This is a genomic window from Kitasatospora sp. NPDC097605, from assembly GCF_040302725.1.
GTDB lineage: Bacteria > Actinomycetota > Actinomycetes > Streptomycetales > Streptomycetaceae > Kitasatospora.
In genome coordinates this window covers 55,834-110,957 of sequence record NZ_JBEOSF010000024.1, presented here as the reverse complement: position 1 = coordinate 110,957, position 55,124 = coordinate 55,834, and the positions used below count along the sequence as shown (strand labels likewise).

Sequence of the window (55,124 nt, the reverse complement as noted above, 5' to 3'; positions counted from 1 at the left end):
TGAGGTCGACCGCCGCCCGCCACGCGTCGACGTCCAACTCGTCGACGGTGCCCGCGGGGCCGAACGTCCCGGCGTTGTTGAACAGCAGGTCGACGCGTTCGAAGCGGTCGACGGCGGCCTCGAACAGCGCGTCCACGGCCGGGGGGTCGGTGACGTCCGTCGGCACCACCGCCGCCTCCGTCCCGCTCAGCCGACCGGTCTCCCGCAGTGCCTCCTCCCGCCGCCCGGCCAGCACCAGCCGCCACCCGCCGGCCGCGAGTTCGACCGCCACGGCGCGCCCGATCCCACTGCCGGCTCCGGTGACGACGGCGACGCGTTCCAGCATGGCGGGCTCCTCGGCCGGGGGTGCGGGCTCGGACGGACTGCGCGATCCGCTCAACGATGTCAGCGCCGGCCCCCCGCTGCCAGCCCGGCAGGTCGGCACGCGTCCGGCACTCCCCGGGGCGTGCGGCGCCGTTCGCTCGGGAGGCGCGCCCGGCGGGCCCCGTCGAGTGGCGGGGGAGGGGCCCCGCCGGTCGGGAGGGGTGGCCGGGGGGCTTTACCCGATCGGGGACAAACATTGGATCGGTGCTGGCCAACGCGCAACCGGGGCATGGCGGACCACGTCATAAGATCGCAGGACGGCGCGCCCCCGTGAGGGCGGCGCGCGGTCTCCCGGGGGTCTCGCAGACAGCCGCGCCCCGGGCCTGTCCGGCCCCACCCGGGGGCCACCGCCCGGCTCCGTGGGAGCGGGCGCGACACCGGTCGGAGAGTCCTCACCGTGCAGCCGCAGTCCTCCCGTTTCCGCGCCGTGCTGACCGGCGCCACCGTCTTCACCCTGGCCGCCGCGCTGGCGGCCTGCGGCAGCTCGGACGGTGGGAGCGCGGGGACGTCGGGGGACGCGGCGAAGGGCGGGACCGCCGCGGCGGCGGCCACCGGTGGGGCGACGGGCTCGGCGTCGTCGTCCGCGCCCGGGTCCCCGGCGGCGGGGACGAGTCCGGCCGCGGCCACGGGCGCCCCGGCCACGACGGCGTCGCCCGCGCCCTCCTCGCCCTCCGCTCCCTCCGGCAAGGTGCTGATGCCCACCGGTCCGCAGGCCGCGTTCAGCAAGGCCAGGGACACCGCCGCCGGCCAGATCATGATGACCACGCTGACCGGGCCCAAGTCCGGGGTCACCGGCAAGGTGTGGGTCTGGCTCCCGCCGGAGTACAACGACCCCAAGTACGCGAAGACCGGCTTCCCGGTGCTCACCCTGTACGCGGGCGGCCAGAGCGCCGGCTACAACACCTGGACCGACAACCAGCTGCCGATCCAGGAGGTCGACGCCGACCTCGCCAAGCAGGGCAAGGCGCACCCGTTCATCATGATCATGCCGGTGCAGAACCTCGACTCGAACGAGGCCAAGGCCCTGGAGTGCGCCGACATCCCGGGCCAGCCGAAGATGGGCACCTGGATGGCCGAGGACATCCCCGACTTCGTCCGCGCCAACTTCCGCACCGTGAAGGGCCGGGACGGCTGGGGCCTGATGGGCGCCTCCACCGGCGCGTTCTGCAGCGCCAAGCTGGCCCTCCAGCACCCGGAGACGTTCAAGGCCGCCGTGCCGATCGACGGCTACTTCAACCCCGACTCGCCGCTCTGGAAGGGGCACGAGGCCGAGCGCCAGGCCAACAGCCCCGATCTGCTGGTCGCCCAGGGCAAGGCCGACGTGCGGATGCTGGCCACCGCAGGCGGCGGCAACGGGTACGAGATGAAGCTGGTCAAGGCCTGGGTCGCCAAGGCCGCGCCGCCGCTCACCGTCGAGTACTACGAGCAGCCCGGCGGGAAGCACCTGACCAGCGACTTCAAGAAGATGATCCCGGACACCCTGCAGTGGCTCAGCAAGAACCTCGCGGGGCCGCAGAGCGACTGATGCGGGGAGGGGCAGGGGCGGCGGCGCGCTGACGCGCCGTCGGACGGGGCACGTCGGGCAGGGCACTGTGGGGCAAGCGGTGTCGTGGGGCAAGCGGTGTCGTGGGGCAAGCGGTGCCGTGGGGGTCCGCCGGCCCGCCGTCCGCCCGGGAGCAGGTGCCCGGGCGGCGGTACGGCGGAATGTTGCGCCGCGTTCGCCGGCGCGCCCGCCGGAACCGGTCGAACGGCCGCTGAGCTGCACGTCAATCGGACATTGATTCGCCTCTGATGTCCTCCCACCACTGTGGTGGGAGAGCCAGCCCGCCAGTTGTGCCAGGTCGAGCCAAGCCCTTGCCCCAGCGTGAAAAGAGTGCCATGCCCACCCACCTGCTTCCCGTAGCGTCCCCGGTTCCGCCGGCCGTGCCCGCCCAGGGCGGCCCCGTGCATGAGCGCACCGTCGACGAGGATCCGCAGGCCGTCCGCTTCGCCGGACTGCGACTGGTGCATGCCGCGCTCCGCCGGGACCTCGCCCGGCTGCCCAACGCGCTGCGGCTGCTGCAGCCCGGTGAGGACGAGAAGGGCGCCGCCCTGCTGCGGCACTGGACCTTCGTCACCGCCATGCTGACCTGCCACCACGAGCAGCAGGACACCCGGATCTGGCCGATCGTGCGCCGGTTCGCCCCCGAGCTGCGGCTGCTGCTGAACTGGCTGGAGGCGGACCACCACAACCTCGACCACTCGTTCACCCGGGTCACCACCCTGGTCCGGATCGCCAGCCGGGACACCGGGTCGGTCTGGCCGGTGGCCTACGCCATCGAGGACCTGGCGGCCCGGCTGGAGACCCACCTGCGGATCGAGGAGCGCCAGCTGCTGCCCCGGATGGAGCGGGTCTTCACGGAGAACTCGCGGGTCGGCAGCCTGCCCGAGCTGCTGGACGTGCTGCACTCGGCCGACGGGCCGGGCAGCCCGGACGCGCTGGCCTGGTTGCTGGACGGGGTCGAGCCGGCGGTGGTCGAGCGGCTGCTCGCCGACTGCGACGACATGGTGGCCCGGCACTGGCCGCACTGGCAGGCCACCTACCAGCGGTGCACGGCGCCGCTGTGGGGGGCGCCCGGGGCGTGGGAGGCCGCGGGCGAGTGAGCCCGGGGGTCTTCGCGGGCCGTTGATCTACGCGCGTGGCATATGCCAGAGGCGTATTCCTTGGGTGGTCGGGGGTCAGCGCAGCCCGAACCGGGCCAGGTATCCCGGCAGGTCGGCCGGGTCGTGGGTGGCCAGGCCCAGGTAGCCGTCCGGCCGGACGACGAACAGACCCCGCCCGTACGCCCGCTCCGCGACGCCGCCGTCGACGCGGGCCCCGCGCACCCCGGCGGGCAGCGGCGGCAGGGGGTGGCCGATCGCGAGCACGGTGACGTGCGGGCCGCGGAACAGCTCGAACAGCCGGCGCCCGCCCCGGGTATCCAGCGGGGCGTCGGGTGCGCGCTCGCCGGCCCGCAGCGCGTCCTCGGGCAGGCCGGGGCGGGCCTCGACGGTCAGCGGGCCGTCCTCGTAGCCGAGGCCGAGCTGCTCGGTGCGTGGGCCGCGCCGCAGCGCGCCGGCCCGGACGCCGCCCGCGCGGTGCAGCCGGGTGGAGATCTCCAGCACGTCGGCGGCGACCGGCAGGCGCTCCTGCTCGTAGCTGTCCAGCAGGGCCTCGTCGGCGCCGTGCCGCAGCACCTGGCCGAGCTTCCAGCCCAGGTTGTACGCGTCCTGGATGCTGGTGTTGAGACCCTGGCCGCCGGCCGGCGAGTGGATGTGCGCCGCGTCGCCGGCCAGGAAGACCCGGCCCTCCCGGAACCGCTCGGCGAGCGCCGCACGCGGCCGGAAGCCGGACGCCCAGTGCACGGCGCCGACGGCGGACTCCGGCAGGTGGGTGCGGGCGGCGACGGTCCGCCGGACGCCCTCGGCCGAGGTGTCGGGGTCCCGCGCCGCGTCGAACTGGGCGAACAGCTGGAAGGCGGTGGTGCTCGGCAGCGGGCAGAGCAGCAGCGGGCCGCCGGACGCCTTGGGCCAGCAGTGCCAGTTCTCGCGGTCCAGGCCGTCGATCTCGACATCGGCGACCAGGGCGGGGTGCGGGTCGACCTGCTCGCCCGTCATCGGGATGCCCACCGTCCGCCGGACGGTGGAGCGGCCGCCGTCGGCGGCGACCAGATAGCGGGCGGTGACCGTGCGCCCGGTGCCGTCGGGGCCGGTCAGCCGGGCCTCGACCCGGTCTGGGTGCTGGTCGAGGCCGCTCAGCGCGGTGCCGAAGGCGACCTCGCCGCCGAACTCGCGCAGCCGCTCGTGCAGCAGCTCCTGGGTGCGCCACTGCGGGAGCATCCAGACCTCGGGGAACGGTACGGTCGGGTCCGGCTCGGCGCGCCCGACGAGGTCCCACTCGCCCTGCCGCTCGCCGTTCTCCCAGCTCACCATGCGCGGGTAGGGGCGGCCGTCGGCGTGCACGGCGGCGAGCAGGCCGAGGTCCTCGAACACCTCCTGGGTGCGGGGCTGGAGGCCCTTGCCGCGCGAGCCGGGGAAGAGCGCCGGGGCCTGCTCGACCAGCAGCGCGGACACCCCGCGCCGGGCCAGGTCGCAGGCGAGGGTCAGTCCGGTCGGCCCGGCGCCGACGATCAGGACCTCGGTCTCGCTCCGGTTCTGGGCGTGCGCCATCGCACACTCTCCTTAACGTTGTTAAGTGGCGGACGTCCGGAAGCATGGGCTTAACGGTGTTAAATTGTCAATGCCGGGCGTCGGGGCTGGACGTCGCGGCCGCAGTGGGAGCAGCCGCCGGAGGGAACGCGACATGCCGCCGAAGCTGGACCGCGCCCAGGTGGTCGACACCGCCCTGCGCCTGCTCGACGAGACCGGGCTGGACGGGCTCACCCTGCGCCGGATCGCCACCGAACTGGACGTCAAGGCGCCCGCGCTGTACTGGCACTTCGCCAACAAGCAGGCGCTGCTGGACGAGATGGCCACCGAGATGCTCCGCCGGATGTCCGCCGGGTCGCCCGCCGTTCCGGACAGCTGGCAGGAGGCGGTCGCCGGCACCTGCCGCACCCTGCGGACCTCGCTGCTCGGCTACCGGGACGGCGCCAAGGTCTTCAGCGGCACCCGGCTCACCGACTCCGGGCACACCGGGGGGCAGCACGCCCTGCTCGCGGTGTTCGGCCGGGCGGGCTTCGAACTCGGCGACGCCGTGCTGGCGTTCACCACCGCGTACGCGTTCACCATCGGCTTCGTGATCGAGGAGCAGGCCGTCCACCCGGTGCCGGGGGAGCGGGCGCCCGGCTACGACCCGGATCAGCGGGCCGCCGGCATCGATCCCGAGCACGCCCTCGCCGCCGCCGCGGGGCGGGACCTCTTCGGCGACTTCGAGCAGCGCTTCGAGCGCGGTCTGGCGATCGTCGTCGCCGGCATCGAGGCCTCGCTGCCGTCCTCCTCAACTCCCGTCATCCCCTAAGGGTTTACGCGCTCGTCCGCTCGGGGCGGGCCAGGGGCCGGGTACCGCCGGGGGCCGATGCCGGCCGGTCGGCGCACGCCTACCGTCGGTGCCATGACCCGTGCGACCACCGCCCCGCACCATGACCACGACCCGGCCTCCCGCGCGCCCCGGCGCCCCGGACGCCGCCGGGTGCCGGCCGTCCGCTCGGCCGCCCTCGCGGCCGGCGCCGTGCTGCTGCTCGGCGCCGGGCTCACCGCCTGCAAGGGCGGCGTCTCGCTCTGCCTCGACGACAACAGCTGCGACGTCGCCGTGCGCACCGAGAACGCCGACTCCACCCACACCGTCGAGGTCTTCGGCGGCGACAAGACCCTCAAGCTGACCGTCGGCCGGATCACCGACATCACGGCCGAGGTCAGGCTCGGTGAGGAGACCAAGACCCTCACCGAGGAGGCCGAGACCACCATCGGCTCCGCGAGGATCACCCTGCACCACGCGAACGCGCGCGAGCACACCGCCGAACTCCACGTCGTCCGCTGACCTTCCCGCGTCGGCCCGTGCCGACGTGCCCCGGCCCGAAGGCCAGGACCGGCCGGCGCGGGAAGGGGCGCGACCGCTACTCCGGCAGGCGGTTGAGCCAGTTGATCGGCGTGACCGCGATCGCCGTCTCCGGCGAGCCGTCCCACTCCACCGGAAGCCCCGCAGCCGCCAGCGCCGCGGCGACCTCCCGCCCGACCTCGGCCGTCCGCCGCACGGCCGCCTCGGTCGGCTCGCCGTCCACCTGGAACCCGCCGTACCGCAGCATCAACGCACCGCCCTCGGCGGCCCGTTCGGTGTCCTGCTGATGGAAGAACACGAATCCGCGCGAGTCCTCCTCGGCCTCGCCCCCGATCTCGGCGTAGCCGCAGTTCGCGCAGCAGGTGAAGTCCATCGCGGCGACGATGCCCAGCTCCTCCAGGGCGTCGAAGGCGGCCTCCAGCCGGTCGACGTCGGTCGTCTCCGGCCAGGCGGCCTGCTCCCGCAGACGCTCCCGCCACAGCGGAGCGACGATCCGCTCCGCCTCCTCCACCGTCAGTCCCTGGTCGTCGAGGTCATCGACCAGGGACTCGGCTATCTCGTCCGGCTCCTGGAAGCCGCACCGGATCAGCTCGCGGGCCCGTTCCTCGGCGTCCCGCAGCACCTCGGCGGCAAGGGTGGTCTGCACGGTGTCCTGGTCCATGCCCGCATCCAAGCACCCGCCACTGACATTCCGGCCCGCCCGGCCGCCGCCCCGGACCGCGGTGCTACCGTCCCCCGGTGGCCTCCCTCCTCCAGCCCCCGCTGATCACCCGTCTGCTCGCCGCCGAGCGCATCCTGATCGCCGGCGCCGGAGGCGGCTTCGACGTCTACGCGGGCCTCCCGCTCGCCCTCGCCCTGCGCGCGGCCGGCAAGGAGGTGCACCTCGCCAACCTCTCCTTCAGCGCGCTCGACGCCCTGCCCGCCGACGTGTGGCAGGAGCCCGACCTGGCCCTCATCGGCCCCGACACCCCCGCCCCCGAGGGCTACTTCCCGGAGCGGACGCTGGCCCGCTGGCTCCGGCTGCACGGCATGCCCGACGCCGTCTGGGCGTTCCCCAGGACCGGCGTCCGGCCGTTGCGCGACGCCTACCGGTCCCTCGTCGGCCGGCTCGGCATCGACGCCGTCCTGCTGGTCGACGGCGGCACCGACATCCTGATGCGCGGCGACGAGGCCGGCCTCGGCACGCCCGAGGAGGACATGGCCAGCCTCGCCGCGGTCGCCGGGCTGACCGAGGTCCCCGAGCGCCTGGTCGCCTGCCTCGGCTTCGGCATCGACGCGTACCACGGTGTCAACCACACGCTGGTGCTGGAGAACCTGGCCGCGCTCGACCGGGCCGGCGGTTACCTCGGTGCCTTCCCGATCCCGCGCGACAGCCGCGAGGGCGCCCTCTACCTGGACGCCGTCGAGCACGCCCGGGCGGCGTTCCCGGAGCACCCGAGCATCGTCCACGGCTCGGTGGCGGCCGCGCTGCGCGGCGAGTTCGGCGACGTCCGGTTCACCGACCGGACCACGGGCAGCAGGCTCTTCGTCAATCCGCTGATGACGCTCTACTTCGGCGTCACGGTGGAGGCGCTGGCCGCCGAGCACCGCTACCTCGACCGGATCGAGGACACCGTCCTGATGCGTCAGATCGCCAGCGCCATCGGCGAGTTCCAGGACTCCCTGCCCGCCCAGCGGCCGCCCCGCCAGTTCCCGCACTGACCGCCGGCCGCACTGACCGCCGGCCGCCCCGGCCTGCGGTGCTCAGCCCGAGGCGAGCCGGAACTCCAGGTTGCCGAACCGCACCTGGTCGCCCGGCCGGACCCGCGCCGCGCCGACGATCCGGTAGCCGTTCACATGCGTGCCGTTGGTCGACCCGAGGTCGTACAGCACCCAGCCGTCGCCCTCCCGGCGCAGCTCGGCGTGGTGCCGGGAGACCGACGCGTCGTTCAGCCGCAGCCCCGACCCGGGGATCCGGCCTATCGTCAACTGCCCGGCCCCGGCCTCCGGGAGGCTCAGCCCCGGCAGCCGCTCGGCCCGCCAGGCGTCGCCCAGCCGCACCCCGAACGCGGAGACCCGCCCGACCGCGCGCAGCACGAAGCGTCCCACCGGGTTCCCGGCCGGCAGGTCCGCCATCACCGCGTTCAACTCGGCGCGGCTGCCCGCGTGGAGCACGAGGTCCAGCCGTCCGAGGAAGGTGTCGTGGGACAGCCGGCCGTTCCCCGCGCCCTCCCGCAGCACTCCGAGCGCCTGCTCCCGCTCGGCCTCGGACGGCCGGACCACCCGGGTCCGGTTCTCACGCGACATCATGGACCGATTCTCGGCCGCCCCCGTCGACCTGTCCAGATTCCCCGGACCGCCACTCCAGCGCGAAGCCGGCGCCCACCGCCAGCCGCCCCCCGTCCTCCCGTACCGCCCCCGCCGTGCCGAACGCCGCGGTGTCGAGCCGGAACCGCTCCAGCCGCCCGGTCGGCCCGGTCCGTTCCACGAGCAGCCCCCATGGTCCGGCCTCCCCGGGCGGCACCGCGAGGTGGACGACCGCCGAGGCGGGCTCGTCCGGGTCGTGGCCGTGGCCTTCGAAGCGGACCGCCAGCAGCCGCACCACCGCCCGGTCGGGGCGCGGCCGGGGTTCGGCGACGGGCTGCGGCACCGCCCGCAGCCGGTCGGCCAGGCGTTCCGCCCACTCCCCGGTCCGGCCGGGCCGGCTCCGCGAGCCGAGCTGTTCCGCGAACCAGCCCGCCCGGGTGTCGCCGCCGCGTGCCACCCACCGCTCGATCAGGGCGCGCCCGCCCGCCTCGCCCTGCCGTGCCGCCGCCAGCAGGTCAGTCCCCGCGCCCTCGAAGATCCGGCAGAGCTCCAGGATGTCGCGGCGGGAGACCGATCCGGAGTGCCGTGCCGCCCGGATGTCCAGCATCGCGCGTTGCACGAGGACCGCCGCCAGCCGCTGCGACCCGCCCTCGCGGACGGTGAACGGCGGGCCGGGCGTCCGCTCGGTGAACCACCTGAACCACCTGAACCACGCGGACCGCCTGAAGCTCGCGGACCGCCGGTCCGCCGGCGCCGGGCCGGGCTCGGCCGGGTGCCGGTGCCGGTCCTCGACGGCCAGCGAGGCCCGGGCCGCCCGCAGCAGGCCGGCCCCGCCCACTCGGAGCTCCACCCCGTCCGTGTCCACCCGCCACTCCAACGGGCCCGTCCCGGCCGGTTCCGCGTCGAACCCGACCTCCGACACCTCCTCCAGTGACAGGAAGATCCTCGGGGCCGGTCGGTCCGCCGTCCCGTCGCCCTCGGGCGGGTCGCAGGCGCGCGGCACCTCCACGTCCAGCGCCACGTGCAGCCGGTCGCCGGAGTGCTCCGCCAGCAGCCGCAGCGGCCGGCAGCGGGAGAAGTCGTACCCGTCCACGGCCGTCTCCGCCGGAGGCAGGGGTGCGTAGCTCCAGGGGAAACCGGGGTCGTCCGGTGGCGGTGGCGGTACCAGCCCTTCGACCGGGTGCCCGGCCGCCGCCGACTGCTCCAGCATCCACGCGTACCGCGCCTCGCCGAGCCCGGCCATCCACCGCAGCCCGGCCCGGGCGGCCCGCTCGCGGCGCGGCGCGGTCCGGCGGACCACCGTGGCGGACAGCGGGAAGGTGTTGTTGTCCCAGACGTCCGCACAGCGCGCGATCACCGCGCGGTCGAAGGTGCGGCCGTCGGCCGCCGCCTCCGCGATCCGCGCGAACGAGCGGTCGAGCAGCGCGGTGTACGCGTGCAGCGCGGATCGGGCCAACGGGGCCTCCGGTCTCGTCGTGGGCGGGAGGTCAGGCCTTCCGGGCGGCGGCCAGGATCTTGACCGTGGTGTGCAGGAACCGCGAGGTCACCGAGCCCCGGTAGGACTTCCCGAAGAGCGCACCGCTGGTGACCCACTTGCCGTTCTTCAGGTGCACCACCACGTACGCGGTGCCGGGGTCGGCGCCGATCACCTCGTAGTCGCCCTTCGGCGAGGTGTAGGGGATCGGGAAGTCGGCGGGCAGCGGCTCGGAGAGGAAGTTCACCGTGAGCCGCACGTCCGGGGTGACCTCGACGCCCGCGAACGGCTCGGCGTCCAGCACCGCCTGGACCTCGTCCACCGTGCGCAGCAGCACCGGGACGGGGTAGCCCAACTGCTCCTCCAGGTGGCGCTCGATCCGCCCGGTCAGCGCGGCCCGCCCCGCCGCGTCGGTGACCCCGGCGGTGAAGAAGACGTTGCCGCTCTGGATGTAGGAGCCGACGCGCTCCAGGCCCAGCTCGCCGAACAGTGCGCGCAGGCGCTCCATCTTCACCGTCCGGCCGCCGACGTTCACGGCCCGCAGGAAGGCGATGTAGGTGGTGGTAGTGGTCACCCGGCCAGTGTGGCACCGGGCACCGACACCGGGCACAGCCGCGCGCACCGGCACGGCACCGGGCACCGGCCGCCGGACGGCGGTTGTCGGTGCCCGGTGCCACACTGGCGCCATGGCTACCTGGCAGGAGTTCGAGCACGAGGCACCGGACCTGGCCCCCGCCGTGCGGGCCCGCTTCGAGGCCAACAAGCACCACGTCCTGGCGACGCTCCGCAGAGACGGCTCGCCCCGGGTGAGCGGCATCGAGGTGGACTTCATCGGGGCCGACCTGATGCTCGGCTCGATGGAGGGCGCGGTCAAGGCGCTGGACCTCCTCCGCGACCCGCGCTTCGCGCTGCACAGCAACCCGAGCGACGAGACGCTGGCCGACGGCGACGCCAAGGTGTCCGGCCGGGCCGTCGAGCTCACCGACGCGGCGGACCGCGCCGCCTACGAGGCCGAGCTGCCCGAGCCGCCGCCCGGCCCGTACCAGGCCTTCCGGCTGGAGCTGGATCAGGTCGTGCTCACCACCGTCGAGGGCGACGCGGTGCGGATCAGCTCCTGGCACCCGGGCGAGCCGGTGCGGCGGTACGAACGCCGCTGACGGCGCCGGGCAGGGCCGTCAGGACAGGACGGACTTGAGGGCCTCGGGGGTGCGGGCGACCACGGCGTGCCCGTCGTCCGCGGTGATGATCGGACGCTGGATGAGGATCGGGTGCTCGGCCATCGCCGCCAGCCAGCGCGCCCGGTCGCCCGTCTCCCGGCTCCACTGCTTCATGCCGAGGTCCTTGGCCACCTGCTCGTCGGTCCTGGCGATGTCCCACGGCTCCAGGCCCAGCCGCTCCAGCACCTGCTCCAGCTCGGCGACGCTCGGCGGGTCCTCCAGGTAGCGCCGCACGGTGTACGTGAGGCCCGCGCCCTCCAGCTCGTTCAGCGCGGTACGGCATTTCCCGCAGCGCGGGTTGATCCAGATCTCCATCCCGTCAGCCTACCGACCCGCCCCCCGTCCGGCCCCGCCCGCGCGCCCCGCGCCGCCGCGCCCGTCGCCCCGCCCGGCCGCCCCGGCCCGGGAACTCTCCTGCGGCCACCAGCAGTTGTCCGTCCGGGGAGTGGATCCACGGAGGGGAAACCGGATGGACGGCGCGTCGATCATCGAGCAGCTCATGACCGCCGAGGGCCGGTCCGACCCCTACCCGCTGTACGCGCGGGCGCACGAATTCGGCCCGGCGGTCCCGGCGGGCCCCGGGGCGGTCCTGGTGGTCGGCCACGCCGCCGCCAACCAGGTGCTGCGCACCCCGGCCTTCGCCCTGGAGGACACCAAGAGCCTCGCCGCCGACCACGCGGAACTGCTCGCGCACCCCTCCATCGGGCTCTTCGGCCGCTCGATCCTCCAGCGCAACGCCCCCGACCACGGCCGGGTCCGCCCGCTCATCGCCTCGGCCTTCAATGCCCGCCGGGTCGCCGCCCTGCGGCCGGCCGTCGAGGCGACGGTGCGGCGGCTGCTCGACGAACTGGCCGACCGGGGCGCCGACGGCTCGCCCGTCGACTTCATGGACACCTTCGCCTTCCGCCTCCCGGTCGAGGTGATCTGCGAACTGCTCGGCGTGCCCGCCGCCGAGCGCCACCGCTTCCGCGGCCTCGCCTCGGACCTCACCATCGCCCTGGAGCTCATCCAGGACCTCGGCGAACTGGCCGCCGCCGACCTCGCGGCCGAGGAACTCTCCGCCTACTTCGCGGAGCTGACCGCCGAGCGACTGGCCCGCCCGACCGGCGACCTGGTCAGCGACCTGGCCCGGATCGCCGCCGACTCCCCGGACCGGATCTCCGGCGAGGAACTGCTGAGCAATCTCGCCCTCCTCCTGGTGGCCGGCTTCGAGACCACCACCAACCTCCTCGGCAACGGCCTCGCCCTGCTCTTCCGCCACCCGGAGGCCGCCGAGGGCCTGCGCACCGGAGCCCTCGACCCCGCGCTCTTCACCGACGAGGTGCTGCGCCACGACTCCCCGGTCCAGCTGACCTCCCGGATCTCCACCGCCCCCGACCTCGCGGTGGCCGGCCGGCCCACCCCGACCGGCACCGTGGTGCTCGCCGTGCTGGGCGCCGCCAACCGCGACCCGGCCCGCTACCCCCACCCGGACCGCTTCGACCCCACCCGCACCGACAGCCAGCCGCTCAGTTTCGGCGGCGGCGCGCACTTCTGCCTCGGCAGCCAACTCGCCCGTCTGGAGGCCGACATCGCGGTCCCCGCCCTCCTCGACCGGTTCCCCCGCCTCGCCCCCGGCGGCGTGGCCACCCGCCGCGACCGCCTGATCCTGCGCGGCTACGAGACCCTGCCGGTCATCACCCGCTGACCGGCCCCTCCCACTCCATCAGGTTGGCGAACAGCACGGCCTGCTCCCGGGCGTCGTCCAGGGCGTGGTGCGTGTGGGGGAGGTCGGGCAGCAGCTCGGCGGGCATCGAGCGCTTGCCGATCCCGGCGAACGGCACGCCCGCGCGCGCCGCGTACAGCGTCTTCATGTCCAAGCAGCCCGAGTGGCCGAACGGGCTGGAGCCGGTGAACCGGACCAGGTACCAGTAGAGGAACTGCCAGTCGTAGACGGCGGGATAGCCCACCATCACCGGCCGGTACCACCGCCCGTCCGGGCCGGTGCGCACCTGCTCCAGCCAGCGGGTGAACTGGCCCATGGCGACGCCCGGATCGGTGCCGCCGGCGAGCAGCGCCGCCCGGTCCAGCCCCGACACGGCCAGCGCCTCGGGCACCCACTCCTCGGAGACGGGCCGCAACTCCCGGTAGAAACCTGCACCTTCGCCCTGCCGCGACCGCCGGAACCCGTCGCCGTCGTGCCAACCGGCCACCACCGCACCGAAGCTGACCATCGAATAGCGGCCGGGAATCGGCCCGTCCGCCTCGACGTCCACCGACACGTACACCGTCGGCGTGACCTTCTCCTTCGTCCCCATGCGCCAAGTCTCCTTCCCCGGCCAGGCCTTGACCACCGGGTTTCGCGGCGGGACCCGCCCCGGGTGCGGCGTACCGCCCCGCCTGCGGGAGGCTGTGACCCAGCCCGCGACACCAACAGGAGTGAGTGACCATGGCCGAACCGCGTCCGCACGACCTGCGCCGCCACGACGCCGAACGGCGCCTCGCCGACGACGTCGACGTCTGGGTGGCCACGGCCTCGCCGGACGGCGTGCCCCACCTCATCCCGCTCTCCTTCGACTGGGACGGTGAGTCGCTGCTGCTCGCCACCCCGACCGGCAGCCCGACCGGCCGCAACCTCGCCGCCACCGGCACCGCCCGCCTGGCCCTGGGCCACACCCGGGACGTCTGCCTCATCGAGGGCGCGGTCGAGATCCTCGCCATCGACGCCCTCCCCGACGGCCGCGCCGACCGCTTCACCGAGCGCACCGGCTTCGATCCGCGCACCTCCACCGGCTCGTACAGCTGGTTCCGGGTCACGCCCCGCCGCATCCGGGCCTGGCGCGAGTCGAACGAACTGGCCGGCCGCGACCTGATGCACGACGGCCACTGGCTCGACTCCTGACCGGCGGCCCACCCCACGACCCGCGGAAGCGCACCGTTGCCACAACGGTGCGCTTCCGCGGGCCCGGGCCCCTCAGAGGTCGTAGTAGAGCTCGAACTCGTGGGGGTGGGGGCGGAGGGCGATGGGGGCGATCTCGTTGGTGCGCTTGAAGTCGATCCAGGTCTCGATGAGGTCCGGGGTGAAGACGTTGCCGGCGAGGAGGTACTCGTGGTCGGCTTCGAGGGCTTCGAGGACGGCGGGGAGGGAGGAGGGGACCTGGGGGACGTTGGCGTGGTCCTCGGGGGCCAGTTCGTAGAGGTCCTTGTCGACCGGCTCCAGGGGTTCGATCTTGTTCTTGATGCCGTCCAGGCCGGCCATCAGCATGGCGGAGAAGGCCAGGTACGGGTTGGAGGAGGGGTCGGGGGCGCGGAACTCGATGCGCTTGGCCTTGGCGTTGGAGCCGGTGATCGGGATGCGGATCGCGGCGGAGCGGTTGCGCTGGGAGTAGACCAGGTTGACCGGGGCCTCGAAGCCGGGGACCAGGCGGTGGTAGGAGTTCACCGACGGGTTGGTGAAGGCGAGCAGCGAGGCGGCGTGCTTGAGCAGGCCGCCGATGTAGTAGCGGGCGGTGTCGGAGAGGCCCGCGTAGCCCTGCTCGTCGTAGAAGAGCGGTGAGCCTTCGCTCCACAGCGACTGGTGGACGTGCATGCCCGAGCCGTTGTCGCCGAAGATCGGCTTCGGCATGAAGGTGGCCGTTTTGCCGTTGCGCCAGGCGACGTTCTTGATGATGTACTTGAACAGCATCAGGTCGTCGGCGGCGTGCAGCAGGGTGTTGAACTTGTAGTTGATCTCCGCCTGGCCGGCCGTGCCGACCTCGTGGTGCTGGCGCTCGACCTCCAGGCCGGCCCTGGCCAGCTCCAGGGACATCTCGGCGCGCAGGTCGGCGAAGTGGTCGACCGGCGGGACGGGGAAGTAGCCGCCCTTGTACTTGACCTTGTAGCCGCGGACGTCACCCTCGGTGGAGCCGGTGTTCCAGGCGCCGGCCTCGGAGTCGATGTGGTAGTACGAGGCGTTGGCGCTGGTGTCGAACCGGACCGAGTCGAAGACGTAGAACTCGGCCTCGGGGCCGAAGAACGCGGTGTCCGCGATGCCGGAGGAGGCCAGGTAGGCCTCGGCCTTCTTGGCGACGTTGCGCGGGTCGCGGCTGTAGGCCTCGCCGGTCACCGGGTCCTGGATGAAGAAGTTGATGTTGAGGTGCTTGTCCTGGCGGAACGGGTCGAGCCGGGCCGTGGCGAGGTCGGGGACCAGTGCCATGTCGGACTCGTGGATGGCCTGGAAGCCGCGGATCGACGAGCCGTCGAACATCAGGATCTCGGACGGGTCGAACGTCGCCGCAGGTACGGAGAAGTGCTGCAAGACGCCCGGCAGGTCGCAGAAGCGGACGTCGACGAACTTCACGTCGTTGTCCTGGATGAACTGCTTCACTTCGGCGGCGTTGTTGAACATCCATCCTCCTCGGTGTTGCGAATGGGGGCTCACCCTAGGAACGGGCCGTTTCCGGGCGGTGACCCAGTCGTTTCCTGAATGTTAACCGCCGTCGCCGGGCGGGCGGCAAAGCCGTACGGGACCGGACAAACCGCCTCGCCCCCGCCAGGTGGGGCCGGTGCAATGGTCTAGACCTCTCGGGGGAGTGCTGGAAAGCCGGCGGCGGCCGATTCACTCTTCGGTGGCGGACCCGGCGGGGGAGGCGGTGGCCGTCCCCGGCGTTCGCCCGGTTAGTGTGGATTCGTGGACACCAGAGAAGCGTTGGGATCGTGGATCGACGGCCCGAAGGCGGCCGCCGAGAAGATGGGTGCCGACTTCGGCCACCGCGGTGAGCGCCTCGGACTGCCCAAGGAGGGCCCCGGCTCGATCGCCGGTCCCGGCCGCCGGATGGGCGCGCTGTTCGTCGACGGCTGGCTGGTCGCCCTGGTCGCCTACGGGCTGATCGGCAAGGGCTCCGCGGCCTCGGCGAACATGTGGACCACGCCGCTGTTCTTCGCCGTCACGGTGCTGCTGCTCGCCACCACCGGGACGACCGTGGGCAAGCGGCTGTTCGGGCTGCGGGTCGTGCGCCTGGACGGCAACCGGGCGACCATCCCGCAGGTGCTGCTGCGCACCGTGCTGCTCTGCCTGCTGGTGCCGGCGCTGGTCTGGGACCGGGACACCCGCGGGCTGCACGACAAGGCGGTCGGCACCGTCGAGGTCCGGATCTGAGCGAGGCGGGACAGCCGGCGAGACAGCCGGGGAACGTCGAACGGCCCCGCCGCGGAGGTTTCCGCGGCGGGGCCGTTCTCGTGCTGTCGACGGGGGAGGGGCTAGCGAACCTGGCCGCCCTTGGGCATCCGGGCGCCCTTGGGCATCGGGCCCTTGGGGATGGGCGCCTTGGAGAGCAGGTCGCCCAGCGCGCGCAGGCGGTCGTTGGTCTCGGTGACCTGGGCGGGCGTGATGGCGCGCGGCAGACGCATCAGGTGGATCTGCAGCTTCTTGAGCGGGACCTCGCCCTCGCCGTCGCCCACCACGATGTCGTGCACCGGCACGTCGCCGACGACCCGGGCCATCTTCTTCTTCTCCGACGCGAGCAGCTGGCGGACCCGGTTCGGGTTGCCCTCGCCGATCAGCGCGATGCCGGCCCGGCCCACGGCGCGGTAGACCGCGTCCTGGCTGCGGGTGACCGCCACCGGGGTGGAGTTGGCGCTCCAGCCGCGCCGGATGTTGTTCAGCACCGCCGCGACGGCGCCCGGCTGGCCCTCCATCTGCCCGAACGCGGCACGCTCGGCCCGGCGCCCGAAGACGATCGCCATGGCCAGGAAGGCCACGATGAAGCCCAGGATGCCCAGGTAGACGGGGTGCTCGATCGCGAAGCCGATGGCGAGGAACACGCCGAAGGTCAGCAGGCCGACGCCGGCGATGATCAGGCCGATCTTGGTGTCGACCTTCTTGGTCATGGTGTACGCCAGGCGGATCTGCTTCAGTCGCCCGGGGTTCTCGGATGTTTCCCTCGCCATAACGCTCATGGTACGTGGCGTGGGTACGGGATATCCAAGCCCGGGTGCCCGTTCGCCCCGAACCGTGACCCGGGTGCCGCTAGGTGGGCGACTGCCGGCGGGCCGGCCTGCCCGTCTGCGGACCGGCCGCGGGGCCCGTCACCGCCCGCCCCGCCGAGGCCCCTGAAGCCCCTGAGGCCCCCGGGAGCAGCGCGTCGTGCCGGCGGTCGGCCGCGTACCGGCGGTCCTCGCACACCGCCGCCCAGGCGTTGCGCCGGGCCTGCCGCTGTCCGCCGGACAGCAGGACGCTCTCGGCGAACCTCAGCGCAACCCCCACCGACCGGATCCGCATCCGCATGCCGAACAGCTCCCCTCGCGGCCGCGGCCGTGGCTGAGAAGAATCGAACAATCGTGACGAGTCCATCGTCACCACCCCGTGTTACCAGCCCGTGACCTGGCAGTCAAAGCGTGATGAACGCGAAAGGGCGGAGCCGAGGCTCCGCCCTTCGAATGGCTCAAACACGCCCGGGCGTGCTGGGCCGGATCAGACCGAGGCCTGCTCGCGGCGCTCCAGCGCCTGCCGGTACAGCCGCCCGGCGCGGTACGACGAGCGGACCAGCGGACCGGACATGACGCCGGCGAAGCCGAGTTCCTCGGCCTCCTCCTGCAGCTCGACGAACTCCTGCGGCTTGACCCACCGCTCCACCGGGTGGTGGCGCAGCGACGGGCGCAGGTACTGGGTGATGGTGATCAGCTCGCAGCCGGCCCCGACCAGGTCGGCCAGCGCCTGGCTGACCTCCTCGCGGGTCTCGCCCATGCCCAGGATCAGGTTGGACTTGGTGACCAGCCCGGCGGCGCGCGCCTGGGTGATGACGTCCAGCGAGCGCTCGTAGCGGAATGCGGGGCGGATCCGCTTGAAGATCCGCGGCACCGTCTCGACGTTGTGCGCCAGCACCTCGGGGCGGGACGAGAAGACCTCGGCCAGCTGCTCGGGCACCGCGTTGAAGTCGGGGATCAGCAGCTCGACGCCGGTGCGGCCGCCCTCGCGGCCGGCGGTCATCGCGTGCACCTGGCGCACGGTCTCGGCGTACAGCCAGGCGCCGCCGTCCGGCAGGTCGTCGCGGGCGACGCCGGTGATGGTGGCGTAGTTGAGGTCCATGGTGACGATGGACTCGGCGACCCGGCGCGGCTCGTCCCGGTCGAACTCGGCGGGCTTGCCGGTGTCGATCTGGCAGAAGTCGCAGCGGCGGGTGCACTGGTCACCGCCGATGAGGAAGGTCGCCTCGCGGTCCTCCCAGCACTCGAAGATGTTGGGGCAGCCGGCCTCCTGGCAGACCGTGTGCAGCCCCTCCTTCTTCACCAGCGACTGGAGGGCGTTGTACTCCGGGCCCATCTTCGCGCGGGTCTTGATCCACTCGGGCTTCCGCTCGATGGGGGTCTCGCTGTTGCGGACCTCCAGGCGGAGCAGCTTCCTGCCGTCGGGTGCGACAGCGGACACGTGCGACTCCTAGAACTAGACGGGGTACCCCCAGGGTACGCCTGTGCTTGTACGGCCTTCGCCGGGGCGGCGGCCCCGCAATCGCAGGGCAACATGGCTACCGGCGGGTAGATTCCCGGGGGTCTCTCCGGGACGGAGGACCTCAGCGGCCGGGCGCCGGCTCCGGCAGCTCGGCGAACACCTCGGCCAGGTGCTTCTCGACCAGCGGCACCGCCTCGGTGACCGGGAAGTCCCGGCCCAGCTCGCCGGCCAGCGAGGCGACCCCGGCGTCCCGGATGCCGCAGGGCACGATCTTGTCGAACCAGCTCATGTCCGGATCGCAGTTCAGCGCGAAGCCGTGCATGGTCACCCCGCGGGCGACCCGCACGCCGATCGCGGCCAGCTTGCGGTCGTCGCCGCGCTGCCCGGCGTTGGACGGCGCGTACTCGGGGCCGGCCAGCCGCGGGTCGATGCCCAGCGGCAGGCCCATCCGCAGGGTGAGCTTGCCGATGTCCACCACCTGCGCGGGGTCCACCACCGCGTCCGGGATGGACCGGCCCAGCACCCAGACGCCGCTGCGGCCCTCGACCCGGGTGGTCTCGACGCCGAACGCGCCGCAGGCGCGGATCAGCGCCTCCTCCAGCCGCCGCACGTACGCGATCACGTCGATCGGGTCCGGCAGCTTGACGATCGGGTAGCCGACCAGCTGGCCGGGGCCGTGCCAGGTGATCTCGCCGCCCCGGTTGACCTCGACCACGGGGGTGCCGTCCAGCGGCAGGTCGGCCGGGTTGGTGCGCTTGCCCATGGTGTAGACGGGCTGGTGCTCCAGCAGCAGCACCGTGTCCGGGATCTCGTCCGCGACCCGCAGGGCGTGCAGCCGCTGCTGCTCCTCCCAGGCCTCCTGGTAGGGGACGGCGCCCTCGCCCGTGCCCATGCGTATGAACCGCACGTTCTCGCTCACCGCTGCTCCTTGCCAGGCGTTCGAGACCAACCTCGCCACTGTACGCCCGCCCGCCGCCGGACCGGCCGGGCCCCCGGACCGGTCACGGCCCGGACAGCAGCTGGAGCCGCAGGGCCAGCTGAAGCTCCAGGGAGCGCTCCGGGTCGTTCCAGTCCCGGCCCAGCAGCACCTCGACCCGGTCCAGCCGCTGCACCACGGTGTTCACATGGACGTGCAGCTCGTCCTTGGCCCGGGTGAGGCTGCCGCCGCAGTCGAAGTACGCGCGCAGCGTGCGGACCAGCTCGGTGCCGCGCCGGGCGTCGTACTCCAGCAGCGGGCCCAGCGTCGCGCCGACGAAGCCCGCCACGTCGTGGCCGTCGCCGAGCAGCACGCCCAGGAAACCGAGCGCCCGCGCCGAGGCGCCCTCGCCGGAGCGGCCGAGCACCCGCAGCGCCCGTACGCAGCGCAGCCCCTCGGTGTACGCGGCGGCCAGCGCGACCGGTCCGGCGGCGGGACGGCCGGCGCCCACCGTGACCGGGAACCCGGCCAGCCGGGCGAGCCGCTCGGCGGCCTGTCCGGCGGCCCGCTGCGCGGCGTCCCCCTCGCCGGCCCCGCCGTCCGCGTCCGGGACCAGCAGCACCACCGCCTCGCCGTGCTCCGCGCTGATGCCGCGCGAGCCGAACAGGTACCGCCCGGCCGCGCCCGCCAGCCGGGAGCGGGCACCGGTGTCCCGGGCGTCGCCCGGTTCCGCGACCAGCACCAGGTGCGGGCGGCCGAGGTCCACGCCGAGCCGGCGGCCGCGCGCGGTCAGCCCGGCCGGGTCCCGGTCCGGGGCGGTGAGCAGGTCGGCCAGCAGCTCGCCGCGCACCCGGTTCTCGGTCTCGGCGACCGAGCGCCGCAGCAGCAGGAGCAGCGCGGTCACCACACTGGCCCGTTCGAACAGCCGGCGGTCGGCGTCGTCGAGGTCGGGGCGGCCGCGCAGCACCAGCGTGCCGAGCTGCTCCTGTCCGGCCAGCACCGCGCAGACCCAGGCCTCGCCGTGGCGCACCGAGCGCCCCTCGGCCCGGGACGCGGCCGCGGCCTCGGCCAGTCCGGTGCCCGGCGCGGCGGCCCGTCCGGCCAGCGGCTCGCCCTCGGCGTCCAGGACGGCTATCTCGCCGCCGAGCAGGGCGGCCACCGCGGCGGCGACGTCCGGCACCTCGGCCCCGCGCAGCACCAGGTCGGTGAGCCGGTCGTGGCCACGCTCGGCGCGCTGGACGGCGGCGGCGTGGGCGCGGATCAGCTCGTTGGCGCTGTTCAGCTCGGTGAGCGCGGCCCGGGTGTCGGCCAGCGACTTGGCGGTGTCCAGCGCGATCGCGGCGTGCGCGGCCAGCGTGCAGAGCAGCGCGACCTCGTCGGGGGAGAAGGCGCGCGGCGAGCGGTCGGCGGCGAACAGCACGCCGATCACCCGGCCGCCGAGCAGCAGCGGGACGCCGATGATCGCCACCAGGCCCTCGTCGAGCACGCCCGCGTCGATGCTGCCGGTGTGGTGGAAGCGCTCGTCGGCGCGGTAGTCGGGGGTGGCGTACGGGCGGGCGGTCTGCGCGACCAGGCCGCCGAGGCCGTCGCCGAGGCTGAGCCGCAGGGTCTGGAAGAGCACCGAGACCGAGCCGTCGGTGACCCGCATGTAGGTGTCGCCGGCGGCCTCGTCCGGGAGGGTCAGATAGGCGGTGTCGGTGCCGAGCAGCATCCGGGCCCGGCGGACGATCGCCTGCAGCACGGCGTCCAGGTCGCGGGAGGCGGCGAGGTCGCCGGCGGTGTCGAACAGCGCCGTCAGCTCGGCCTCCCGGCGCCGGTGCTGGCGCATCGTGCGGTGGACCCGCAGCGCCTGCCAGGTGGCGTCGTCGATCTCGCTCAGCACCGCGGCCGGTGCGCCCTGCCGGCGGGCGTCGGCGAGCACGTCGGCGAAGTCCTCGGTGGCGGCGCCGGAGGCGAGCAGGTCCAGCAGGCGGCGCAGTGCGGGCGCCGAGCTGGAGTGGAGGTGGTTCATGGTGCGGCCGCCCATCGACAGTGGGTGTACGTGCCCCGGGGAGGGAAGCGAGATCGTAGCTGCTCGGCCCCGCCGGTCGTCGACGGCCGGCGCGCACGCGGTGGTGCGTGCCGGCCGCCGGACGCCCCGTCAGGCCGTGGCCGCCTTCCCGGCCGCCGGTGCCGCCGCCTCGTCCTGCCCCGGCGCGGCCTCCACCTCCGCCAGGTCGTGGCCGCGGGTCTCCCGCCCGCACAGCACCGCCAGCACCGTGACGGCGGCCGCGATCGCGACGTACACCGAGATCGGGGTCGAGCTGCCGTAGTCCTTCAGCAGCGCGGTGGCGATCAGCGGGGCGGGGGCACCGGCCGCCACCGAGGCGAACTGGGCGCCGATCGAGGCGCCGGAGTAGCGCATCCGGGTGGCGAACAGCTCGGAGAAGAAGGCGGCCTGGGGCGCGTACATCGCGCTGTGGAAGACCAGGCCGACGGTCACCGCGAGCACCAGCGACCCGAAGGACCTGGTGTCCACCAGCCCGAAGAAGACGAACGCCCACACCCCGACGCCGACCGCGCCCACCAGGTAGACCGGCTTGCGTCCGACCTTGTCGGAGAGCGCCCCGAACAGCGGGATCAGCGCGAACTGGACGGCCGAGGCGATCAGCACCGCGTTCAGCGCGGTCTGCTTGGGGAAGTGCACGTGCGAGACGGCGTAGGCCAGGACGAAGGTCGTCATCACGTAGTACGAGATGTTCTCCGCCATCCGCGCGCCCATCGCGACCAGCACCTCCCGCCAGTGGTGCCGCAGCACCCCCACCAGCGGCGGCTGCTCGGCCTTCCCGCGCCGCTCCGCCCGGGCCAGCGCCTCCTTGAACAGCGGCGACTCGTCCACCGCCAGCCGGATCCACATCCCGACCCCGACCAGCACCGCGGACAGCAGGAACGGCACCCGCCACCCCCAGGCCAGGAACGCGGCCTCCGACTGCAGTCCCGTCATCAGCGACAGCACCCCGGCCGCCAGCAGATTGCCGGCCGGCGCCCCGCCCTGCGGCCAGGACGCCCAGAACCCGCGCCGCCGCGCGTCCCCGTGCTCCGACACCAGCAGCACCGCGCCGCCCCACTCGCCGCCGAGCGCGAAGCCCTGCACCAGCCGCAGCACGGTCAGCAGCACCGGCGCCGCCACCCCGATGGAGTCGTACGTCGGCAGGCAGCCGATCAGCGTGGTCGACCCGCCCATCAGCAGCAGGCTCACCACCAGCAGCCGCTTGCGCCCCACCCGGTCGCCGAAGTGACCGAACACCAGGGCGCCGAGCGGGCGCGCCGCGAAGCCGATCGCATAGGTGAGGAAGGACAGCAGCGTCCCGGTCAGCGGATCGCTGTGCGGGAAGAACAGCTTCCCGAACACCAGCGCCGCGGCCGTACCGTACAAAAAGTAGTCATACCACTCGATCGTGGTACCTATCAGACTCGCCGCCACGACTCTGGGCAGCGAACTCCTGCTTGCGCGATCCGAGGGATCCGGGACAGCGGCCGTCATGGCTCACCACTTCCAGGGTCGGGGGGACGGTGTGGGCACAAGGTAGGGAGCGCGGGAGGCCGGCACTATGTGACCGGCCCCTATATCCCGGCGCCCTGTCATAGGGGCAGGGCCCACGTCCTCAGCGGGCCGTCCACGCGCCGTCGAGCGGCAGCGAGGCGCCGGTGATCGAGGAGGCGTGGGGCAGGCAGAGGTAGAGGGCGAGCCCGGCGACCTCGGCGGGTTCGATGAGGCGCTTGACGGCGGTGCGTTCCAGCAGGACGCTTGCGACCACCTCCTCCTCGGGGACGCCGTGGACGCGGGCCTGGTCGGCGATCTGGTGCTCCACCAGCGGGGTGCGGACGTAGCCGGGGTTGATGCAGTTGCTGGTGACGCCGTGCGGGGCGCCCTCCAGGGCGACGGTCTTGCTGAGGCCCTCCAGGGCGTGTTTGGCGGTCACATAGGCGGACTTGAAGGGGCTCGCCCGCAGCCCGTGGACGGAGGAGACGTTGACGACCCGCCCCCACCCGCGCGCGTACATGTGGGGCAGGGTGCGGCGCAGGATCCGGAACGGCGCCTCGACCATCACCCGCTGCATCATCGCGAAGCGGTCGGGCGGGAACTCGTGGACCGGGGCGACGTGCTGGAGTCCGGCGTTGTTGACCACGATGTCGGCGTCGGCCGGCAGCGCCTCCACCGCCTCCGGGTCGGCGAGGTCGGCGATGTGCGCGACGCCGCCGATCCGCTCGGCGAGCCGGCGGGCCGGCTCGGCGGCCAGGTCGACGACGTAGACCCGGGCGCCGGCCGCGGCGAAGGCCTCGGCACAGGCCCGGCCGATGCCCGAGGCGGCCCCGGTGACCAGCGCGGTGCGGCCGTCGAGCGGGCGGGCTGAAGTGGTGTCCATGGCCGAGAACGGTAGGAATCCCGGGCCCGCGCTCCTATGTGGCGGACCCCTACAGCACCCCGCCGAACTGTGGTGTTCCCCGCTATCACACCGCCGGTGCGGCCGCGGACCGGCGGACGCCCGTGAAGCCAAACCCACCCTGAGGTGTCTTCCCCACAATGGGCGCGGATGCTTCACCCGTTCGGAGGATTGCTCGGTCAGATCCACCCATAGCGCCCGAATGCTCGCTACATTCACGCCGATTCCCGACAGGGGGCGTCGCCACAGGCAGCCGAACCGCTGGTGGAGCCGGTGCGGCGTCCGAGAGGTGTTGACTGACTATGCCCCAAAGGCCTGCAACCGACAGCCCGGCGTACGGACCGCTCGACCCGCTCGACCAGCACCGAGGTCCGGTCGGCCGGGCCCTTCCGGACGCCCCCGAAGCCCCGACCGCCGCCGAGGACGTGCGGCTGCCCGAACAGGCCACACCCGCCGACCGGCTCGTGCCCGAACACCACGCCGCGGAGCACCACGCCGCGGAGCACCACGCCGCGGAGCACCACGCCGCCGAACACCACGCTCCGGAGCGGCACGCCCCGGAGCGGCACCCGTCGCCCGAGCGGCACGCCCCCGAGCGCCACCAGCCGGCCGGTACCACCCAGAACCTCCAGCTCGCCGCGCTGATCGAGGAGGCCGGCTTCTCGCACGCCGGCCTGGCCCGCCGGGTCGACCAGCTCGGCCTGGAGCACGGCCTCGACCTGCGCTACGACAAGACCTCCGTCACCCGCTGGCTCCGCGGCCAGCAGCCCCGCGGCGCCACCCCCGCGCTGATCGCCGAGGTGTTCACCCGCAGACTCGGCCGCCGCCTCACCGCCCAGGACCTCGGTCTGGACGCCTGCGCCCCGGTCTACGCCGGCCTGGAGTTCGCCGAGACGCCGCAGGAAGCGGTGGACATCGTGGCGAGCATGTGGCGCAAGGACATCGGGCCGCAGTCCGAGCTGCGCCGGATCGCCTTCACCCCGGCCGGCCTGGTGGTGCCCAGCCGCGACTGGCTGATCGGCCGCACCGACGAGCGGGTCGCCAGGGACGGCTCCACGCTGGCCCGGCCCGACCCCGGCACCGGTGCGCCGCCCGCCGGCCCCGGTCCGCGCGGACCGGCCCCGACCGCCGCCCCGGTCTCCCGGACCGGTCCCGCCGGCCCGACGGCCGCCGGGGCCGCCGCGCTCGGCGCCCGGGTGCCCACCCAGAGCCGCCGCCCGCCGATCGCCGTCGAGCCGCCGTACCACGACCCCGGCCGCGACCAGCGCCCGGCGCTGCGCGTCGGCCGCGGCGACATCGCCGCCATCCGCGCCGTCGGCGACCTGTTCCGCGCGCTGGACCACGCCTACGGCGGCGGCCACGCCCGCCAGGCGCTGGTCCGCTACCTGGAGAGCGAGGCCGAGCCGATGCTGCGCGGCCGCTACGGCGAGCAGATCGGCCGCGCCCTGTTCGGGGCCGTCGCCGACCTCACCCGGCTGGCCGGCTGGACGTCCTTCGACATCGCCGCGCACGGCCTGGCCCAGCGCTACTTCGTCCAGGCGCTGCGGCTCTCCCAGGCCGCTGGCGACCGCGCGCTCGGCGGGTACGTCCTGGTGACGATGAGCCAGCAGGCCGTGCACCTCGGCCACGGCCGGGAGGCCGTCCAGCTGGCCAGGGTCGCCCAGCAGGGCGTGGGCACCGCGGTGCCGCCGACCGTGCAGGCGCTGCTGCACGCCGCCGAGGCGCGCGGCCACGGCCTGCTCGGCGACGTCCGCTCCTGCACCACCGCGCTGGTCCGGGCCGAGCGGGCGCTGGCGGCCGCCCGGACCGGGGACGACCTGCCGTCCTGGGCCCGGTTCTTCGACGAGGCGCAGCTCTCCGACGAGTTCGCGCACTGCTACCGGGACCTCCAGCAGTGGCGGACCGCCGCCCAGCACGCCGAGAAGTCGCTGCGGCTGCGCTCGCCCGCGTACGCCCGCAGCCGGATCTTCTGCCGGCTGGTGCTGGCCACCGCCCGGCTCGGCATGGGGGACCTCGACGAGGCCTGCGGCATGGCGACCGACGCCCTGCGGGCGGCGGGGGAGATGCGCTCGGCCCGGTCGCTGGAGTACGTGCGCGACTTCCACCGCCGGCTCACCCCGTACCGGGGCAGCCCGGTGGCGCGCGCGTTCGAGGAGACGGCCCGCCAGGCGGGGGTGATCTGACCGGCGCTCACCGTCCCTGACCCGGTCCCACCGGCCCGAGGCCTACCAGCTCTCGGCGTTCACCCGCGGCCGGCCGCCCCCGACGGCGGCCGGCGGCCGGACGTCCCCGCGCAGCCGCTGCGCGGTCAGCGGGAACAGCAGCACCGAGAGCATGCCCGCGCCGACCAGGGCGGCCGCGGTCGAGGACGGCAGGTGGCCGGCGTCCACCTCGATCGTGGTGATCACCACGACCAGCGGCAGTGCGGTCGCGCCGTACAGGCCGAGCGCGGCCCGGTCGCGCCGTCCCGTCCCGGCGGGGGCGAGCAGCGCGACGGGCAGTCCGCGCACGACCGGCAGCAGGAGCAGGAAGACCGGCACCAGCAGCAGGGTGCCGGGATCGCCGAGCAGCGCGTCCAGGTCGAAGTTCATCCCGCTGACCACGAAGAACACCGGGACGAGGAAGCCGAAGCCGATCCCCTCCAGCTTGGCCTCGACGACCTCCTCGGTGTGCCGCGGGATGTCGGCGAGCAGCAGCCGGGAGACGACGCCGGCGGTGAAGGCGCCGAGCAGCATGTCCAGCTCCAGCCAGAGCGCGGCGGCCACCATGGTGGCGAGCACCAGGATCACGGTGCGCACCGCGAACTGGCCGGAGGTGCGCAGGGTGCGCCGGATCAGCCCGGTCATCCAGGCGGGCCGGGGGCGCCGGGCGACGCCGATCGCCAGGGCCGTGATCACCGCGAAGGCGGCCAGGATGACGGCGGTGCGGGCCGGGCTGTTGCCGCTGAGCAGGACGGCGACGGCGATGATCGGCCCGAACTCGCCGACCGCGCCGGTGGCCATGACCAGCGAGCCGAACCGGGTGGGCAGCTCCCCGGAGTCGCGCAGCACCGGCAGGATGGTGCCGAGCGCGGTGGTGGTGAGCGCCAGCCCCGTGAAGGCGCCGTTCAGCGGGTCGGGGTCGACCAGCGCGCCGAGGCCGAGCGCGGCCACGACGGTGATCAGCCAGGCGCCGACGGCCCGGCGGAGCGGGCCGCCGCGCAGCCGGGCGAAGTCGATCTCGTACCCGGCCAGGAACATCAGCATGGCCAGGCCGAACCGGGAGAACGCCTCGACCAGGACGTCGACCTGCACCCAGCCCAGGACGTCGGGGCCGATCAGGACGCCGAGCAGGATCTCGAACACCACGGTGGGGACGGCGATCCACCGCAGCAGCCGGTCGGCGAGCAGCGGCGCGGCCACCGCGGCGGCGGGGACCAGGATCAGCGCGAGCGGCTGGACGGCGGGTCCGGCGCTCACGCGGCGGCCGGCGGTGAAACAGGAATCATCCGATCAGCGGTCATATCGGCATATTGGCACGCGGTCCGCCACCGTCCCGTCAGCCGGTCCGGCCGCCGGACCGCGTGCCCCCTCGTCGCGGGCCGTCAGGCCGCCGCCGCCTCCCGGGCGGCGGCCGGCAGCCCGAGGTCGCGCGCCACGGCCCCGGCCGCGCGCCGCCCGGAGACCAGCGCCCCCTGCACGCTGCTGGTGTCCCGGTGATCGCCGCAGACGTACAGTCCGGCCAGCAGCCGCACCGGCCGCCGGGTGTTGTGCGGCGGCGGCATGGCGGGCACCGCGTCCGGCAGGTGCCGCACGCTCAGGAACTGCCAGCCGCCGGTCGAGGTGCCGTACAGCTCCGCCAGCCGTCCGCGCACGGCCGGCTCCAGCGCCGCCGGCCCGCCGGCGTCGAAGCTGCGCCGGCCGAGCACGGTGGTGGCGATCAGCGCCTGCCCGGGCGGGGCGTACGAGGGGTGCAGCTCGCTGAGCACCAGCGAGTGCGAGACGAGCGCGGGCCGCCCGTCCGGCCGGTCGCCGTCCAGCAGCAGGGCGGCCTCGCCCAGCGGGGCCCGGTCGGCCGCGTGGTAGAAGGTGGTGACGGGGTGGAAGTCGGGCAGCCGCAGGCCGGGCAGCAGTTCGGCGGCGGCGCGGGGGTCGGTCGCGACGATCACGGCCTGCGCGCCGATCCGCCCGTGCTCGGCGGTCTCCACACCGTCGGCCGCGATCGCGGTGACCCGCACCCCGGTGCGGACGGTGCCGGGGGGCAGCGCGGCGGCCAGTTGGGCCGGCACGGCCGAGATCCCCCCGGCGGGCAGACAGAGCCGGCCGCGCGCGTAGCAGCGCAGCACCAGGTCGGCGACCCGGCTGCTGGTGCCCAGGGCGGGGTCGCTGAGCAGGGCGCCGAGCAGCGGGCGCAGCAGGCCGTCGACGGTGCGCGGGGCGAGCCCGCGTTCGCCGAGGGCCCGGGCGGCGGTGGTCTCCGGCCGGGCCTGCAGCCGGGCCGGCGGGGTGGCGGCGAGCCGGTTGAGCCAGCCGCCGAGGCGCGCCTTGTCCAGCGGGTTGCCCAGCGGCGCCCGGGCGGCGGCCTGCCGGGCGGTGGTCAGTTGCGGGTCCCCGACCCGGTACCGGCGCCCGCCGTTGTGCACCAGGACGCCCGGGGCGAGCGGGCGCAGGTCGAGGCGGTCGAGGTCGAGCACGCGGCGCGGCTCGGGGAAGGCGGTGTTGAGCAGGTGGCTGCCGTGGTCGAGGCGGAAGCCGTCCAGTTCGTGGGCGGCGGCGCGGCCTCCGATCAGGTCCGCGGCCTCCAGGAGGTGGACGGCGAAGCCGTGGCCGGTGAGTACGCGGGCGGCGGCGAGGCCCGCGAGGCCGGCCCCCACCACGATGACGTCCGGGTCGGACTGTCGGCGGGTGCGGCGGATGAAGTCGTACGTGGGCACGGGTGGCTCCCTCCCTGGTCCCGGATGTTTCGGGCCGGCGCAGGCAGCGGGGTGCTGGGACACGGTCCGACCGGTGTGATGCCCAGTCAGTGCGACGGTCAGACAAGCGCATCGGGCCCGATCCAAGGCCGGGAAGAGGAGTGACCGCATCCAGTGGGGGCGCCGTCACGGACTGTGCGCCGATCCGGCCGCGATCCCGTCCGGCGGGCGCACACGGTCACCGGGGGCGCGCAGCGCGCCCACCACGTGCTCCCGTGCGCCCCCTCCCGGAGCCCCTCCCGGCCGTCGCCCGACCTCCGCCCGCGCTCCGCCCGGCATATGCCCCTGGCCAGCGTGAACGTCGTACCCGGCCTACGCGACGGGGCCGGGCGCGACCGCGCGCCCGGCCCCGGAAGGCCCGTGCCGGCCCGGCCGGCCGGTGCTCAGAGCGCCGCCCGCACCGCCGCCTCGACGTCCGGGTGCGCGAACCGGAAGCCCGCGTCCAGCAGCCGGCGCGGCACCACCCGGTGGCTGCCGACCACCTCGACCGCCAACTCGCCCAGCACCGTGTCCAGCACGGCCCTCGGCACCGGGAACGGCGTCGGCCGGCGCAGCGCCCGCCCCATCGCCGCCGTCAGCTCGGCGTTGGTCACCGGCTCCGGCGCGGTCAGGTTGACCGGCCCGCTGACGTCCTCCCGGTCGATCAGGAAGCGCAGCGCGGCGACCTCGTCGGCGAGCGAGATGAAGCTCCAGTACTGCCGGCCGTCGCCGAGCCGTCCGCCGAGGCCCAGCCGGAACAGCGGGAAGAGCCGGCCGCCGGCGCCGCCGGCCGCGGAGAGCACCAGCCCGGTGCGCGGGTGGACCACCCGGATCCCGGCCCGCTCGGCCGGCCCGGCGGCGGCCTCCCACTCCACGCAGACCTCGGCCAGGAAGTCGTCCCCGGCCGGCGAGGACTCGTCGATCACCCGGTCCCCGGTCTGGCCGTAGTAGCCGACGGCCGAGGCGCTGACCAGGACCTTCGGCGGCTCGTCCAGCCCGGCCAGCGCGGCGGCCAGGGTCTCGGTGCCGAGCACCCGGCTCTCCCGGATCTCCCGCTTGTAGGACTCGCTCCAGCGTCGGTCGCCGACGCCGGCGCCCGCGAGGTGCACCACCGCGTCGACGCCGGCCAGCCCGGCCCGGTCGACCTGGCCGAGCAGCGGGTTCCAGCCGATGGCGGTGGTGCCGTCCGGCCGCGGCCCGGTCTTCGAGCGGTGCCGGACCAGCCGTACCACCTGGTGTCCGTCCGCCAGCAGCGAGTCGACGAGCGCCGAGCCGATCAGTCCCGTGGATCCTGTGACCGCGATTCTCATGCGCCCATCCTCGCAGCCGGGCCCCGTACGGGCGGGAACGCCCACTCCGTCCCCCTCCGGGTAATTCCGTGTACGTCCGCGCCGGGCCTCGTTAGCATGCCGCGCATGCACGAAACCGACGATCTGATCATCCGTCCCGCCCGGGCCGAGGACGAGAAGGAACTCGCCGTCCTCAACCGCGCCACCTGGACCCCGCTGGCCGAGGTCGGCCCGCTGCCCGCCGAGGACGCCGGGGTGTTCGACGAGCGCCACCTCCCGGACCAGTTCCACCTCGCCCTGCTCGACGGCCGGATCGTCGGCTACGTCCGGGTCGTCCCGCCGACCCCGCTGCCCAGCAACCAGCACGTCCGTCAGATCCAGGGCCTCGCCGTCGACACCTCCGCGCGCGGCCGGGGCATCGGCGTCGCGCTGGTCGAGGAGGCCTGCCGGGTGGCCCGCGCCCAGGGCGCCCGCCGGATCACCCTGCGGGTGCTCGGCCACAACGCCCCGGCCCGCGCCCTCTACGCGCGCTGCGGCTTCGTGGTCGAGGGCTCGCTGGCCGAGGAGTTCCTGATCGAGGGCGCGTACGTCGACGACATCTGGATGGCCCGCTCCCTCACCGGCTGAAGCGGAGGAGGGGCGGAACGCGCCACCCGGGCCGCATCCTGACGTATCGTCAGGACCGGACCACGGGTGGTGCAGAGTCGTGACAAACCCGGCCTGTCTGGAGCATCGCCCGGACGGGTACGGTCTTGCCGTGAGCAACTCGACGCCTCCCGGGTGGTACCCGGTTCCGGGTGCGGACGGCACGGCCGGTCATGAGCGCTGGTGGGACGGTACGGCCTGGACCAGTGACGTGCGCCCCGTCCAGGCGGGCGGCGGCCAGATTGCCGACGCCCCGACGCAGGTCTCCTGGCAGAACCCCGCGCAGTCCGCCGCGCCCCCGCCGCCCGCCTACGGCTACGGCGCCCCGCAGCCGGGGCAGCCCGGCTACGGCTACCCGGCGCAGAACCCGCCGGCCTACGGCTATCCGCCGGCCGCCTACCCGCCGCCCTCCCGGCCGAACCGGATGAAGACCGGCACGGCCGTCGGCATCGGGGTCGCGGTGCTGGCCGTGGTAGGTGTGGTCGCCGCCGTCGCGCTCAACAGCGGCGGCGACGGCCCGTCCGCCAATCCGACCCCGCCGGTGACCACGGTCACCGTCACCGACACCCCGAGCCCGACCGCCCCGGCCCCGACCACCACCAGGCCGGTCTCGCCGCCGCCCACCACGCCGCCGCGCCCGACCCCGGTGCTCAAGGACACCGTGGCGGACCCGCAGCACTCCATCACCGTGCCGGTCTTCGAGGGCTGGGAGGCGAACACCAGCGGCTCGCACTCGACCGTCTTCCTGGGCACCGGCCAGTACACCTGCCCCGGCGGCGGCAACTGCATCCGCGGCCAGTTCTCCGTCGAGAAGGACACCATCTCCGGCAGCACCGCCCGGGCGGCGGCCGAGGCGGCGATGCCGGCCTACGCGGCGGCGATCTTCACCAACATCACCTCGCACACCGACGCGGGCTCCTCCAACACCACGGTCGCGGGCATCTCGGGCTACGCGGTGCGCTGGCACATCGTGACCTCGGACGGCAGCAAGGGCTACATCCTGATGGTGGCCGTCCCGGCCAAGGGCGGCGGCTACGTGGCCTTCGAGGGCGGGGTGGACGACGCGGCCGGCGCGCCCGACCCGTCGGTGCTGGACCAGATCCTCAAGGGCATCAAGCAGGACACCAGCGCGGCGGGCGGCTCGAACACCTGAGCCCCCGGCCGCGTCCGGTGCCGGGCCGTCCGGGTCGGTCCCGGTGGCTTGACGCGTCAGTCCCCGTAGCGCTCCCAGAGCTTGGGGAACCGTTTCGCCATGACGTCCGGGTCGTCGAAGTCGAAGCCGGCCCCGGACGGCCGCGCGGGCTGCCGCCCGCCCACCTCGGGCAGCGGCAGCCCGGTCAGCTGCTCGTACGCCTCGTCGGCGGCGTAGCCGAGGTCCTCGGCCTCGCCGTCCTCCTCCTCGTCGAACTCCGGCAGCAGGTCGGCCAGATCGTCCGGCTCGTGCAGGCCGCCCTCGAAGACCTCCCGGCCCTGGCCGATCAGCCAGCACCGGAAGTAGTCGAAGGAGTCCTCGGAGGCGCCGCCCAGCAGCAGGTAGGCCGCGCCCCACAGGTCATAGCGGTAGGCGCGCTGGAAGCGGGCCTCGAAGAGCCGGGCGAAGTCGATCACATCGTCCGGGGCCAGCTCACCGAGCCGCTCCACCAGGCGGTCGGCCTGCTCGTCGGGATCGCCCTCGGCGGCCTCCCGGGTCTCGTCGATGATCAGCCAGAAGTCGGTCTCGTCCATCACCGCTCCAGCATCCCTGTTCGGCCGCACGCGCGCATGCGAAGAACGGGTGAATCACCCGGAACCGCGCGAAAAACCCGGAACGGCGCGAAGCCCCCGCCGAGGCCGCCGCGACCGGGCCCGGACGCGCGGAACCCCGCGCCGTCCGGGGACGGTGCGGGGTTCCGGTGCTGCGGAGCGGACTCCCGGGAGCCTTACAGGCCGAGCTCGACCTCGAACTCGCCGGCCTCCAGGATCTCCTTGACCGCCACCAGGTAGCGGGCGGCGTCGGCGCCGTCCACCAGGCGGTGGTCGTAGGAGAGCGACAGGTAGGTCATGTCGCGGATGCCGATGGCGGTGCCGCCGTCGGCCTCGATGACCACCGGGCGCTTGACGGTGGCGCCGATGCCCAGGATCGCGGCCTGGTTCGGCGGCACGATGACGGTGTCGAACAGCGCACCGCGCGAACCGGTGTTGCTGATGGTGAAGGTCGCGCCGGACAGCTCGTCCGGGGTGATCTTGCTGTCGCGCACCTTGCCGGCCAGCTCGGCGGTCTTCTTGGAGATGCCGGCGATGTTGAGGTCGCCCGCACCCTTGATGACCGGGGTCATCAGACCCTTCTCCGAGTCCACCGCGATACCGATGTTCTCGGTGTCGAAGTAGGTGATGGTGCCCTCGGCGTCGTTGATCCGGGCGTTGACGACCGCGTGGGCCTTCAGCGCCTGGGCGGCGGCCTTGACGAAGAACGGCATCGGGGAGAGCTTGACGCCCTCGCGGGCGAGGAAGCCGTCCTTGGCCTTGGCGCGCAGCGACATGATCTTGGTGATGTCCACCTCGACCACGCTGGTGAGCTGCGCCTGCTCGTGCAGGGCCTTCATCATGTTGTCGCCGATGACCTTGCGCATGCGGGTCATCTTGACCGTCTGGCCGCGCAGGGCGGACGGCGCGGCGGCGGCCTTCGGCGCGGCGGCCGGGGCGGCGGCAGCGGCGACCGGGGCCGGAGCCTGGGCCGCGGCCTTGGCGGCCTCGGCGGCGGCCAGGACGTCCTGCTTGCGGATGCGGCCGCCGACGCCGGTGCCGGCGACGGAGGACAGCTCGACGTTGTGCTCGGCGGCGAGCTTGCGCACCAGCGGGGTGACGTAGGCGTCACCGGCGTCGGCCACCGGGGCGGCCGGAGCAGCCGGGGCGACCGGGGCCGGAGCGGCCACCGGGGCCGGGGCGGCGACCGGAGCCGGAGCCGGAGCGGCGACCGGAGCGGCCGGGGCGGCGACCGGAGCCGGGGCGGCGGCCGGAGCCTCCGCGGCCGGGGCCGGAGCGGCAACCGGGGCCGCCGGAGCGGCCGCCGGAGCGGCGGCGACGGCACCCGCGGCACCGATCAGCGCGAGCTGGGCGCCGACCTCGGCGGTCTCGTCCTCGCCGACCAGGATCTTCACCAGCGTGCCGGCGACCGGCGACGGGATCTCGGTGTCGACCTTGTCGGTGGAGACCTCGAGCAGCGGCTCGTCGACCTCGACGGTGTCACCCTCGGCCTTCAGCCAGCGGGTGACGGTGCCCTCGGTGACAGACTCGCCCAGCGCGGGCAGCAGCACCGGGGTGGCGTCGCCGGCCGGGGCGGCCGGAGCGGCGGCGGGGGCGGCCGGGGCCTCGGCGACCGGAGCCGGGGCGGCGGCCGGAGCCTCCGCGACCGGGGCCGGGGCGGCCGGAGCGGCCTCGGCGGCCGGGGCCGGCGCGGCGACCGGGGCGCCCGAGCCGTCGTCGATGATCGCCAGCTCGGCGCCGACCTCGACGGTCTCGTCCTCGCCGACCTTGATCGAGGCCAGAATGCCGGAGGCCGGGGCCGGGATCTCGGTGTCGACCTTGTCGGTGGAGACCTCGAGCAGCGGCTCGTCGACCTCCACGCGCTCACCCTCGGCCTTCAGCCAACGGGTGACGGTGCCCTCGGAAACGCTCTCGCCCAGCGCGGGCAGTGTTACTGAGACCGCCATGGTTTCAGCGACTCCTATCAAGTCTTGCGAACAGGAATGGGGGGTGTGGGGGCGCGATCAGTCGTGCGCGTGCAGCGGCTTGCCGGCCAGCGCCAGGTGCGCCTCGCCGAGGGCCTCGGACTGGGTCGGGTGGGCGTGGATGAGCTGCGCGACCTCGGCCGGCAGGGCCTCCCAGTTGTAGATCAGCTGGGCCTCGCCGACCTGCTCGCCCATGCGGGCGCCGACCATGTGGACACCGACCACGGCGCCGTCCTTGACCTGGACGAGCTTGATCTCGCCGGCGGTCTTCAGGATCTTGCTCTTGCCGTTGCCGGCCAGGTTGTACTTGAGGGTGACGACCTTCTCCTTGCCGTACAGCTCGACGGCCTTGGCCTCGGAGATGCCGACGGAGGCCACCTCGGGGTTGGAGTAGGTCACGCGCGGGACGCCGTCGTAGTCGATCGGCACCGGCTTGAGGCCGGCCAGGCGCTCGGCGACCAGGATGCCCTCGGCGAAGCCGACGTGCGCCAGCTGCAGGGTCGGGGCGAGGTCGCCGACGGCCGAGATGGTCGGCACGTTGGTGCGCATGTACTCGTCGACGAGGACGTAGCCGCGGTCCATCGCGACGCCGTTCTCCTCGTAGCCGAGGCCGGCCGAGACCGGGCCGCGGCCGATGGCGACGAGCAGCAGGTCGGCCTCGATCTGCTTGCCGTTCTCGGTGGAGACGCGCACACCGGTCTCGGTGTACTCGACGCCGGTGAAGCGGGCCTTCAGCTCGAACTTGATGCCGCGCTTGCGGAAGGCGCGCTCCAGCAGCTTGGAGGAGTTCTCGTCCTCCAGCGGGACCAGGTGCGGCAGGGCCTCGACGATGGTGACGTCGACGCCGAACGACTTCCAGACGGAGGCGAACTCGACGCCGATCACGCCGCCGCCGAGGATGACGGCCGACTTCGGGATGCGGTCGAGCTTGAGGGCGTGGTCCGAGGAGATGACGCGGTTGCCGTCGATGTCCAGGCCCGGGATCGAGCGCGGGACGGAACCGGTGGCCAGGATGATGTGGCGGCCCTCGATGCGCTGGCCGTTGACGTCCACCGAGGTCTGCGAGGAGAGCTTGCCCTCGCCCTGGATGAAGGTGACCTTGCGGGACGCCACCAGGCCCTGCAGACCCTTGTACAGGCCGGCGATGACGTCGTCCTTGTACTTGTGGACGCCGTTGATGTCGATGCCCTGGAAGGTGGCCAGCACGCCGAACTCGGCGGCCTCCTTCGTCTCGTCGGCGATCTCGGCCGCGTGCAGCAGCGCCTTGGTCGGGATGCAGCCGCGGTGCAGGCAAGTACCGCCCAGCTCACCCTTCTCGACCAGGGCGACGCTCAGGCCCAGCTGGGCGCCGCGGAGCGCCGCGGCGTAACCGCCGCTTCCGCCTCCGAGAATGACTACGTCGAAAACGGTGCTGGCGTCGTTCGCCACGTCACGTCCTCCATGCAATGGGGTGTGGATCGCCGGGCCGGTCGCGGTCCGGTGGGTCGGAAGCCTTTGTGGGGCGCCCAGTCGTGCCGGAAATACATCTTCGCACTTGTTCGCGGTGGCTGATGTCCGGGTCCGCTCCAGGGGTGTCCCGAGGGGCGGTCGCAGGGGTGGGAACCCCCCGGACACAGGGGCATCGTCGCAGCTCAGGGCAGGGGTGGCCGGGGGCGGGGCGGGGGCTCGCGAAGCCTGCGGAGCCCCCGGTTCCGCACTGCGGAACAAAGTTTCGCCCGCAGCGAACAGGGGTGCGGTGGGCGCCGCGGTTCCCTACCGGCAGGTAACCGGCCCGGTAAGCCGGACGGGGCCCGGCGCGTGCGCGCCGGACCCCGTCCCTCGGTCGTGCCCGGCCGTCAGGCCTTGCCGCCCGCCGCCTTCTGCTCGGCGAAGCGGACCAGGGTGCGCACCGCGGAGGCGGTGCCGCCCTTGGGGGTGTAGCCGAACGGCGCGCCCTCGTGGAACGCCGGGCCGGCGATGTCCAGGTGCGCCCAGTCGATGCCCTCGGCCACGAACTCCTTCAGGAACAGGCCGGCCACCAGGCCGCCGCCCATCCGCTCGCCCATGTTGGCCAGGTCGGCGACGGTCGAGTCGGTCATGCCCTTGCGCAGCTCGGCCGGCAGCGGCATCGGCCAGGACTGCTCGCCCACCTCGCCGGCGGCCGTGTGCAGGGTCTCGCGCAGCTCGTCGGCGTTGGCCATCACACCGAAGGTGCGGTTGCCCAGCGCCATCATCATGGCGCCGGTCAGGGTGGCGACGTCGACGATGACGTCCGGGTTCTCCTCGCCCGCCCGCACGATGGCGTCGGCCAGCACCAGGCGGCCCTCGGCGTCGGTGTTCAGCACCTCGACGGTCTTGCCGCCGTACATGCGCAGCACGTCGCCCGGGCGGGTGGCCGAGCCGGACGGCATGTTCTCGGCCAGCGCCAGCCAGGCGGTGACGTTGACCTGCAGGCCCAGGCGCTTGGCGGAGACGACGGCGGCGAACACCGCGGCGGCGCCGGCCATGTCGCACTTCATGGTCTCGTTGTGGCCGGCCGGCTTCAGCGAGATGCCGCCCGAGTCGTAGGTGATGCCCTTGCCGACGAACGCCAGGCTGGCCTTGGCCTTCGGGTGGGTGTAGGCCACCTTCACCAGCCGCGGCGGGTTGACCGAGCCGTTGCCGACGCCGAGCAGACCGCCGAAGCCGCCCTTGAGCAGCGCCTTCTCGTCCAGCACCTCGACCTTGAGGCCGTGCTCCTTGCCGGCCGCCTGGGCGATCGCGGCGAAGGACTTCGGGTTCAGGTCGTTCGGGGCGGTGTTGACCAGGTCGCGGGCGCGGTTCATCTCCTCGCCGACGACCAGGGCGCGCTCGACGGCGCCCTTGGCCTCCTTGCTGCCCTTGCGGGTCGACAGCAGCACCAGCTCGCCGACCGGCCCCTTGCTGCCGTTGCCGTTGTTCTTGTAGCTGCCGAACGCGTAGGAACCGAGCAGGGCGCCCAGCGCGACGGCCTCGATCTCGTCGGCCGACTCGGCCGGCAGGGCCAGCGCGGCCTTCTTGGCGCCGGCCAGGGTGCGGGCGGCGACACCGGCGGCGCGGCGCAGGGCCTCCAGGCCGTACCCGCCCTCGGCGGCGTCACCGAGACCGACCGCGAGCACGAGCGCGGCCTTCAGACCGGCCGGGGAGGGGACCTTGACGGTCTCGCCCTCGGCGCCGGAGGCGCCCAGCGTGCTGAGAACCTCGGCCAGCTTGCCCTCGAACGCCTCGGCCACGGCCTCGGCGCCGGGGGCCAGCACGATGCCCTTGGGGCCCTTCGCCACACCGATCACCAGGGCGTCCGCACGCAGCGAGGCGGCGGAGGAGGTGCTCACAGACAATGCAGTCACGTAAAACGTCCTGTTCTTTCGCGGTCCACGACCGGTCGCGGCGCGAGTGCCGCACCGGCGCAGCCCGGACCGCCGGCCAGGCCGACCGGCCGGCGTCCGCCGGGCCCGGGGCCCCTGGCTGCGCGCGCCCACCGCCGTGGCGGTCGCGCACACCAGAGGCCCCGGCGCCCCAACGCGCGCCGGACGGGCAGGACCTGCGACGGTGCAGGGCTGCGGTGCTCCCCGCATGGTAGTCCGCATGGTGGGATCACGCGCCGCCCGGTGTACCGCCTTTCGGCGCACGGCCTTTGGCGCCCTCCTCAGCGCAGCAGCGCGAGTGCCAGCAGCGTGCCGGTCGTGGCGGTCTCCGCCATCGCGCCGAGCACGTCCCCGGTGATCCCGCCGAACCGCCGCACCGAGCGCCGCAGCAGCAGCCAGGAGCCGCCGATGCCCAGCACAACGGCCAAGGGCAGAAGAACAGGTGATGAATTGTCAGTCATGCCGGCGAGGGCGAGCAGGGCGGCCGCGCCGACCGTCGAGGCGACGGCCGCACCCGGCGTCACGGTGCTCGCCACCATCGCGCCCAGCCCGCCGGGCCGGGCCGCCGGCACCGACCGCAGGCACCCCCAGGCGAGCGCGCACCGCGCGGCCACCGCCGCCGCGAGCACCGCGAGCGCGCCGCGCAGCGGGGAGACGGCGAACTGCCCGGCCAGCGCGGTCACCTGCGCCAGCAGCACGAGGACGAGGGTGAGCACCCCGAACGGGCCGATGTCCGACTGCTTCATGATCCGCAGGGCGTCCTCGGCCGGCTTCCCGCTGCCCAGGCCGTCCGCGACGTCCGCCAGCCCGTCCAGGTGCAGGCCGCGGGTGAGCACCGCGAGCACCCCGACCGCCGCCACCGCCCCGAGCGGCCCGCCCGCCCGCCAGGCGACCACCGCCCCGGCGCCCGCCGCGACCGCCCCCAGCGCCACCCCGACCACCGGCGCGAGCACCATGGCCCGCCCCCCGGCCTCCCGGTCCCAGCGCCGGACCCGCACCGGCACCACCGACAAGGTCCCGAACGCGAACCGCACCCCGTCCCACACACCGACCACCCACCGACCACTCGGAACAGCGAAAAGGGCCCGGACCCGTCGTCACGACGCGGCCCGGGCCCCCGACTCCCTACTACAGCTTCCCCAGCAGCTCCGCAGCCGTGGGCAGCCGGGCCGGCTCCTTCGGCGCCGCCGGCACCAACGGCTCGGGCATCTTCTCGGCCAGTGTGTCCGCCGCGGCCTGGAGCAGCGGCAGCGCCATCAGCGCGCCGACCCCCTCGCCCATGGTGATGCCCTGCTCCTGCAGCGGCGTCAGCGTCAGCCGGTCGTACGCCTTCGCCTGCGCCGGCTCACCGCTGCTCTGCCCGGCCCGCCACCACTCCGGCGCCCGGAACGCGATCCGCTGCGCGACCAGCGCGCACGCCGCCGAGACCACCCCGTCCAGCACCACCGGCAGCTTCCGCACCGCGGCCTGGAGCAGGAACCCGGTGATCGCCGCGAAGTCCGCGCCGCCGGTGGCCCCGAGCAGCGCCAGCTGGTCGCCCAGCACCGGCCGGGCCCGGCGCAGCGAGTCCCGCACCGTCGCGCACTTGACCATCCACACCCGGTCGTCGATGCCCGACCCGCGCCCGGTGACCGCCGCCGCGTCCGTCCCGCAGAGCGCGCCGACCAGCACCGCCGCCACCGTGGTCGCGCCGACCCCGAGGTCGCCCAGCACCACCAGGTCGGTCCCGGCGTCGGCCTCCTCGTCGGCCACCGCCATCCCCGCCCGGAACGCCTTGGCGGTCTCCTCGGGGGTCAGCGCGTCCTCGACGTCGATCCGCCCGGAGCCGCGCCGCACCCGGTGCGCCGTCACCTCGTCGGGGAAGTCCCCGGCATCGGCGTCCACCGCGACGTCCACCACCCGCACCCCGGCACCGAACCGCCGGGCGAGCAGCGCGACCGGCGCGGTGCCGTCGAGCACGGCCCGCACCCGTGCCGCCGTGCCGCCCTGCGCGGGCAGCCGGGACACCCCGAGGCGGGCCACCCCGTGGTCGGCGGCGAACAGCACCACCTTGGGCGCCGACAGCGGCCGCACCGGGGAACGCCCCTGTACGGACGACAGCCAGGCGCCCAACTCCTCCAGCCTGCCGAGGCCGTTGCGAGGCCGGTCCAGCTCCTGCCACCGCTCCTCGGCGGCGCGCCGGGCGCTCTCGTCGGGGCGCTCGACGAGCGAGGAGAACGTATCGAGATCCACGGTCGTGTCCATCGTCCGGAAGGCTACACGCCGCGGGTGTTCCAGCGTCCCGGTGGTGACCGGGCGAGGCTGTTCAGCCAACGGCGGGCTTGACCGTGAGAACCTGCCCCGCCACCACCAGCAGCACACGCTCCGAGGCGTCGGCGACCGCCATGTTCAGCCGGCCCAGGGTGTCCCGGAACCGGCGGCCGGCCGCGGTGGCCGGGACGACGCCCATGCCCACCTCGTTGCTGACCGCGACCGCCTGCCGCCGGGTGCCGGCCCAGGCCCGGGCCAGCTCCGCGCAGCGCCGCTGCACCGCGGCCTCACCGCCGTCCGCCCAGACCGCGTCGTCCCAGGCGCCGCACTCGTCCATCACGGCGGTCAGCCAGAGCGCCAGGCAGTCGACCAGCACCGGCGCCGGGTCGGCGGCGTCGGCCAGGACCGCCTCCAGGTCGCAGGTCTCCGCGGTGCGCCAGCTCGCCGGGCGCCGCTCCCGGTGCAGCGCGACCCGCTGCGCCCACTCGGCGTCCCCGTCCCTGGTCCCGCCGGTGGCGACGTACAGCACGTCCGGGTGGTGGGCGAGCAGCCGCTCGGCCGTGGTGGACTTGCCGGACCGGGCGCCGCCGAGGACGAGGGTGCGGGGGAGCGGGGCGTCAGGTGTCATGCACCCCATCCTCGCGCACCGCGCATAGCGAAGATCCGGCCGGGCAACCTGAGGGCTTAGGGTGCGCACACAGCGCATCGCTGATCGTCGGCGGGAGGAGCCGGGCATGGTCTGGACGTGGCGGTACGAGAAGGCGGACGGCACCGTGGTGGCCCCGGACAGCGGCCAGGCGGAGGAGTTCGCCGGCCAGGGGGACGCGGAGACCTGGATCGGGGAGAACTGGAAGCAGCTGGCCGAGGACGGCGTGGACCGCGCCGTGCTGCTGGACGACGGCCGCGAGGTCTACACGATGAGCCTGCACGAGGACTGAGCCGCGCAAGGGCCGCCGCCCGGTCCGGGCGGCGGCTCCCTCGGGCTACTTCATCCCGACGACGTGCAGCAGCGCGGCGACCCGCCGGTAGGGGTCGGTGCGGCCGGCCCGCTCCTCGGCCTCCAGCAGCTGGGCGAGCTGCCGGCCGTCGACCGGCGCCGCGTCGTCGTGGGCGTGGTCGGTGAAGACCCGGACGCCGTACCAGTGCCGCAGCGGCACGGACACCTCGGAGAGGGTGACGGTGAGGTCGGCGATCCGGTCGGCGCGGGCCGCCAGTCCGAACCGGTTGTAGTACCGGTCGGTCTCGAAGGCCTCCAGGGCGGCCCGCCAGTCGCCGGCGGCGGCGGGCCGCAGGGCGAGCGCGTCGCGGTTGCGCACCACCAGGGAGAGCAGCCCGCCGGGGGCGAGCAGCCGGGCCAGCGAGGCGATCATCGGATCGGGGTCCGGCAGGTACATCAGCACGCCGTGGCAGAGCACGATGTCGAAGCTGCGCGCCCCGAACCAGCGCCCGCACTGGTGCCCGTCGCCGATCAGCAGCTGGACGCGCTCGCGCACGGCCTCGGGCTCCTCGGCGAGCGCCTCCTGGGCGGCGCCGAGCGCGGCCGGGTCGGAGTCGATGCCGGTGACGTAGTGGCCGGCCCGGGCCAGCCGCAGCGCCTGGGTGCCCTGGCCGCAGCCGATGTCGAGGACGCGCTGCGCGGCGCGGCCGGCGAGCTGCTCGGCGAGCTGCCGGGCGACCATCTCCTGCCGGACGAGGTTGCGCAGCGAACCGTGCCGTCCGGGGGACGGGCCCGCGCCGCCGGCGAAGGAGCCGCTGCGCGAGGGCAGCCGCCGCTCGTACCCGGTCAGCTCGTGCCCGCCGCGGTCGTACCCGCCGCGCTCCTGGGCGGCCCGGTCGTGGCCGCCGCCGCCCTGGCCGGGGAGCGCGTAGAGGCCGGGCCCGTCCCAGACGGGAGGGGCCCAGCCGGAGTCCACCGGTTCGGCGGTCAGGGCTTCTCCCCGCGCCGCACCTGCGGCTTGGGCAGTCGCAGCCGGCGCATCTGCAGGATGCGCATCAGGCCGTAGGCGACCGCGCCGCGGGTGTTCTGCCCGGCGAAGCGCTCGGTGAGCTGCTTGCGCAGGCCGAAGCCGAGGCGGACGAAGTCCAGGATCACCAGGACGAAGAAGAGCAGGAACAGCAGCGTGGAGAGCAGCTGGAGGGCCGGCACCTTGACGATGCTGAGCACCAGGATGAGGACGGCGGCCGGGAGGAAGAACTCGGCCAGCGACCAGCGGGCGTCCACGTAGTCGCGGGCGAACTTGCGCACCGGGCCCTTGTCACGGGCCGGCAGGTGGCGCTCGTCGCCCTCCAGCAGCGCGGTGCGCTGCTTCTCGCGCTCGGCACGCATCCGCTCGCGGGCCTGGCGGGAGGCCTCCTTGCGGTCCTTGGGCACGCTCACCCGGGTCCGCCGGTGGGCCTCGGCCTCACTGCGCTTGGGCGTGGGCCGGCCCTTCTTCGCCTGCGGGTCGCGGGGCTGGGTCGTCTCGTCCTGCTTCTCCAGCACGGCGGCGGAGGCAGCGGCATCATCTGAACGGCGTCGGAACACACCACCAGCGTACGGGGTGCGGGCCGCCGTTCTCCGGTCCCCCGGGAACCAAACGCATATCGATCGCGTCCCGGGCCGGCGGCTTCGGGTTCCCCCGGGGTTTCCCGTAGGGGATCACTCCGCTGACCGGCGGGTGGAACGAGGGCGTTATCCACCCCGCGGAGGAGGCTTTGCGGGACCGACCTGTAGCAGGCTTGTTGCAGGCAGGTGCACTGCGGCGACGGGCTCGCTGCACATACACTCGTCGTGTCTGGTAACGAGATAGAGACCGCAGGCCGGAGAAGGGGGCACCCGAGGCCCATGAGCGACGGAATCATGAAGCGTATGGGGCTGATCTTCCGCTCCAAGGCGAACAAGGCCCTGGACCGGGCGGAAGACCCGCGCGAGACGCTGGATTATTCGTACCAGAAGCAGCTGGAGCTGCTGCAGAAGGTGCGTCGCGGCGTCGCGGACGTGGCCACCTCGCGCAAGCGGCTGGAGCTCCAGCTGACCCAGTTGCAGCAGCAGTCGGCGAAGTACGAGGACCAGGGCCGCAAGGCGCTCTCGCTCGGCCGGGAGGACCTCGCCCGCGAGGCCCTGACCCGCAAGTCGAACATGCAGTCCCAGATCAACGACCTGCAGGTGCAGTACCAGCAGCTCCAGGCCGAGGAGGAGAAGCTCACGCTCGCCTCCCAGCGGCTGCAGGCCAAGGTCGACGCCTTCCGCACCAAGAAGGAGACCATCAAGGCCACCTACACCGCGGCCCAGGCGCAGACCCGCATCGCCGAGTCCTTCTCCGGCATCTCGGAGGAGATGGGCGACGTCGGTCTGGCGATCCAGCGGGCCGAGGACAAGACCGCGCAGATGCAGGCCCGGGCCGGCGCGATCGACGAGCTGCTGGCCTCCGGCGCGCTCGACGACGCCAGCGGTCTCGGCCGCAAGGACGACATCGAGGCCGAGCTGGAGCGGGTGGCCGGCGGTTCCGACGTCGAGCTGGAGCTGGCCCGGATGAAGGCCGAGCTGACCGGCGGCTCCCCGGCCTCCGGCCCGCAGGCGATCGAGCAGGGCCGCCCGCAGGACGCCGCGCCGCCGCAGCAGCAGCAGGACACCCCGCGGATCAACTACAACAAGTGACCTGAGCTCCACCCCAGGAACAGGGAGACGCACGGCATGATCATGAGGGTCATGGGTGAGGGGCAGTTCGAGGTGGGCGAGACCCACCTGAACCGGCTCAACGAGCTCGACGAGGAGCTCCTCACCGCACTGGAGTCGGGGGACGAGGAACACTTCCGCCGGGCGCTCGGCGAGCTGCTCGGCGCGGTGAAGAAGTTCGGCACCCCGCTGCCGGACGACTCGCTGGAGCCGTCCGACCTGATCCTGCCGGACGCCGAGGCCACCATCGACCAGGTCCGTGAACTGCTGCGGGCCGAGGGCGACGGTCTCATCCCGGGCGTTCCCGAGTAGCCGCCGTCTCGGCCAGACACAAGGGCGGGCCCCTCCCACCGGGGAGGGGCCCGCCCTTCGTCGTCCCGTCGTCGTCCGTGCCGCCCGCGCGGCGGACGGCACGGGCACGGCGCCGCTACGGCAGGGCCAGCATCCGGTCCAGCGCCGCCTTGGCGTACCTCTCGGTCTCCGGGTCGACGGTGATCACGTTCGGCACCCGGCCCTCGACCAGCGACTCCAGCGCCCAGACCAGGTGCGGGAGGTCGATCCGGTTCATGGTCGAGCAGAAGCAGACCGCCCGGTCCAGGAAGACGATCTCCTTGTCCGGGTGCGCCTTGGCGAGCCGGCGGACCAGGTTCAGCTCGGTGCCGATGGCCCACTTGGACCCGGGCTCGGCGGCGTCCAGCGCCTTGATGATGTACTCGGTCGAGCCCACCATGTCGGCGGCCGCGACGACCTCGTGCTTGCACTCCGGGTGCACCAGGACGGTGACGCCGGGGATCCGCTCGCGCACGTCGTTCACCGAGTCCAGGGTGAACCGGCCGTGCACCGAGCAGTGGCCGCGCCAGAGGATCATCTTCGCGTCCCGCAGCTGCTCGGCGGTCAGGCCGCCGTTCGGCTTGTGCGGGTTGTAGACGACGCAGTCGTCCAGCGAGAAGCCCATGTCGCGCACCGCGGTGTTGCGGCCGAGGTGCTGGTCGGGCAGGAAGAGCACCTTCTGGCCCTGCTCGAACGCCCACTCCAGCGCCCGCTTGGCGTTGGAGGAGGTGCAGATGGTGCCGCCGTGCCGGCCGGTGAAGGCCTTGATGTCGGCGGAGGAGTTCATGTACGAGACCGGGACGGTGACGTCGGCTATGCCGGCGTCGGTCAGCACGTCCCAGCACTCGGCGACCTGCTCGGCGGTGGCCATGTCGGCCATCGAACAGCCGGCCGCGAGGTCCGGCAGGACGACCTGCTGGGCGTCGCCGGTGAGGATGTCGGCGGACTCGGCCATGAAGTGCACACCGCAGAAGACGATGTACTCGGCCTCCGGGCGGGCCGCCGCGTCGCGGGCGAGCTTGAAGGAGTCGCCGGTGACGTCGGCGAACTCGATCACCTCGTCCCGCTGGTAGTGGTGGCCCAGGATGAAGACGCGGTCGCCGAGCGCGGCCTTGGCCGCCCGGGCGCGCTCGACGAGGTCCGGGTCGGAGGCCGGGGGGAGGTCACCGGGGCACTCGACGCCGCGCTCGCTGTTCGGGTCGGCCTCGCGGCCGAGCAGCAGCAGAGCGAGCGGCGTCGGGGTGGGGTCGACGCCGTAGGTCTCGGTGATGGTGGTGGTCACGGGCGGGTGCCCTTCTGTGCGGCCGATCGGTGCAGCCTTTTCGTCTATCTGACGCAATCTATGATAACCGGTTAGCGTCAGAGTGACGATGGCCATCCTGTCGATGTGACGAGAACCGCTCGCCGGTTCGGAGCCTTCCCGGCCGCCTGCGGCGTGGCCGAAAGGGGATCCCGGCCCGTCCGGGTTTCGCTGGTCCCATGAAGGCAATCGCGATCCACCGCTACGGCGGCCCCGAGGTGGTCGAGTACACGGACCTGCCCGACCCGAAGGTCGGCCCGGACTCGGTCCTGGTGCAGGTCAGGGCGGCCGGGGTGAACCCGGTCGACTGGAAGGTGCGGGAGGGCCGGCTGGACGGCCTGCTCGACGCGCACTTCCCGCTGGTGATGGGCTGGGACGCGGCGGGGGTGGTCCGCGCGGTGGGCGGCGGGGTCACCGAGTTCGCCCCCGGCGACGAGGTCTACGGCTACGTCCGCAAGGACACGGTCGAGCACGGCACCTACGCCGAACTGGTCGCCGCGCCGGTCCGCACCCTGGCCCGCAAGCCGGCCGCGCTGGACTGGGCGCAGGCCGGCGGGCTGCCGCTGGCCGGGCTCACCGCCCTCCAGGCGCTGCGGGCGGTGGGCGCCGGCCCCGGGGACACCGTCCTGGTGCACGCCGCCGCCGGCGGGGTCGGCCACCTGGCCGTCCAGATCGCCAGGGCCCTCGGCGCCCGGGTGATCGGCACCGCCGGCGAGCGCAACCACGACTACCTGCGCTCGCTGGGCGCCGAGCCGGTCCGGTACGGCGAGGGCCTGGCCGGCCGGGTGCGGGCGCTCGCCCCGCGGGGCGTGGACGCCGCGCTGGACCTGGTCGGCGGCGACGCCGTCGAGGTCTCGGCGGGGCTGGTCGCCGACCCGGCGCGGATCGCCTCGATCGCCGACTTCGGGGTCAAGGCACGCGGCGGGCGGTACGTCTGGGTCCGCCCGGACGCCGCCGGACTGGCCGAACTGGCCGCGCTCGCCGACGACGGGCGGCTGACCGTGACCGTCGCCTCCACCTTCCCGCTCGCCCAGGCCGCCTCGGCCCAGGCGCTCAGCGCGGAGGGCCGCACCCGGGGCAAGATCGTGCTGCTCACCGGCTGAAGCGGTCGCCGGAGGTCGCCCTCCCGTCATCCGTGAGAGGTGGACTCACTCCTGACATCCGCCAGAATGGGTGCCGAACCGTTTCGGCGGCCCGCCGCCCCCACCGCCGCCCCGCCACCCCCGTTCCCGACGCCGCACGACCCGTGGAGCCCCGCACCGATGAGCAGCAGCCGAGCGCACGAGACGGTCGGGGCCTCCCTGGACGAAACCGACCGCCTCCTCCTCGCCCGGCTGGCCGGGGACGGCCGCGCCTCCTACGCGGAGATCGGCCTCCAGGTGAACCTCTCCGCCACCGCCGTCCGCCGCCGGATCGACCGGCTGCGGGCGCGCGGGGTGGTCCGCGGCTTCACCGTGGTGCTCGACCCCTCGGTGCTCGGCTGGCAGACCGAGGCCTTCGTCGAGGTCTACTGCCGCGAGCGGACCGCCCCCGAGGAGATCCTGGCCAGCCTGCGCCAGTTCCCCGAGGTGGTCGCCGCCTGGACGGTCACCGGCGACCCGGACGCGCTGGTCCACCTGCGGGCCGCCGACATGCGGCACCTGGAGGCGGTCATCGAGCGGATCCGCCGCGAGCCCGGCGTCCAGCGCAGCCGCTCCTCGGTGGTCCTCTCCCAGCTCATTGGCTGACCCCTTCCGGGGCCCGCGCAGGATTCCTGCGCGCGGCCCGCCGAAGACGCCCGAAAGCTGCCCGACCGGCCGCGTTCCGACGCGCGGCGGGGGCCCGTCGCTGCCTACGCTGATCATGTCCGGCCATGCGGTGCCAACCCCCCGCTCCGCCGGACCTCCCCGACACCCCACAGCCGAGAGGGACACCCGTGTCCGCAGCCCCCGACCGCATGCACCGGCCCGACAGCGACCTGGTCGACCTGGTTTTCGACTACATGCGCGAGCGGCTGCAGTACGACCCGGTCCCGCTCGACCACCCCGGTGACGGCGAGCACCTGCGCGTCCAGCTGTCCGGCCTGCTCAACCAGGACGGCAACAGCCCGGCCGACGTGCTCAAGCTCTACGACCACGAGCTGTCCCGCGCGGTGATCTCCGCCGACAGCCCGCGCTACCTGTCCTTCATCCCGTGCGCCCCCACCAAGGCCGCGCTGCTCTTCGACATGGTCGTCTCCTGCGCCTCGCTCCAGGGCATCTCCTGGCTGGAGGCGGCCGGCGCGATCGCCGCCGAGAACCAGGTGCTGCGCCTGATAGCGGACCGCGCAGGGATGCCCGCCTCGGCTGGCGGCGTCTTCGTCTCCGGCGGTTCGGCCGGCAACCTCTCCGCGCTGGTGGTCGCCCGCGACACCGCCCGTCGCCGGCTCGGCGTCGGACCGGAGGCCCGGCTGCGGATCGCCGTCGCCGACCAGGTGCACTCCTCGGTCAAGAACACCTTCAACATCATCGGCGTCGAGGCGTTCAAGGTGCCGACCGTGGACCGCCGCTTCACCGGCGAGGCGCTGCGCGCCGCGCTGGCCGCCGACCCGAACCCGGAGACCGTGATCGCCGTCGTCGGCACCGCCGGCACCACCAACGAGGGCATCGTCGACGACCTCCAGGGCCTGGCCGAGGTCGCCCGCGAGCGCGACCTCTGGTTCCACGTGGACGGCGCCTACGGCGGCGCGGGCCTGTTCGCCCCCTCCGTCCGGGAGCGCTACAACGGCATCGAGCACGCCGACTCCTTCGTCGTCGACCCGCACAAGTGGCTCTTCGCGCCGTTCGACTGCGCCGCGCTGCTCTACCGCAACCCCCAGCTCGCCCGCGCCGTGCACACCCAGGACGCCTCCTACCTGGACGTCCTGCACACCGAGGGCGACGAGTGGAACCCCACTGACTACGCCTACCACCTGACCAGGCGCGCCCGTGGCCTGCCGCTCTGGTTCTCGCTCGCCGTGCACGGCGTCCAGGCGTACACCGACGCCATCGAGGCCGGCCTCACGCTCGCCCGGGACACCGCGCGGCTGATCCGCGAGACCGACCACCTGGAGCTGCTGTTCGACCCCCAGCTCTCCGCGGTCTGCTTCAAGCGCAAGGGCTGGACCAACGACGACTACTACCGCTGGTCGCAGCAGCTGCTCGCGGACCAGATCGGCTTCGTCACCCCGACCGGCTGGGACGGCGAGACCGTCGCCCGCTTCGCCTTCCTGCACCCGGGCACCACCATGGAGATGGTCCGCGAGATCCTCGACACCATGGCCTGATCCGCACGCACCGACGGACCCCCGCCCGGCCCCGGCCGCGGCGGGGGTCCGTCGTCGTGAGGGGCTACAGCAGCCCGCCGTTCGGCACGTACGGCGCCGGCGGGCGCATCCCGCGCAGGCCCACGAAGCCGCGGGTCTCCACGGTCAGGCCCACCTCCAGGCCGACGTCCAGCGCCCACTCCTGCTCCGCGGTGAGCGCCTCCACCAGGGCCTCCACGCCGTCCGGCACCCGGGCCAGCGCCTCGCGCAGCAGCCGGGTGGCGATCCGCTTCGAGGTGGCCGCCAGCAGCTTCACCTCGCCGCCGTCCCGGTAGCAGTAGCCGCTGCCCGCCAGCGAGTCCGCGATCAGCAGCTCCTCGCAGTGGGCGAGCAGCAGCTCGTGGTCCGGGCCGTGCGCGGACCCGCGTTGGCGCCGGTCCACCGAGTCCAGCAGGTGCCGGTGCGCGGCGTTGCCCGGGTGGACCGGGATGTCCCCCGGATCGACCAGCCCGGACCGGTCCACCCGCCCGGTCAGCCGCATCGCCGGGTGGAGCGTGAATCCGGCCAGCCGGTAGCGGCGCACGGCCGCCGGGGACGGCGAGGCGCACAGCATGCCGCGCAGACAGCCGCGCCCGTGTTCGAGGGCCCGGTCCAGCAGCAGCCGGCCCACCCCCTTGCCCTGCACGCCCGGCAGCACCACCAGCAGCGCCAGCACCCAGGCACCCTCGCGGCGCAGCGACAGCACCGCGCCGACCGGCTCGCCGTCGAGTTCGGCGATCCAGCAGCCCCGCGGATCGGTGCGCGCCAGGTGTCTGGTCCGGGCCAGCTGGTAGACGGCCGGCCGGTCCGGCCCGGTGGCGGGCGGGGCGTCGGGGAGGGAGGCGAACGCGGCACGGGCGATGGACAGGACGGCCTCCGCGTCGGCGGCGGTGTCCTGGACCGGGCGCAGGATCATGCCCACCATCCTGGCCGTCCGGGCGCCGCCGTGTGGTCCGTTCACCCCGATCGGGCCGTTCGGGCGGTGACCGGTGTCCGCCGGTGTGCGAGCATGGGGAGCGTAGAGGGAGCGGGTGCACGCCCGGCCCACGGAATCACGCCGCCACGAGGCCGCCGAAAACACCCGCCGTCCGGGAAATGAAACCGGGCGGCCGTCGGTTGGCACTGGCGGCAGACCGTCGTCAAGACCGGGAGTAAGCAGATGACCGTCAAGGACGAGACCACCGTCGAGGGTGGCATCCTCCTCACCGACGCCGCCGCGGGCAAGGTCAAGGCCCTGCTGGAGCAGGAAGGCCGGGACGACCTCGCGCTGCGGGTCGCCGTCCAGCCCGGTGGCTGCTCCGGCCTGCGTTACCAGCTGTTCTTCGACGAGCGTTCGCTCGACGGCGACGTGGTCAAGGACTTCGACGGCGTCAAGGTCGTCACCGACCGGATGAGCGCCCCGTACCTGGGCGGCGCCACCGTCGACTTCGTGGACACCATCGAGAAGCAGGGCTTCACGATCGACAACCCGAACGCCACCGGCTCCTGCGCCTGCGGCGACTCGTTCAGCTAATGGCCTGACGCGAAGGCGGCCCCGGATCCCCGGGGCCGCCTTCGTCGTGTCCGGGCACCGCTCAGGCCGTCACGGGGCGCCCGGGACGTCGGGCACCACCGGGTCCGGGCCGATCTTCGGGTCCGCCTCCAGCGGCACTTCCTGCCCGGTTGCCAGGTCGGTCACCGTCCGGCCCCGCAGCGGCTGCTTCAGGTCGGCCGTCACCGTCTGCCGCTGGGCCAGCGCGACGCAGTCCTGCCCGGCCGGCGCCGGCGCCGCCGTGACCCGGACGTCCACCCGGCCGGGCTTGGACTCGTCCGCCTTGAGCGCGTACCGCTGGCAGACCCCGCCGTAGAACCAGACCGTCAGCCGGCTGCCGTCCGCCCGGTAGGTGATCGCCGGGTGCACCGGCGAGCCGTTCCCGGAGCCGTTCGGCGGCGGCTCGCCCACCGCGATGCCGTTGCCGCCCGCGCCCGGGGGAGTGGGCGCCGGGGTCGGGGTCGACTCCGGGCCGGTGGGCCGCGGGTCCGGGGCGGTGGCCGACGGGTCGGCCGGCGGCGTGGTCACCGGAGCGGGGGCGGACGGCGTGGCCGGGGCGACCGGCGCACCCGGGGCCGGATCGGTGGACGCGGTCGCCGACGCCGACGCCGACGCCGACGACCGCTCCGCACCGGACGGCGCGGCGTCCGACCCAGCCGTCGCCCCGTCGCCGCACCCGGCCAGCACGGCCGCCGCCGCCAGCGCCAGGGCCGCCAGTGCCGTCGCGCGCACCCGGCCGGAACGCCGGGGCATGGTCTCCAGATCCATCTGCACATCCTCCCGAGGGTTCAGCGGCGCACCGTGCCGGCCGCACCGCGCGGATGTGACGTGCCCCGGACGATCCCGGTTCCCGTCCGCCCCTCGGGACCCGCGGCCGCAGCCCGCGGAACCCGGCTCAGGGGCCGTACTCGGGCATCCCCGCGACCAGCTGCTGCGCCCCGGAGGAGACCCGGAAGCCGGACCGGACCGGCGCGCTCTCCGGCCGGCCGGTCGCCAGCAGCGGCCAGAACCGGCGCAGCCGGCGCGAGGAGTCCACCAGCGCGTCCAACGACTCGCCGTCCGCGTCGCCGCGCAGGGCGGGCGGAACCCGCAGCGGGTGGTGACTGGGCATCATCGGCCATCACTCCGATCCACCGGTGCCGTGGCGGCGGCGCCACGGGCCTGGCCTGGACGGGGCCGGAAGGGCCCCTTTCTGCGACCCTAGGCCGGGCCGCCCCGGGCCCACCAGAGCTACCGCGGGGTAGTACACGTTCGGGGACGACGGGTGACAGCCGGGTGCCGGCGGACGGGGGCCCCGGCGTGCTCGCGGTCTTGCTGGCGCCCCGCCCCCGCCGGGTACCGTGGGTGGGTTCCACCCCGTTGTCCCATGGCATGCCCGCCATCCTGAGGAGACCCCGTGCGTATCGCCGTCGCCGGCTCGATCGCGACCGACCACCTGATGACCTTCCCCGGCCGGTTCGCCGACCAGCTGGTCGCCGAGCAGCTGCACACCGTGTCGCTGTCCTTCCTGGTCGACACCCTCGACATCCGCCGCGGCGGCGTCGCGCCGAACATCGCCTTCGGCATGGGTGTCCTGGGCCTGCGCCCGGTCCTGGTCGGCGCGGCCGGCGCGGACTTCGCCGAGTACCGCAGCTGGCTGGAGCGCAACAACGTGGACTGCCGCTCCGTCCACATCTCCGAGACCAGGCACACCGCGCGCTTCATGTGCACCACGGACGAGGACCACAACCAGATCGCCTCGTTCTACACCGGTGCGATGGCCGAGGCCCGCAACATCGAGCTCAAGCCGATCGCCGACCGCGTCGGCGGCCTCGACCTGGTGCTGATCGGTGCCGACGACCCGCAGGCGATGGTCCGCCACACCCAGGAGTGCCGCACCCGCGGCTACGCCTTCGCCGCCGACCCGTCCCAGCAGCTGGCCCGCCTCGACGGCCATGACATCCGCGAGATCGTCGACGGCGCCGCGTACCTCTTCACCAACGAGTACGAGGCCGCGCTGATCGAGTCCAAGACCGGCTGGGACGCCGAGGAGATCCTCACCCGGGTCGGCACCCGGGTCACCACCCTGGGCAGCAAGGGCGTCCGGATCGAGCGCAAGGGCGAGGCCCCGGTGCTGGTCGGCTGCGCCCCCGAGAGCGCCAAGGTCGACCCGACCGGCGTCGGCGACGCCTTCCGCGCCGGCTTCCTGGCCGGCCTCTCCTGGGACCTGGAGCTGGAGCGCGCCGCCCAGATCGGCTGCATGCTCGCCACCCTGGTGATCGAGACCGTCGGCACCCAGGAGTACGAGCTGCGCTCGGACGACTTCCTGCAGCGCTTCGTCGGCGCCTACGGCGAGGACGCCGGCGCCGACCTCCGCGCGCACCTGGTCAACTGACCCGCCGCACCAGGTAGGCCGAGCCCCGGTCGCCGCCGTACTCGGCGGCCGGGGCCTCGCCCAGGTACTCCTGCCCGCGCATCCCGCACCAGGCCGGGACGTCCAGCCGGGCCGCCTCGTCGTCGGCCAGCACCACGACCGTCCCGCCCACCGGCACCTCGCCGATCCGCTTCGCCAGCTCGATCACCGGCAGCGGGCACCGCTTGCCGAGGGCGTCGAGGACGAGCGTCCGGTCGGACGGCTCCCCGGCGTCGGCGGGCAGCGCCAGGTCCAGCCCCAGCGGCGCGCGGACGCCGGCCACCACCTCCGGCAGGACGGCCAGGAACCGCTCGACGTCCGCCTCGGCGGTGCCGAACGGCAGCGAGACCCGGACATTGCCCTCGGTGAGCACGCCCATCGCCGCCAGCACATGGCTCGGGGTCAGCGTGGAGGAGGTGCAGGAGGAGCCGGAGGAGACCGCGAACCCGGCCCGGTCCAGCTCGCCCAGCAGCACCTCGCCGTCCACGTACAGGCAGGAGAAGGTGACCAGGTGCGGCAGCCTGCGCACCGGGTCGCCGACCACCTCGACCTCGGGCACCAGGCGCGGCACCCGGGCCCGGATCCGCTCGACCAGCTCGTGCAGCCGGGCGTTCTCCCGCTCCGCCTCGGCCCGCACCGCCCGCAGCGAGGCCGCCGCCGCGACGATCGCCGGCACATTGACGTACCCCGGCACCCGGCCGCCCTCGCGCTCGTCCGCGGGCAGCGGCGAGGCGTAGCGCACGCCCTTGCGCACCGCGAGCACCCCGACCCCGGCCGGCCCGCCCCACTTGTGCGCGCTGGCGGCCAGCAGCGACCAGCCGGCCGGCACGTCCACCCGCCCGGCGCTCTGCGCGGCGTCCACCAGCAGCGGCACGTCCCCGCAGCGCGCGGCCGTCTCGGCGACCGGCTGCACCGTGCCGACCTCGTGGTTGGCGGACTGCAGTACGGCGAGCGCGGTGTCCGGCCGCAGCGCCGCCGCGAAGGCCGCCGGGTCGATCCGGCCGTGCCGGTCCACCGGCACCGCGGTGACCCCGCCGCCCGCCGCCTCGTGCCTCTCCGCGGTGTGCAGGACGCTGGAGTGCTCGACGGCGGAGTGCACCAGGTGCCGGCCGCGCCGCCGGTTGCCGTGCAGCGCGCCCAGCACGCCGAGGTGGACGGCCTGGGTGCCGCTGGCGGTGAAGGAGATCTCGTCGGCCCGGCAGCCGAGCACCTCGGCGACGGTCTCCCGGGCGGCGTCCAGCAGCATCCGGGCCTGCCGTCCGGAGCGGTAGAGCCGGGCGGGGTCGGCCCAGCCCTCGTCGAGGGCGGCGGTCAGTGCCTGCCGGGCGACGGGGTGGAGCGGTGCGGTGGAGGCCACATCGAAGTACACGGGGACATTTAACGACACTCCCGGGTGCGTTCCGGGCTCCGGCGGCGGCTCAACGGCCGTCAGTCGATCACCCCGAATGTCCGGATCGTCCGCGTCCGACGGGGCGTCACACACGTTGTCCGAGGTCATCCCCCGATCGGGCGTACGGACCCCGAATGCCTAGGATGACCTGCGGCGCAGCCCTTGCCGGGCCTGATCGGGTGTCCGGGCGGCGCGTTACCGGGACCTGCCCGTCAGCAGCGCATAAGGCTGGAGTAGGGTTTGGCCCGCATAAGCATTCAAACCGTGCCCGTGGACGGGTCGCCGAGGAGGGGAAGCCTCCCCGGGGCGACGCGAAGGCGGGCGAGACTTCGGGAAGGCGCTACGTGAGTCCCAACGGCTCCGACCGCTCGCCGCGGCGCACGATGCGGCGGAAGCTGCCTCAGGCGCTGGCACTGGGCCTCGTCATCGCGACCGCCACCGGCTGCTCGGCCAACGACCTCCCCAGGCTTGGCCTCCCGAGCCCCGTCACCAAGGAAGGGCCGATGGTCCTCCACATGTGGCAGGGCTCCTGGATCGCGGCGCTGGTGGTCGGCGTACTGATGTGGGGTCTGATCATCTGGAGCGTGATCTTCCACCGGCGCAGCCGCACCGGCGTGCAGGTCCCCCCGCAGACCCGGTACAACGTGCCCATCGAGGCGCTCTACACCGCGGTCCCGATCATCATCGTGTCGGTCCTCTTCTACTTCGTCGCCCGCGACGAGTCGAAGCTGACCGCCGTCTCCGAGAAGCCCCAGCACACCGTCAACGTGGTGGGCTTCCAGTGGAGCTGGGCGTTCAACTACGAGAACACCGAGACTCCGGACCCGGCCAACACGGAGGCCGCGTACGAGGTGGGTACCCCCGGCGAGCCGCCGACCCTGTACCTGCCGGTCAACGAGACGGTGCAGTTCCGCCTCACCTCTCGTGATGTGATCCACGACTTCTGGCCCATCAACTTCATGATGAAGATGGACGTCGTGCCGGGTGTGGTCAACAAGTTCGAGGTCACCCCGACCGTCAAGGGTGAGTACATGGGCAAGTGCGCCGAGCTCTGCGGCGTCGACCACTCGCGCATGCTGTTCAACGTGAAGGTCGTCGACCGTGCCGAGTACGACCAGCACCTGAAGGACCTGCGGGCCAAGGGTCAGACCGGCGCGGTGCCCTCCGGCATCACGACCATGGGAAGTGAAGAGAAGTGACCATCCTCAACGAGCCCGCCGCGGCCGGCGGGGGCGCCGGGGCCGTCACGGTCGGGGCGCAGCGGACCCGGAAGCCGGGTTCCACCATCATCAAGTGGCTCACCACCACTGACCACAAGACGATCGGCACGCTGTACCTGGCGACGTCGTTCGCGTTCTTCCTGATCGGCGGCATCCTGGCGCTGGTCATGCGTGCCGAGCTGGCTCGTCCGGGGACCCAGATCCTGTCGAACGAGCAGTTCA

53 protein-coding genes and 2 pseudogenes (2 of these 55 only partly in view) are annotated in these 55,124 nt (G+C 73.9%); 22 read left to right on the top strand and 33 right to left on the bottom strand.

Features of this window, described 5'->3' with window-relative positions; all coding sequences use genetic code 11:
• Positions 1-325, bottom strand: the start of a protein-coding gene (locus ABTX81_RS25560; protein WP_350549654.1) for an SDR family oxidoreductase. The gene continues 419 nt to the left of window position 1, outside the view; only the first 325 of its 744 coding nucleotides appear in the window; the start codon lies at positions 323-325; its stop codon lies off the left edge, out of view.
• 435 nt (positions 326-760) lie between these two features.
• Between ABTX81_RS25560 and ABTX81_RS25555 the strand changes: the two genes are divergently transcribed.
• Both ABTX81_RS25555 and ABTX81_RS25550 read left to right on the top strand, forming a co-directional pair.
• Positions 761-1,888, top strand: coding sequence for an alpha/beta hydrolase (locus ABTX81_RS25555; RefSeq protein WP_350549652.1), 1,128 nt, complete (start codon positions 761-763; stop codon positions 1,886-1,888).
• A 419-nt stretch (positions 1,889-2,307) separates the two neighbouring features.
• Positions 2,308-3,006: a hemerythrin domain-containing protein gene (locus ABTX81_RS25550; protein WP_350549650.1), complete on the top strand. Its 699-nt coding sequence runs from the start codon at positions 2,308-2,310 to the stop codon at positions 3,004-3,006.
• A gap of 75 nt (positions 3,007-3,081) precedes the next feature.
• Here the strand turns inward: ABTX81_RS25550 and ABTX81_RS25545 are convergent, their stop codons facing one another.
• On the bottom strand, positions 3,082-4,551 hold the full coding sequence (locus ABTX81_RS25545; protein ID WP_350549647.1) for an FAD-dependent monooxygenase: 1,470 nt from the start codon (positions 4,549-4,551) through the stop codon (positions 3,082-3,084).
• Between the two features lie 133 nt (positions 4,552-4,684).
• Between ABTX81_RS25545 and ABTX81_RS25540 the strand changes: the two genes are divergently transcribed.
• Together ABTX81_RS25540 and ABTX81_RS25535 are read left to right on the top strand one after the other, a co-directional pair.
• A complete protein-coding gene (locus tag ABTX81_RS25540; RefSeq protein ID WP_350549645.1) occupies positions 4,685-5,341 on the top strand; it encodes a TetR/AcrR family transcriptional regulator C-terminal domain-containing protein in 657 nt (218 codons plus the stop codon).
• A 93-nt stretch (positions 5,342-5,434) separates the two neighbouring features.
• Complete coding sequence (locus ABTX81_RS25535; RefSeq protein ID WP_350549642.1) at positions 5,435-5,860, top strand: hypothetical protein; 426 nt, start codon at positions 5,435-5,437, stop codon at positions 5,858-5,860.
• 76 nt (positions 5,861-5,936) lie between these two features.
• On the opposite strand, the gene ABTX81_RS25530 is transcribed toward ABTX81_RS25535, so the two are convergent.
• A complete protein-coding gene (locus ABTX81_RS25530) occupies positions 5,937-6,539 on the bottom strand; it encodes a DUF6891 domain-containing protein (RefSeq protein ID WP_350549639.1) in 603 nt (200 codons plus the stop codon).
• Between the two features lie 77 nt (positions 6,540-6,616).
• On the opposite strand from ABTX81_RS25530, the gene ABTX81_RS25525 reads away from it, so the two are divergent.
• The gene (locus ABTX81_RS25525; protein WP_350549637.1) at positions 6,617-7,579 is read left to right on the top strand and encodes a DUF1152 domain-containing protein; all 963 of its coding nucleotides are present in this window, start codon (positions 6,617-6,619) and stop codon (positions 7,577-7,579) included.
• 42 nt (positions 7,580-7,621) lie between these two features.
• Here the strand turns inward: ABTX81_RS25525 and ABTX81_RS25520 are convergent, their stop codons facing one another.
• Genes ABTX81_RS25520 through ABTX81_RS25510 form a run of 3 tightly spaced genes read right to left on the bottom strand, consistent with a single transcriptional unit; the run spans position 7,622 to position 10,212 of the window.
• Complete coding sequence (locus ABTX81_RS25520) at positions 7,622-8,167, bottom strand: FHA domain-containing protein (RefSeq protein ID WP_350549634.1); 546 nt, start codon at positions 8,165-8,167, stop codon at positions 7,622-7,624.
• Positions 8,154-9,620 carry a hypothetical protein gene (locus tag ABTX81_RS25515; RefSeq protein WP_350549631.1) on the bottom strand — a complete coding sequence of 489 codons (1,467 nt, stop codon included), beginning with the start codon at positions 9,618-9,620 and terminating at the stop codon, positions 8,154-8,156. The genes ABTX81_RS25520 and ABTX81_RS25515 overlap by 14 nt, the downstream gene beginning before the upstream one ends.
• Before the next feature lie 31 nt (positions 9,621-9,651).
• Positions 9,652-10,212 (bottom strand): DUF1697 domain-containing protein, encoded by a 561-nt coding sequence (locus ABTX81_RS25510; protein WP_350549628.1) that lies wholly within the window; start codon positions 10,210-10,212, stop codon positions 9,652-9,654.
• Positions 10,213-10,324: 112 nt separating this feature from the next.
• Here ABTX81_RS25510 and ABTX81_RS25505 point away from each other — a divergent pair, with 112 nt between their 5' ends.
• Positions 10,325-10,795, top strand: coding sequence for a pyridoxamine 5'-phosphate oxidase family protein (locus ABTX81_RS25505; protein ID WP_350549625.1), 471 nt, complete (start codon positions 10,325-10,327; stop codon positions 10,793-10,795).
• 18 nt (positions 10,796-10,813) lie between these two features.
• Here ABTX81_RS25505 and ABTX81_RS25500 read toward each other — a convergent pair whose 3' ends face one another.
• A complete protein-coding gene (locus tag ABTX81_RS25500; protein WP_350549622.1) occupies positions 10,814-11,170 on the bottom strand; it encodes an arsenate reductase family protein in 357 nt (118 codons plus the stop codon).
• A gap of 154 nt (positions 11,171-11,324) precedes the next feature.
• On the opposite strand from ABTX81_RS25500, the gene ABTX81_RS25495 reads away from it, so the two are divergent.
• Positions 11,325-12,542 carry a cytochrome P450 gene (locus ABTX81_RS25495; protein ID WP_350549619.1) on the top strand — a complete coding sequence of 406 codons (1,218 nt, stop codon included), beginning with the start codon at positions 11,325-11,327 and terminating at the stop codon, positions 12,540-12,542.
• Here ABTX81_RS25495 and ABTX81_RS25490 read toward each other — a convergent pair.
• Positions 12,532-13,152, bottom strand: a complete 621-nt coding sequence (locus ABTX81_RS25490; RefSeq protein WP_350549616.1) for a 3'-5' exonuclease — start codon at positions 13,150-13,152, stop codon at positions 12,532-12,534. The genes ABTX81_RS25495 and ABTX81_RS25490 overlap by 11 nt on opposite strands.
• 131 nt (positions 13,153-13,283) lie before the next feature.
• On the opposite strand from ABTX81_RS25490, the gene ABTX81_RS25485 reads away from it, so the two are divergent.
• Positions 13,284-13,736: a pyridoxamine 5'-phosphate oxidase family protein gene (locus ABTX81_RS25485; protein ID WP_350549613.1), complete on the top strand. Its 453-nt coding sequence runs from the start codon at positions 13,284-13,286 to the stop codon at positions 13,734-13,736.
• 72 nt (positions 13,737-13,808) lie between these two features.
• Here the strand turns inward: ABTX81_RS25485 and glnA are convergent, their stop codons facing one another.
• A complete protein-coding gene (gene glnA / locus ABTX81_RS25480) occupies positions 13,809-15,221 on the bottom strand; it encodes a type I glutamate--ammonia ligase (protein ID WP_350549610.1) in 1,413 nt (470 codons plus the stop codon).
• Positions 15,222-15,503: 282 nt separating this feature from the next.
• Between glnA and ABTX81_RS25475 the strand changes: the two genes are divergently transcribed.
• Positions 15,504-15,971, top strand: coding sequence for an RDD family protein (locus ABTX81_RS25475; RefSeq protein ID WP_350549608.1), 468 nt, complete (start codon positions 15,504-15,506; stop codon positions 15,969-15,971).
• 101 nt (positions 15,972-16,072) lie between these two features.
• Here the strand turns inward: ABTX81_RS25475 and ABTX81_RS25470 are convergent, their stop codons facing one another.
• The 7 genes and pseudogenes from ABTX81_RS25470 to ABTX81_RS25445 all read right to left on the bottom strand — a co-directional run bounded on the left by ABTX81_RS25470 (position 16,073) and on the right by ABTX81_RS25445 (position 23,582).
• On the bottom strand, positions 16,073-16,762 hold the full coding sequence (locus ABTX81_RS25470; RefSeq protein WP_350549605.1) for a DUF4191 domain-containing protein: 690 nt from the start codon (positions 16,760-16,762) through the stop codon (positions 16,073-16,075).
• A gap of 202 nt (positions 16,763-16,964) precedes the next feature.
• Positions 16,965-17,099: pseudogene (locus ABTX81_RS39730) on the bottom strand (SCO2195 family GlnR-regulated protein); the annotation flags it as partial.
• A 186-nt stretch (positions 17,100-17,285) separates the two neighbouring features.
• On the bottom strand, positions 17,286-18,239 hold the full coding sequence (gene lipA / locus ABTX81_RS25465; protein WP_344333782.1) for a lipoyl synthase: 954 nt from the start codon (positions 18,237-18,239) through the stop codon (positions 17,286-17,288).
• A 142-nt stretch (positions 18,240-18,381) separates the two neighbouring features.
• Positions 18,382-19,152, bottom strand: coding sequence for a lipoyl(octanoyl) transferase LipB (gene lipB, locus ABTX81_RS25460; protein ID WP_502892853.1), 771 nt, complete (start codon positions 19,150-19,152; stop codon positions 18,382-18,384).
• Positions 19,153-19,261: 109 nt separating this feature from the next.
• Positions 19,262-21,187, bottom strand: coding sequence for a helix-turn-helix domain-containing protein (locus tag ABTX81_RS25455; RefSeq protein WP_502892852.1), 1,926 nt, complete (start codon positions 21,185-21,187; stop codon positions 19,262-19,264).
• A 129-nt stretch (positions 21,188-21,316) separates the two neighbouring features.
• Positions 21,317-22,699: an MFS transporter gene (locus tag ABTX81_RS25450; RefSeq protein ID WP_350549597.1), complete on the bottom strand. Its 1,383-nt coding sequence runs from the start codon at positions 22,697-22,699 to the stop codon at positions 21,317-21,319.
• A 121-nt stretch (positions 22,700-22,820) separates the two neighbouring features.
• Positions 22,821-23,582: a 3-hydroxybutyrate dehydrogenase gene (locus tag ABTX81_RS25445; RefSeq protein WP_350549594.1), complete on the bottom strand. Its 762-nt coding sequence runs from the start codon at positions 23,580-23,582 to the stop codon at positions 22,821-22,823.
• 320 nt (positions 23,583-23,902) lie between these two features.
• On the opposite strand from ABTX81_RS25445, the gene ABTX81_RS25440 reads away from it, so the two are divergent.
• Positions 23,903-25,783, top strand: coding sequence for an NsdA family TPR-like regulatory protein (locus ABTX81_RS25440; RefSeq protein WP_350549591.1), 1,881 nt, complete (start codon positions 23,903-23,905; stop codon positions 25,781-25,783).
• A 42-nt stretch (positions 25,784-25,825) separates the two neighbouring features.
• Here ABTX81_RS25440 and ABTX81_RS25435 read toward each other — a convergent pair whose 3' ends face one another.
• From ABTX81_RS25435 to ABTX81_RS25425, 3 genes are all read right to left on the bottom strand, one after another.
• On the bottom strand, positions 25,826-27,058 hold the full coding sequence (locus tag ABTX81_RS25435) for a cation:proton antiporter (RefSeq protein ID WP_350549588.1): 1,233 nt from the start codon (positions 27,056-27,058) through the stop codon (positions 25,826-25,828).
• A gap of 125 nt (positions 27,059-27,183) precedes the next feature.
• Entirely contained in the window at positions 27,184-28,512 is a 1,329-nt protein-coding gene (locus ABTX81_RS25430) for an NAD(P)/FAD-dependent oxidoreductase (protein WP_350549586.1), read from the bottom strand.
• Positions 28,513-28,934: 422 nt separating this feature from the next.
• Positions 28,935-29,840 carry a TIGR01777 family oxidoreductase gene (locus ABTX81_RS25425; protein WP_350549583.1) on the bottom strand — a complete coding sequence of 302 codons (906 nt, stop codon included), beginning with the start codon at positions 29,838-29,840 and terminating at the stop codon, positions 28,935-28,937.
• A 96-nt stretch (positions 29,841-29,936) separates the two neighbouring features.
• Between ABTX81_RS25425 and ABTX81_RS25420 the strand changes: the two genes are divergently transcribed.
• Both ABTX81_RS25420 and ABTX81_RS25415 read left to right on the top strand, forming a co-directional pair.
• Positions 29,937-30,446, top strand: a complete 510-nt coding sequence (locus ABTX81_RS25420; RefSeq protein WP_502892851.1) for a GNAT family N-acetyltransferase — start codon at positions 29,937-29,939, stop codon at positions 30,444-30,446.
• A gap of 130 nt (positions 30,447-30,576) precedes the next feature.
• Entirely contained in the window at positions 30,577-31,617 is a 1,041-nt protein-coding gene (locus ABTX81_RS25415; protein WP_350549579.1) for a DUF2510 domain-containing protein, read from the top strand.
• A gap of 56 nt (positions 31,618-31,673) precedes the next feature.
• Here the strand turns inward: ABTX81_RS25415 and ABTX81_RS25410 are convergent, their stop codons facing one another.
• The 7 genes and pseudogenes from ABTX81_RS25410 to cobU form a co-directional block, all read right to left on the bottom strand.
• The gene (locus tag ABTX81_RS25410; protein ID WP_350549576.1) at positions 31,674-32,189 is read right to left on the bottom strand and encodes a DUF4240 domain-containing protein; all 516 of its coding nucleotides are present in this window, start codon (positions 32,187-32,189) and stop codon (positions 31,674-31,676) included.
• Positions 32,190-32,383: 194 nt separating this feature from the next.
• A complete protein-coding gene (sucB, locus tag ABTX81_RS25405; protein WP_350549573.1) occupies positions 32,384-34,153 on the bottom strand; it encodes a 2-oxoglutarate dehydrogenase, E2 component, dihydrolipoamide succinyltransferase in 1,770 nt (589 codons plus the stop codon).
• A 57-nt stretch (positions 34,154-34,210) separates the two neighbouring features.
• Positions 34,211-35,617 carry a dihydrolipoyl dehydrogenase gene (gene lpdA, locus ABTX81_RS25400; protein ID WP_350549570.1) on the bottom strand — a complete coding sequence of 469 codons (1,407 nt, stop codon included), beginning with the start codon at positions 35,615-35,617 and terminating at the stop codon, positions 34,211-34,213.
• Between the two features lie 389 nt (positions 35,618-36,006).
• Positions 36,007-37,515, bottom strand: a complete 1,509-nt coding sequence (locus ABTX81_RS25395) for a leucyl aminopeptidase (RefSeq protein WP_350549567.1) — start codon at positions 37,513-37,515, stop codon at positions 36,007-36,009.
• A 299-nt stretch (positions 37,516-37,814) separates the two neighbouring features.
• Positions 37,815-38,546, bottom strand: coding sequence for an adenosylcobinamide-GDP ribazoletransferase (locus tag ABTX81_RS25390; protein ID WP_350549564.1), 732 nt, complete (start codon positions 38,544-38,546; stop codon positions 37,815-37,817).
• Positions 38,547-38,661: 115 nt separating this feature from the next.
• Positions 38,662-39,777, bottom strand: a complete 1,116-nt coding sequence (locus ABTX81_RS25385) for a nicotinate-nucleotide--dimethylbenzimidazole phosphoribosyltransferase (RefSeq protein ID WP_350549562.1) — start codon at positions 39,775-39,777, stop codon at positions 38,662-38,664.
• A gap of 61 nt (positions 39,778-39,838) precedes the next feature.
• A pseudogene (gene cobU, locus ABTX81_RS25380) lies at positions 39,839-40,405 on the bottom strand (bifunctional adenosylcobinamide kinase/adenosylcobinamide-phosphate guanylyltransferase); the annotation flags it as partial.
• A gap of 112 nt (positions 40,406-40,517) precedes the next feature.
• On the opposite strand from cobU, the gene ABTX81_RS25375 reads away from it, so the two are divergent.
• A complete protein-coding gene (locus ABTX81_RS25375) occupies positions 40,518-40,721 on the top strand; it encodes a hypothetical protein (RefSeq protein ID WP_350549559.1) in 204 nt (67 codons plus the stop codon).
• Positions 40,722-40,766: 45 nt separating this feature from the next.
• Here the strand turns inward: ABTX81_RS25375 and ABTX81_RS25370 are convergent, their stop codons facing one another.
• Positions 40,767-41,462 carry a class I SAM-dependent methyltransferase gene (locus ABTX81_RS25370; RefSeq protein ID WP_350549674.1) on the bottom strand — a complete coding sequence of 232 codons (696 nt, stop codon included), beginning with the start codon at positions 41,460-41,462 and terminating at the stop codon, positions 40,767-40,769.
• A 245-nt stretch (positions 41,463-41,707) separates the two neighbouring features.
• The gene (locus tag ABTX81_RS25365; RefSeq protein WP_350549557.1) at positions 41,708-42,307 is read right to left on the bottom strand and encodes a DUF3043 domain-containing protein; all 600 of its coding nucleotides are present in this window, start codon (positions 42,305-42,307) and stop codon (positions 41,708-41,710) included.
• A gap of 300 nt (positions 42,308-42,607) precedes the next feature.
• Between ABTX81_RS25365 and ABTX81_RS25360 the strand changes: the two genes are divergently transcribed.
• Both ABTX81_RS25360 and pspAA read left to right on the top strand, forming a co-directional pair.
• Entirely contained in the window at positions 42,608-43,420 is an 813-nt protein-coding gene (locus ABTX81_RS25360) for a PspA/IM30 family protein (protein WP_350549554.1), read from the top strand.
• Positions 43,421-43,456: 36 nt separating this feature from the next.
• Positions 43,457-43,750: a PspA-associated protein PspAA gene (pspAA, locus tag ABTX81_RS25355; protein ID WP_350549552.1), complete on the top strand. Its 294-nt coding sequence runs from the start codon at positions 43,457-43,459 to the stop codon at positions 43,748-43,750.
• Positions 43,751-43,865: 115 nt separating this feature from the next.
• Here pspAA and nadA read toward each other — a convergent pair whose 3' ends face one another.
• The gene (gene nadA, locus ABTX81_RS25350; RefSeq protein ID WP_350549549.1) at positions 43,866-45,050 is read right to left on the bottom strand and encodes a quinolinate synthase NadA; all 1,185 of its coding nucleotides are present in this window, start codon (positions 45,048-45,050) and stop codon (positions 43,866-43,868) included.
• Between the two features lie 197 nt (positions 45,051-45,247).
• On the opposite strand from nadA, the gene ABTX81_RS25345 reads away from it, so the two are divergent.
• From ABTX81_RS25345 to ABTX81_RS25335, 3 genes are all read left to right on the top strand, one after another.
• Positions 45,248-46,171 carry an NADP-dependent oxidoreductase gene (locus tag ABTX81_RS25345; RefSeq protein WP_350549546.1) on the top strand — a complete coding sequence of 308 codons (924 nt, stop codon included), beginning with the start codon at positions 45,248-45,250 and terminating at the stop codon, positions 46,169-46,171.
• A gap of 159 nt (positions 46,172-46,330) precedes the next feature.
• The gene (locus tag ABTX81_RS25340; RefSeq protein WP_344345500.1) at positions 46,331-46,795 is read left to right on the top strand and encodes an Lrp/AsnC family transcriptional regulator; all 465 of its coding nucleotides are present in this window, start codon (positions 46,331-46,333) and stop codon (positions 46,793-46,795) included.
• 188 nt (positions 46,796-46,983) lie between these two features.
• The gene (locus tag ABTX81_RS25335; protein WP_350549543.1) at positions 46,984-48,351 is read left to right on the top strand and encodes a pyridoxal phosphate-dependent decarboxylase family protein; all 1,368 of its coding nucleotides are present in this window, start codon (positions 46,984-46,986) and stop codon (positions 48,349-48,351) included.
• Positions 48,352-48,415: 64 nt separating this feature from the next.
• On the opposite strand, the gene ABTX81_RS25330 is transcribed toward ABTX81_RS25335, so the two are convergent.
• Positions 48,416-49,285, bottom strand: coding sequence for a GNAT family N-acetyltransferase (locus ABTX81_RS25330; RefSeq protein ID WP_350549541.1), 870 nt, complete (start codon positions 49,283-49,285; stop codon positions 48,416-48,418).
• Positions 49,286-49,528: 243 nt separating this feature from the next.
• On the opposite strand from ABTX81_RS25330, the gene ABTX81_RS25325 reads away from it, so the two are divergent.
• Positions 49,529-49,882: a HesB/IscA family protein gene (locus ABTX81_RS25325; RefSeq protein ID WP_350549538.1), complete on the top strand. Its 354-nt coding sequence runs from the start codon at positions 49,529-49,531 to the stop codon at positions 49,880-49,882.
• 69 nt (positions 49,883-49,951) lie between these two features.
• Here the strand turns inward: ABTX81_RS25325 and ABTX81_RS25320 are convergent, their stop codons facing one another.
• Both ABTX81_RS25320 and ABTX81_RS25315 read right to left on the bottom strand, forming a co-directional pair.
• The gene (locus ABTX81_RS25320) at positions 49,952-50,668 is read right to left on the bottom strand and encodes a hypothetical protein (RefSeq protein ID WP_350549536.1); all 717 of its coding nucleotides are present in this window, start codon (positions 50,666-50,668) and stop codon (positions 49,952-49,954) included.
• A gap of 127 nt (positions 50,669-50,795) precedes the next feature.
• The gene (locus tag ABTX81_RS25315; protein ID WP_350549533.1) at positions 50,796-51,014 is read right to left on the bottom strand and encodes a hypothetical protein; all 219 of its coding nucleotides are present in this window, start codon (positions 51,012-51,014) and stop codon (positions 50,796-50,798) included.
• A gap of 282 nt (positions 51,015-51,296) precedes the next feature.
• Between ABTX81_RS25315 and ABTX81_RS25310 the strand changes: the two genes are divergently transcribed.
• Positions 51,297-52,274, top strand: a complete 978-nt coding sequence (locus tag ABTX81_RS25310) for a carbohydrate kinase family protein (RefSeq protein WP_350549530.1) — start codon at positions 51,297-51,299, stop codon at positions 52,272-52,274.
• Here the strand turns inward: ABTX81_RS25310 and ABTX81_RS25305 are convergent.
• Entirely contained in the window at positions 52,267-53,661 is a 1,395-nt protein-coding gene (locus tag ABTX81_RS25305; RefSeq protein ID WP_350549527.1) for a cysteine desulfurase/sulfurtransferase TusA family protein, read from the bottom strand. The two genes, ABTX81_RS25310 and ABTX81_RS25305, sit on opposite strands and share 8 nt — an antisense overlap.
• Positions 53,662-54,026: 365 nt before the next feature.
• Between ABTX81_RS25305 and ctaC the strand changes: the two genes are divergently transcribed.
• Both ctaC and ctaD read left to right on the top strand, forming a co-directional pair.
• Positions 54,027-54,881, top strand: a complete 855-nt coding sequence (gene ctaC, locus ABTX81_RS25300; protein WP_350549524.1) for an aa3-type cytochrome oxidase subunit II — start codon at positions 54,027-54,029, stop codon at positions 54,879-54,881.
• On the top strand, positions 54,878-55,124 hold the start of the coding sequence (gene ctaD, locus ABTX81_RS25295) for an aa3-type cytochrome oxidase subunit I (RefSeq protein WP_502892850.1). It continues 1,532 nt past the right edge of the window; 247 of the gene's 1,779 nt are visible here — the first part of the coding sequence; it begins with the start codon at positions 54,878-54,880; the stop codon falls past the right edge of the window. The genes ctaC and ctaD overlap by 4 nt, the downstream gene beginning before the upstream one ends.

What these genes read in the sequence shown, in the direction of transcription:
- ABTX81_RS25545 (WP_350549647.1), bottom strand. Translation starts at nt 4,551, where the DNA reads ATGGCGCACGCCCAGAACCGGAGCGAGACCGAGGTCCTGATCGTCGGC.
- ABTX81_RS25540 (WP_350549645.1), top strand. Translation starts at nt 4,685, where the DNA reads ATGCCGCCGAAGCTGGACCGCGCCCAGGTGGTCGACACCGCCCTGCGC.
- ABTX81_RS25535 (WP_350549642.1), top strand. Translation starts at nt 5,435, where the DNA reads ATGACCCGTGCGACCACCGCCCCGCACCATGACCACGACCCGGCCTCC.
- ABTX81_RS25530 (WP_350549639.1), bottom strand. Translation starts at nt 6,539, where the DNA reads ATGGACCAGGACACCGTGCAGACCACCCTTGCCGCCGAGGTGCTGCGG.
- ABTX81_RS25520 (WP_350549634.1), bottom strand. Translation starts at nt 8,167, where the DNA reads ATGATGTCGCGTGAGAACCGGACCCGGGTGGTCCGGCCGTCCGAGGCC.
- ABTX81_RS25505 (WP_350549625.1), top strand. Translation starts at nt 10,325, where the DNA reads ATGGCTACCTGGCAGGAGTTCGAGCACGAGGCACCGGACCTGGCCCCC.
- ABTX81_RS25500 (WP_350549622.1), bottom strand. Translation starts at nt 11,170, where the DNA reads ATGGAGATCTGGATCAACCCGCGCTGCGGGAAATGCCGTACCGCGCTG.
- ABTX81_RS25495 (WP_350549619.1), top strand. Translation starts at nt 11,325, where the DNA reads ATGGACGGCGCGTCGATCATCGAGCAGCTCATGACCGCCGAGGGCCGG.
- ABTX81_RS25490 (WP_350549616.1), bottom strand. Translation starts at nt 13,152, where the DNA reads ATGGGGACGAAGGAGAAGGTCACGCCGACGGTGTACGTGTCGGTGGAC.
- ABTX81_RS25485 (WP_350549613.1), top strand. Translation starts at nt 13,284, where the DNA reads ATGGCCGAACCGCGTCCGCACGACCTGCGCCGCCACGACGCCGAACGG.
- glnA (WP_350549610.1), bottom strand. Translation starts at nt 15,221, where the DNA reads ATGTTCAACAACGCCGCCGAAGTGAAGCAGTTCATCCAGGACAACGAC.
- ABTX81_RS25470 (WP_350549605.1), bottom strand. Translation starts at nt 16,762, where the DNA reads ATGGCGAGGGAAACATCCGAGAACCCCGGGCGACTGAAGCAGATCCGC.
- lipB (WP_502892853.1), bottom strand. Translation starts at nt 19,152, where the DNA reads ATGGGCACGGGCGAGGGCGCCGTCCCCTACCAGGAGGCCTGGGAGGAG.
- ABTX81_RS25455 (WP_502892852.1), bottom strand. Translation starts at nt 21,187, where the DNA reads ATGAACCACCTCCACTCCAGCTCGGCGCCCGCACTGCGCCGCCTGCTG.
- ABTX81_RS25450 (WP_350549597.1), bottom strand. Translation starts at nt 22,699, where the DNA reads ATGACGGCCGCTGTCCCGGATCCCTCGGATCGCGCAAGCAGGAGTTCG.
- ABTX81_RS25445 (WP_350549594.1), bottom strand. Translation starts at nt 23,582, where the DNA reads ATGGACACCACTTCAGCCCGCCCGCTCGACGGCCGCACCGCGCTGGTC.
- ABTX81_RS25440 (WP_350549591.1), top strand. Translation starts at nt 23,903, where the DNA reads ATGCCCCAAAGGCCTGCAACCGACAGCCCGGCGTACGGACCGCTCGAC.
- ABTX81_RS25425 (WP_350549583.1), bottom strand. Translation starts at nt 29,840, where the DNA reads ATGAGAATCGCGGTCACAGGATCCACGGGACTGATCGGCTCGGCGCTC.
- ABTX81_RS25420 (WP_502892851.1), top strand. Translation starts at nt 29,937, where the DNA reads ATGCCGCGCATGCACGAAACCGACGATCTGATCATCCGTCCCGCCCGG.
- ABTX81_RS25410 (WP_350549576.1), bottom strand. Translation starts at nt 32,189, where the DNA reads ATGGACGAGACCGACTTCTGGCTGATCATCGACGAGACCCGGGAGGCC.
- sucB (WP_350549573.1), bottom strand. Translation starts at nt 34,153, where the DNA reads ATGGCGGTCTCAGTAACACTGCCCGCGCTGGGCGAGAGCGTTTCCGAG.
- ABTX81_RS25385 (WP_350549562.1), bottom strand. Translation starts at nt 39,777, where the DNA reads ATGGACACGACCGTGGATCTCGATACGTTCTCCTCGCTCGTCGAGCGC.
- ABTX81_RS25375 (WP_350549559.1), top strand. Translation starts at nt 40,518, where the DNA reads ATGGTCTGGACGTGGCGGTACGAGAAGGCGGACGGCACCGTGGTGGCC.
- ABTX81_RS25370 (WP_350549674.1), bottom strand. Translation starts at nt 41,462, where the DNA reads ATGGTCGCCCGGCAGCTCGCCGAGCAGCTCGCCGGCCGCGCCGCGCAG.
- ABTX81_RS25360 (WP_350549554.1), top strand. Translation starts at nt 42,608, where the DNA reads ATGAGCGACGGAATCATGAAGCGTATGGGGCTGATCTTCCGCTCCAAG.
- pspAA (WP_350549552.1), top strand. Translation starts at nt 43,457, where the DNA reads ATGATCATGAGGGTCATGGGTGAGGGGCAGTTCGAGGTGGGCGAGACC.
- ABTX81_RS25345 (WP_350549546.1), top strand. Translation starts at nt 45,248, where the DNA reads ATGAAGGCAATCGCGATCCACCGCTACGGCGGCCCCGAGGTGGTCGAG.
- ABTX81_RS25340 (WP_344345500.1), top strand. Translation starts at nt 46,331, where the DNA reads ATGAGCAGCAGCCGAGCGCACGAGACGGTCGGGGCCTCCCTGGACGAA.
- ABTX81_RS25330 (WP_350549541.1), bottom strand. Translation starts at nt 49,285, where the DNA reads ATGATCCTGCGCCCGGTCCAGGACACCGCCGCCGACGCGGAGGCCGTC.
- ABTX81_RS25325 (WP_350549538.1), top strand. Translation starts at nt 49,529, where the DNA reads ATGACCGTCAAGGACGAGACCACCGTCGAGGGTGGCATCCTCCTCACC.
- ABTX81_RS25320 (WP_350549536.1), bottom strand. Translation starts at nt 50,668, where the DNA reads ATGGATCTGGAGACCATGCCCCGGCGTTCCGGCCGGGTGCGCGCGACG.
- ABTX81_RS25315 (WP_350549533.1), bottom strand. Translation starts at nt 51,014, where the DNA reads ATGATGCCCAGTCACCACCCGCTGCGGGTTCCGCCCGCCCTGCGCGGC.